Genomic DNA, 57231 nt, shown 5'->3' with positions numbered 1-57231 from the left:
CAGATCCTCTACAATCTGACCCGTCGCGGCCCGGAATTCGATCTCCTTCCCTGGCTGAAGCGATGCTGCATTCCGGTGATGGCCTATAGCCCGGTCGAACAGGGGCGCCTGCTTGATCGCCAGGCGCTTATCGAAATAGCGGAGCGTCACACCGCCAGCCCCGCCCAGGTCGCGCTGGCATGGCTCCTCCACCGGGACGGCGTCCTGCCGATCCCCAAGGCCGGAACCGTGGCGCATGTCCGGGACAATCGCGCCGCTGCCGATCTGGTGCTCACGCCGGACGATCTGACCGAGCTTGATCGCCGTTTTCTCAAACCGACCAGGCGGCGTCCTCTGGAAATGCTCTAGGCCCTGACGATCAGGAAATGCTGGTCCGCCCCCGCGACCAACTCTCCAGTTGACCTCATCGCCGCGCATCAGGCCCGACACATTCTGTCCTGCCTTGCGCACCAGAATCGGCTTCCAGGGTACCAGCGTGCAATCATGGGCACGCTCGACCAGCGCGAACCGCCCACTCACCAGATCGACCGGACAGCGATAGATCCCCTCGATGCGCGCGCCCTGCCGCGCCTCCTCGAATGGAAGATCCAGCTCTACCGAAAGCTGGCGCGCCGCACGCATCAGATCCCTGCGCTCCAGCGCCCGGATCATGCCCTTCGGAAAAAGCCCGGTTTCATTCTCCTGCGCGAAGCCCTGCGCCAGCAACCATTGCCGCCTGCGCTCCATCACATCCCGAAGATCCCGGCCGAAACCCGCATCTCGCAAGGCTCTAGCGCTCACATTGGCCCCGTCCTGCTTGTGATTAGCCCCTGCACTGAGACTGCAGTCAAACTTCAACCAAAATAACAAAAATTCCAAAAGATCCCGCCACCTTCCGAAAATCCATTAATAAATAAAATTTGAAATTTTTACTGTTATTTCGATTTACTCCACTTAATATTCAACTTAAATTTTAGGATTCTTCTTTTGTATAACGGGCCTTAGTGCAAAGCTTGACTTTATATGATTGACACCAGGAATTTGCGATAGTTCATGCACCATCCTCTGGTACTCTAAAATATTCCTCACAACAATTCTCAGTAGATAATCCGCATCGCCCGTCATCAGATAACAATCCATCACCTCGGGCAGTTTCTGGATCGACGTATCGAACAGCGCCAGCGCATCGGCATTCTGCTGGTTGAGCGACACGGACACAAAAACATTCAATTCCCCGCTCAGTTTCGTTTCACTGAGCGCTGCATTATAGCCAAGGATATAGCCTTCGTTTTCGAGGGCCCGCACCCGCCGTATCGTCGGCGTCAGGGAGAGATTGATCCTTTCGGCAAGGTCTCGCCAGCTCAGGCGGGCATCCTCGGCCAGCACGGTCAGGATGCGGCGGTCAATCGAATCAAGGTCATCCATGCATAGTGGCTCGCGGAACCGGATGTGGTCCAATTCAGTGAGGCTGCCTCAAGGAATACCGTTAATCGTAGTGCAAATGCACCCTATTGACAGAAACGAAAGTGCAATTGACCTGTTGCAGTGCAACATTTTTGTCAAATTTAGGACAGCCAAAAGCCGGCAAGCCTGTATGCTTGCCCCATACCGACACAGGAAGGACGCGGCTAGAGGCCACGCCCGACAAGGGGGGAAGCAGACCGTTGCGCGGCAGCTTCTCTTCCACCGCGCCATAGGCTGGCCCGGCGGAAGTGGAAGCGCGCGCGGTGGACACTGCAGGGGGATGACCATGAAAGGACCACAGGTGACGGGTTCTGGTAATGGGGTATGTTCATGACTAAATTCGCGTTTCTGCTTTCTCGCACCGCGCTGGCGACGGGGGCGGCCATGCTGCTGGCCGGCACGGCGCAAGCACAGGATGCCGCCACTGACGGCGGCGCCAAGGACGATATCGTGGTGACCGCGCTCAAGCGCGCGACCAGCGTTCAGGAAACGCCGATCGCCATCACCGCCATCACCAATAAGGCGCTGACCAACGCCAACATCACCGACGCCTATCAGCTCAACCGCCTGGCGCCCGGCCTCAACATCCGCGAAAGCGCCAATGGCGGCGCACGCATCACGCTGCGCAACATTCAGGCCGCGGGCGAGCCCACCGTGGGCATCTATTACGACGAAACGCCGCTGATTGCGCCGGTGGGCGTGAACAACGATGCCGGTTCGGCCAGCCCCGACATCCGCCTGTTCGATGTCGATCGCGCCGAGGTGCTGCGCGGGCCGCAGGGCACGCTCTATGGCTCGGCCTCGATGGCGGGCACCGTGCGCCTGATCTTCGCCAAGCCGAAAATGAACAAGTATGAAGGCGCCGTGGAAGCCCGCCTTACCTCGGTCGATGGCGGCGGCATCGGGCATAATGAGCAGGGGATGGTCAACATTCCGCTGGTCAACGATGTGCTGGCGCTGCGTGCTGTCGGCTATTACCAGTATCAGAACGGCTGGCTCGACGACAGTCTGCGTGGCCTCAAGAACATCAACGACAGCCAGAAGTACGGTGGCCGCGCCATGCTGCGCTTCAAGCCGATGGAAAACTTCACGCTGGACCTGACCGCCGCGATCCAGCGCAACAAGGGCTTCGTCAACAACTGGCTGTGGGGCACAACAAGCGGCCAGCTCGACCATAATTACGATGCCGCCTGGGCCTCGCTGCACCGCAATTCGGACCGCATGGACCTGTTCAGCGCCAATGCCAGCTACGATCTGGGCTTTGCCACGCTGGTGGGCACGGCCTCCTATCAGAACCGTTATCTGAGCTATACCTCGGATTCCAGCGTGTTCTTCCAGCTGCAGCAGAGCAATGCCGCACGCTGCGCCACCTATTTGGGGCTGGCCAGCGGGCAGAGCTGCACCACCGCGCAGCTTAACCAGTACCGCAGCTATGCGCTGTCGCAGTCGCCTTCGGCGGCCTATTCGCAGCAGTGGACCAAGGGCTGGACGCAGGAGCTGCGCCTCTCCTCCAACGGCAAGAGCGCGCTCAACTGGACCGTGGGCTTCTTCCACTCGCTGCGCCGCGCCTTCATCTTCTCCGATGTGGACTCGGTCGACAGCAACAGCGGCGAGATCATCATGCCGCTGACCACCACCCCCACCGTGGCCAATGGCACCACCGTCGCGCCTGCCAATGTGCTGTTCCGCCGCTACATCTCCGACCGGCTGGAACAGACCTCAGGCTATGCCGATGTGTCCTACGACATCACGCCGAAGTGGTCCATCACCGGCGGCACGCGCTATTACAAATACGACAAGAATGTCGCGGGTCAGGTGCTGGTGGGCAACCTCATCATCGGCACCTCAGCGGGGTCGGCCACGGCCAACACCACGTCCGACAATGGCTGGATCTTCAAGGCGGGCACCAACTACAAGTTCGACCGCAATGTCATGGCCTATTTCGAGGCCTCACAGGGCTTCCGCCCGGGTGGCGTCAACCAGGTCATCGGCCTGCCCGCCAGCTTCGGCCCCTATCAGTCGGACAGCCTATGGAACTACGAGCTGGGCCTGAAGACCCAGTGGTTCGACCGCAAGCTGACGCTCAACGTCGATGTCTATCAGATCGACTGGAGCAACATGCAGGTCAGCGGGCAGACCGCCGCCCAGTCTACCGGCTCCACCTTCAGCGTCATCGCCAATGCCGGCGACGCGCGCATCCGCGGCGTGGAACTGGAAACCAGCGTGCGCCCGGTCGACAATCTGTCCTTCTATCTGTCCACCACCTATGCCGATGCGGTGCTGACCACCGACCAGACCAGCAACGTCTTCGCCGCCAGCGGCAAGAAGGGCAACGAGATCCCCAATGTGCCCAAGTTCACGCTTCAGGGCGGCGGCGAGGTGACCAGGCCGATCACCCCCGGCCTTCAGGCCATCGGCCGTGTGGATGCCAGCTACACCGGGGCGACCTGGGCCAGCTTCTCGCATGCCGATGCCTACACCAACCGCCTGCCCGGCTATACCGAGCTGAGCCTGCGCTTCGGCATCGAGCATCCCGATGGCAATTGGGGCATCTATGTCTTCGGCAACAACATGCTCAACTCGCTGGGCCTATCCAGCAAGGGCGTGGGCACGCTGTTCGGGACGGGCAACGTCCGGGTGATCGGCCTGCAGCCGCGCACCATCGGACTGGAGGCGCACAAGCGCTTCTGAGCAGATAAGAGGAGCACAGGGCCGCCATGCAGGAGATGGCGGCCCCCAGCGCTCCCGGACAGGGCGACAGCCTGCGCGGCCCAAGCCGCAGACTGGCACCCTGTCCACCCTTTCTCACCAGCCCCCTCCTCATTGGCACGCGGCAAGAGGCTTTAACGATGCGCAGACCACTGACCCGACTGATGCTTTCCACCATGGCGCTGGCCATATCCTCCGCCCCGGCGTTCGCAGCCGACAAGGCGGCCCACAAGGCAGAGACGGCGCCCGACACGGTGATCCATGCCGGTCGGCTGATCGACGGCGTCAGCCAGCAGCCCCGCGCGCGCGTGACCATCCGCATCCATGACGACCGCATCGTCGCGGTGGAGGATGGCTTCGTCACGCCCAAAGGCGCCCGCGTGATCGACCTGTCGAACGAGACGGTGATGCCCGGCATGATCGACTGCCATGTGCACATCACCGGCGGCGGCTCGCGTGATCGGCTGCACACCACGCCCGAGCGAGTGGCGATCCAGTCATCCTGGAACATGCGCAACATACTGATGCATGGCGTCACCGCTGTGCGCGATGTGTCGGGCGACATCAATGTTTTGAAAGCGCTTCAAGAATCGATTGAGGCGGGGATCACCCCGGGGCCGCATCTGTGGTATTCGGGCATGTCGCTGACCCCCACCGGCGGCCCGGCGGATTTCTCCAAGGGACAGGACCCGGCCTGGACCCGCAGCGATGGCTGGCTCGACAATGTGATCGACAGCCCCAACGAGGCGGTCCACGCCGTGCGCGACCGCAAGCAGAAGGGCGCCAGCGTTATCAAGATCAATTCGAGCGGCGGCGTCGCCAGCTCGGGGATCGACGTCTCCAAGCAGGTGCTGGCGCAGGACGAGCTCGATGCCATCGTCAAGACCGCCCATTCGCTCAGGATGAAGGTGGCAACGCATGCCCATGGCGAGCCGGGCATCCACGCCGCCCTGCTGGCGGGCGTGGACTCGATCGAGCATGGCACCTTCGCCAATGAGGGCGATTACAAGCTGATGAAGGACCGGGGTGTCTACCTCGTCCCCACGCTCTATGCCGCGCATGAAATCCATGAGGTGGCTGAAAAGAACCCCGACACGCTGGCCCCCGATGTGCGCGAAAAGGCGCTGCGCGTCACGCCGCTGATGATGGGCAATCTCACTCGCGCCTATCGTTACGGCGTCAAGATCGCGATGGGCACCGACCAGCTGGGCTATCACCCGCTGGGCGACGACGCCAAGGAGTTCGCCTGGATGGTGGAAGCAGGCATGACCCCGATGGACGCCATCATCGCGGGCACCAGCCATGGCGCCGATCTGATCGGCCACCCCGAACTCGGCGCGATCCAGCCCGACAAGACCGCCGACATCATCGCTTTGCCCGATGATCCGCTCAAGGACATCACGGCTTTGCAGCGCGTCAGCTTCGTCATGAAGGCCGGCGTGGTGGTCAAAACCGGCGGCAAGCCGGTCATCAAGGATTGATGCGATGAAGATGTCCCGTTTTCTGGCCTCCGCCGCGCTGCTCGCCGCGACCCACGCCGCCCCGGCCCTCGCCGATGACAAGGTGATCCACGCCGGCACGCTGATCGACGGCGTGAGCCATCAAGCCGTCAGCCATGTCTCGATCCTGATCCATGACGAGCGCATCACCACGATCGAACCCGGCTTCGTCACGCCCGCCGGTGCCACGGTGATCGACCTGTCGCATCAGACGGTGCTTCCCGGTTTCATCGACGCGCATGACCATGTGACAGGAGGGCCGGCCCGGCGCGACCTGCTGCGTGGCACCGCCCCCAAGCAGACCTTCGAGACCATGGCCAATCTGCGCCTGATCCTGCGCGGCGGCTTCACCAGCATCCGCGATGTGGGCGGCAATGTCGATGTGCTCAAGGCGGTGAAGCAGGGCATCGCGGCAGGGCAGGTGGTCGGCCCGCGCCTGTGGATGGCGGGCTATGCCATCGTGCCGACGGGTGGCCATGGCGACATCTACAACAGCGTGGATTCGCAATGGACCCGCAAGGACGACATGCTGACCCTGCCGGTGATCGACGGCCCCTATGAGGCCCGCAAGGCGGTGCGCGAGATGCAGAAGCGCGGTGCCGACCTCATCAAGATCACCGTGACGGGCGGCGTCGCGAGCCACAACACCGATGTCAACATCCAGCTGATGAGCGACGAGGAGATCAAATCGGTCACCGACACCGCCCATATGCTGGGGCTGAAGGTGGCGGCTCATGCTCATGGCAAACCGGGCATCGATGCCGCGATCCGGGATGGCGTCGATTCGATCGAGCATGGCACCTATGCCGATGCCGAAAGCTATGCGCTGATGAAGGAACACGGCACTTTCCTGGTGCCGACGCTGTTCGCGGGCGAGGAAATCCGCGAGGAAACCCGCCTGCATCCCGAAAAATTCCCCGAGGATGTGGTCGCCAAGGCGCAAGGCGTCACCCCCACCATGCGGGCCAACGCCTATAACGCCTGGAAGGCCGGGGTGAAGATCGCGCTGGGCACAGACCAGCTGGCCTATCGCCCCCACGGCCAGAACGCGCGCGAGTTCGACTATATGGTGCAGGCGGGCATCCCGCCGATGGATGCCATCATCGCGGGCACCAGCCGTGCCGCCGAGCTGATCGGCGCGAGCGAAGACATCGGCGCGATCCAGCCCAGGCATTATGCCGATATCGTGGCGGTGACGGGCGATCCGCTGAAAGATATCCGCGTGCTGCAAAAGGTCGATTTCGTGATGAAGGGCGGCACGGTGTTCAAGCAGAACGGCCATATGACCGTGCCGCAATAAGCCCCTGCTGGCCCTTTTTCCCTTCCTGTTTCTCCAACGGAGTGTTTTCCGTGACGAAGACCTATGCCCTGATCCCGGCGCTGCTGCTGGCCGCCATGCCCATGCTGGCCCCCGCTGCCCTGGCCCGCCCCCGCCTCCATCGTCGGCAAGCCCGCCAAGCCCGCCGATGACGATGGCGATATCCCCCCCGCCACCAAGGTGGAGGTGGGCAGCGAGATCGTGCCTCCGCCGCATGTCGATCCGGCCAAGCCCAACATCCGCATCGTCTCGCTGGGCGGCACCATCGTCTCGACCGCCAAGGGCCGTTTCCGCTACCAGAGCTATGACACGCCGCGCATCAGCATCGAAAGCCTGGTGCAGCGCCTGCAGCCGGAGATCTCCGATGTCGCCAATGTCTCGATCCTGAAGGCGGCGGACATCGGCTCGAACGACATCACCGCCACCTTCCTTCACGATCTCTCGGTGGCCATCGACAAGACGCTGGCAGATCCCAAGGTCGATGGTGTGGTGGTCACCACCGGCACCAGCGTGCTGGAAGAGGTGGCCTATTGGCTTGACCTCACGCTGCGCAGCGACAAGCCGGTGGTGGTGACCGGCGCCATGCGCCAGGCCAACACCGTCAGCTGGGATGGCGAGGGCAATCTGTTCAATGCGATCCGCCTGGCCGCCAGCCGCAAGACCACCTGCTATGGCACGGTGGTGATGCTGGAGGACGAGTTCATCGGCGCGCGCGAGGTGACCAAGACCGACGCCGTGCGCATGGACACCTTCCAGGGCCGCCGCACCGGATCGCTGGGCTATGTCGATGAGGACCGCATCCGCGCCATCCATGCCCCGGCGCGCGTGCTGCAATGCCACAAGCCGGGCTGGCAGACGCCGTTCGACATGAACGCCATCCCTGCCAGCGCGATCCCGCGTGTCGATATCGTCTATTCCTATGTCGATGCCGGGGCCGAGCCGATTGCCGCGCTGACCGCCGCCGGGGTGAAGGGCATCGTCACCGCGGGCACGGGCTCGGGCGGGCTTTCCACGCCACAGAAGGATGCACGCAAGGCCGCGCTGGAGAAAGGCGTGATCTTCGTCTCGGCCACGCGCACCGGTTCGGGCAGCTCCTATGGCGGCACCGGAAAGATCATTCCGGCGGGTGACCTGCTGCCGCAAAAGGCGCGGATGCTGTTGCAACTGGGGCTGGCCACCGGCAAGAAGGAAGAGGATATCCGCCACTGGTTCCTCACCATCGGGCGCCCCGATTTCGACATGTCGGGGATCAAGCGGGAGGCTGAATGATGTTCCGGGCCATGATGGCGCTTGCCGCCGCGCTTCAGGCGCCTGCTGCGCCCCCGCACGCCGCTCCCCTGCATGCCGATTGGCGGGTGCTGGAGGAAACGAGGCCCCAGCCCTGGCAAAGCGCGGATGGCGTGAACCATCTGGCCCCGCTCTTCACCCCTGACGCGCTGGCGCTCGACGGCAAGGAGGTGGAGCTGACCGGCTTCGCCTCCTCCGAAGAGGACGGGCCGATCAGCAGTTTCACCCTCTATGCTAATCACGAGGATTGCGAGCTGCATCTGCCCACCGGCCCGCAGGTCTATGCTGTGGTCGATCTGGCGCGGCCGGCCAAGCTGCCTCATGGCGCGATCACCGTGCATGGCCGGCTGGTGCTGGTGCATGAACGCACCGGCGGCGTGTTCTACCGCATCGCCGATGGTGCATTCAGCGTGACGCCCGCCTAGCGGGCCCTCCCACTTTCACTCATCACACAAGCGCCCAGCGTCCACGCGCGGGCGAAGGATGCCCCATGCCCGATAACCTCATCGCGATGGCCGAAAGGACCAGCCTGTTCATGCTGGCTCCTTTCCTCATGGCGCTCAATCTGATCCTGGCCCGTATGCTGAGTGGATCGGTGCCGCCGCTGACCTTGTCGTTCGCGCGCTGGTCGATCGCTGCGCTGATGCTGTGGCCCTTCGTGGGGCGCAGTGGCCTAGCGGCGGTGATCGCCCAGCCCCACCGGCGACTGTTCGTGCTGGCACTGCTGGGCGGCGCGGTGACGGTGGCACCGCAATATGTCGCTACAACGCTGACCACTCCCGCCCATGTCGGGCTGATCTTCGCCGCCACGCCCCTGCTGGTAGTATTGTTCGAAAAGCTGATCTGGAATTGCTCCGTACCAGCCCGCTCTCTGGTAGGGGCAGCTGTCGCTCTGACAGGAGTGGCTTTTTCGGCGCTTCAGACCCATCAGCTCTCCACCAGCCATCCGCTGCTGGGCGATGGGCTGGCCTTTTGCGGTGCGCTGGGCTGGGCTGGCTACACTTCCTTCCTACGCCACCGTCCGGTCGAACTGCCGCCGCTCAGCTTATTGTGGACCGTGGCTTGCGGTGGTGCGTTGTTGCTGTTCTTACCGGCCGCAACCGAGGCCATCATAGCGCCATCGCTTCAGATTACGCTGCGGATTGCGATGCTCACGATTTCAATTTCGCTCGTGGCCAGTGTGTTCGTGTATTATTTCTACAGCCGGCTTGTTGCACTATCAGGGCCGCCGCTGGCCAGCACCAGCATGTTCCTTGTCCCAGTCTACGCCTTTGCCGAGCAATGGGCCTTTCAGCACCATCGACCAACCACGTCTGACGTAGTTGGCTTGGGCTGCATTCTCATTGGAATGTATCTGTTACTGAACAAAACGGCTATCATAGCACCTCCGATAATTTCGAAATACGAACCTTCATGACTTTACGAAACCGCGTTTACTCAATTGAAAGTATGAAAGTATTTTTTATATTATGTCTATTAACAAATATTTTGTTAATATTTATTTGAATTTATTATCATAAATCCCCACCCTTAAATCCATAGCATATCTGGCGCCGGAAATTTACGGAGAGCGAGCCTTGTCTGGAGGCTGGTTTTATGCGGCGAGCTCCCAGTGTTGCAAGCGGCGATGTTCGATGATCTGTCGCCTGATGTCTTCGCGCTTTTTGTTGATGGCGGGCGCCTTGCCGAAGCAGGGACCAGCATGGATCTGGCCGGCGAGGTTTGCTCCGACGATAACGTTTCTTTGCACCGGCGTCATCGGCGATGGTCGCCAAAAGGGTTCTTCCAGCAGCCTGTGCAAGATCGAACAGATCTTCGGCGGCGAGATTTGCAAGCTATGACGCTCACCGGAGCGAGATGCGTCGGTCGTAGTATGCAGGCATGCCTTTGGTCGCTGATCCAATGTCTGCTATGCCCACCCTCATCATCGACAGCGGACTTTCCGGTTCGCAAGCAGAACTGACGTTCCGGACGTCCTTCCTTATCGTCCTGACCTGAATGGCCTGATCAGAACTTTTCAAGCGGCCCGCCGGAGTTGGATTGGGGCTGCCCCTCAGTCCGGGCCGTTGAAAGCCGAAGCATCTCGTCCGGCCTGGCGCAAAAGGCGGTAGGCGCGATCAACCACCGGCTTGTCGACCATCTGGCCATCCAGCGCGACGGCCCTCCCGCCGCTGGCGCGATCCGCCTCGACGATGCGAAGGGCTGCGGTGATCTGCGCCTCGCTCGGCTGCAAAGCAGCCCGGACTGGCGCGATCTGGGCGGGATGGATACAGAGCTTGGCGCCAAAGCCGCGCGCCCGGGCATCACGCATCGCCGCTTCGACCGGTGCGGTCTCGCGGAAGATGCGGGTCACGCCGTCGATCGGCGACGCCAGCCCATGCGCGCGCGAGGCCACCAACAGCTGAATGCCGATCGCCTGCATGACGGCCTCCGCCTCGGTTTCCAGATCCAGCGCTAAATCGATGGTGCCGAAAGCGATCCGGACCACGCCAGAGGTTGCCGCAACGCCGCTCACCGTTGCGACGCCCTTCGCGCTTTCCACCAAGGCGATGGTCGGCGCCTGCGCGGCAACCTGTGCCAGCACCGCGCCGCCTTCCGCCTTGGGCAGCATGATTCCAAGCACGCCATCATGGCCGCACAGCGCCAGATCTTGCGCGAACCATCCCGTGTCCGCGCCATTGATGCGCAGGACCACCGGGCGATCCGCCGCGAGCCAGGCGGCGACTGCTTCGCGCGCCTGCACCTTGGCATTGGACGCAACGGCATCTTCCAGATCGACCACAACGATGTCCGCGCCAGAGGACATCGCCTTGTCAAAACGCTCGGGCCGGTCGCCGGGCACGAAGAGGAAAGTCTGGGCCGCCGCGATCCGTTCCGATGCGGCCATACGATCAAGCGGCACGAAACGCATCCTCCAGCCCGAGTTCCCTGAGGATCGCCTGCGTATGCGCGCCGAGCGCCGGGATGGGGTCCATGCGCGCCTCCTTCTGGCCGGGCGGCAGCAGGGCAGGCACCCTGCCCGCAGGCGTTTCGACATCGACCCATCTGTTGCGCGCCGCCAATTGCGGGTGGTTCCAGAGCCCTGCCATATCGTTGACATTGGCATTGGCGATCCTGGCTTCATCCAGCCGGTCCACGACCGTCTGGCGAGGCAGCTGCGAAAACACCCGAGCGATCAGCGCTCCCAACTCCGCCCGGTTGGCCGAACGCAGCGAATTGGTGACGAAGCGGGCATCGCGTGCAAGCTCCGGCAGGTGCAGCACCGTCGTGCAGAACGACTGCCATTCGCGCTCGTTCTGAATGCCCAGCATCACCTCGCCCCCGGCGGTGGCGAAGGGTCCGTAGGGGAAGATCGTGGCATGGCTCGCCCCGACGCGCGGTGGCTGCGAGGCCCCCTGAAAGGCGTAATAGAGCGGGAAACCCATCCATTCGGCCATCGCCTCCAGCATGGAGACGTCGATATGCTTGCCCTTGCCGGTCTGGTTGCGCTCGATGAGGGCGGCCAGAATGTTGGTGTAGGCATACATGCCCGCGGCGATATCGGCGATGGAGCACCCCGCCTTGGCCATCTCTTCCGACGTGCCAGTCACCGAGAGAAAGCCGCTCTCGCTCTGGATCAGCAGATCATAGGCCTTGCGGTCGCGGTGCGGGCCGTCCTGTCCATAGCCGGAAATTTCGCACAGGATGATGCCGGGGTTGATGGCGGAAAGGCTCTCGTAATCCAGTCCCATGCGGGCGGTGGCGCCGGGGGCCAGATTCTGCACCAGCACATCGGCCTTGGCGATCAGGCGCGAGAGCGCCTCGCGCCCGATCTCGCTTTTCAGATCGAGGTCAAGGCTTTCCTTGGACCGGTTGGTCCAGACGAAATGCGAACTGAGCCCTTCAACCCGCTCATCATAGCTGCGCGCAAAATCTCCCACTTCGGGGCGCTCGATCTTGATGACGCGCGCGCCAAGGTCGGCCAGCTGCCGGGTCGCGAAAGGCGCGGCGATGGCATGTTCCAGACTGACGACGGTGATCCCTTCAAGCGGTCGCATGACCCCTCCCTTCAAGGGCGAGACCTCCTGCTGAAAGAGGCCCCGCCATAACTTACTTGTGGAACATCAGCGTCTTGGTGTTGGTAAAGCCCTTGAGCCCTTCTTGACCGTTCTCGACGCCCATGCCCGACAGCTTGTGGCCACCGAAGGGAATGTCGATGCCATGGATATGGATCTCATTGACCCACACCGTCCCTGTCTCCAGCCGGTTGGCGACAGCTGCGGCCTCCTTGCGGTCAGGCCCCCAGACCGAACCGGCGAGGCCGAAGGGCGAGGCATTGGCCTTGGCCACCACCTCGTCGACCTCGTCGAAGGCGATGATCGGCAGGATGGGGCCGAAGGGCTCCTCCTGCACGATGCGGCTGTCTTCCGGCGGGTTGTCCACGATGGTGACGGGCACGAAATTCCCGGCCAGGCTTTCATCAATGGTGCCGCCCAGCGGCACGGCATAACCATTCGCCTTCACATCGGCGAACAGATCCTTCAACTTGTCATACTGCATCCGGTTCTGGATCGGGCCGAGATCGGTAGCGGCGTCCAGGCCGTTGCCCACCACCTTATCGCGCGCGAAATCCACGAAGGCCTTCACGAAGTCGGTATGGATCGAGCGGTGGACATAGAGCCGCTTGGTAGCGATGCACCACTGGCCCGAATTGCCGAAAGCGGCCCAGAACAGCGTGGGGATCAGCGGCTGCCAGTCGGTGTCGGCCAGCACGATGGCCGCATCATTCCCGCCCAGCTCCAGCGTGATCCGCTTGAGGTTCGAGGCGCCCGAGGCCATCACCCGCTTGCCGGTCGCGGTCGATCCGGTGAAGCTGATCTTGGCGATATCGGGGTGCTCGGTCATCTGCTGGCCCAGATCGTTGCCGCCCGAAACCACATTGAACACGCCCGCCGGGAAGATCGTCTGACCGATCTGGCCGAAGCGCAGCGTGCAGAGGGGCGTGTAGGGCGAAGGCTTCATCACCATCGTGTTGCCGGTGACGAGGCAGGGCGCGACCTTCCACAGGCCCAGCAGCACCGGGAAGTTCCAGGGGGTGATGGCGCCCACCACGCCCAGCGGCGTGTGGTGGATTTCGACGGTGTGCTCGTCGGTGTCCTCGATGGTCTCGATCGCGATGCGGCGCTTGGCGGTTTCGCGCACCCAGAAGATCGCGGCCTCCACCTCGCCCTTGGCCATCGAATGGCGCGGCTTGCCCTGCTCCAGGGTCAGCAGGGTGATCAGCTCGTCCTTATGCGCCTCCAGCGCGTCGGCATAGGCCTCGATGTAGGCGCCGCGCTGGTCCCAGCTCAGGGCCGCCCAGGCGGGGAAGGCTTCGCGCGCCGCCGCGATGGCCGCTTCCATATGCTCGGCGGTGCCTTCGGGGGCCTGCGCCAGCACCTCATTGGTGGCCGGGTTGAAAACCTCGAAGCTCTTGTTGGTCTCGACCGGCTTGCCGTCGATGGTCAGGACATAGGGGCCCTCGAAATCGATTTTTGGGGCCTGAATTTTCGCTACCTGGTTCATTTCGTCACTCCTGAAGGTCAATCCCGATAAAGGGGTCAGGCCCGATAAAGGGTCAGGCCCGATGAAGGGTCAGTTCGGACGGACAATGGGTTTGAGGACGCGGCCGGATTCGGAATCCTCGATGGCCTGGTTGATGTCCTCAAGGGCGTAGAATTTCACGAGCTTGTCGAAGGGGAAGGCCCCGGCTCGCCATAGCTCGATCAGCTGTGGGATGAAGACCTGCGGCACGCTGTCGCCCTCGATGATGCCGCGCACGGTCCGGCCAAAGAGCAGCGTGTTCATGTCCAGGCTGGCGCGCACCCCCAGATTGGCGGCCCCCACCAGACCGCAGACGCCGGGAATGCGCAATGCATCGACCGCCTGTTCGAAGACCTTGGCATGGCCGGTGCATTCCAGCGTGAAGTCCACACCCTCACCGCCGGTCAGCGCCTGAATGCGCTTGACCGCATCCTCGCGCCCGCCATTGACGATATGGGTCGCGCCCAGCTGGCTTGCGAGGGCCAGGCGATCGTCATGAAGATCGACCAGGATGATCGTGGCGCAGCCCAGCGCCTTGGCCGCCATCGCCGCCGACAGGCCCACCGAGCCCGCGCCGAAGATGGCGATGGAGGAAGCGGCATGAGGCTTCAGCGCATTGATAACCGCGCCCGCCCCGGTGGAGATGCCGCAGCCCAGCGGCCCCATCAGCTCCAATGGCACATCCTTGCGGATCTTCACCGCATTGCGCTCGGTCGCCACGGCATAGGTGCCGAAGCTGGACTGGGCGAAAAAGGCGCTACCCACCGGATGACCATGATGGTCGCACAACGCCTGCGTGCCATCCATGCGCGCGCCCTTGAAGTTGCGGTCATAGAACTCGCTGCAATAGCCGGGGCGGCCCGATTTGCAGTTGTTGCAGGCACCGCAATGGCCGAAGGCCAGCACCACATGGTCGCCGGGCGCGAGATGCTTCACATCGGCGCCGATCTTCTCGACCACACCGGCGCCCTCATGGCCCAGCGCCAGCGGCAAGGGCACCGGATAGCCCTGATCGCGCACCACCATATCGGTGTGGCACACGCCGGTGCCTACGATGCGCACCAGCACCTCGTCATGCTGCAAGGCGCCAACCGTGACATCCTCGATTGCGAGCGGCGCGCCCTTTTCGCGGGCGATGGCTGCCTTTCCCTCGATCATCGCCATCCTCCTCAAATCACGCGACCGCCATCGACCGGCAGTTCGACGCCGGTGATGAAATCGGAGCTCGCCAGATAGACGGCGGCATCGGCCACATCGCCAGGCTCGCAGAAGCGGCCGAGCGGGATGGAGGAGAGGAATTTGGTGCGGTTTTCAGGCGTATCGGGCATGCCCATGAAGTCTTCCAACATGCCGGTCACGCCCATCACCGGGCAGATCACATTGACACGGATCTTCCAGGGCGCCAGCTCCACCGCCAGCGACTTCGACAGCATGTTGGTCGCGCCCTTCGAACCATTGTACCAGGTCAGGCCCGGACGGGGGCGGATGCCCGCCACCGATCCCACATTGAGCATGACGCCGCCGCCATTGTCGCGCATCAACGGCACCGCAGCCTGCACCATGTGGTAGATCGCCTTGATGTTCACATTGAGGATGCGGTCGAAGGTCGCCTCATCGACGTTGAGCAGCGGCTGGTTCTTGTGGGTGTAACCGGCATTGTTGACGATGATGTCGGGGATGCCGAAGGCCTTGACCGTCGCCTCGAGCGCGACATCAATGTCCACGCGCGAGGTGACATCGGCGCGCAGGCCGATGGCACGGTCCGCGCCGATGGCGGCGGCCACGGCCTTCGCCTTCTCCTCGTTCAGATCGACGATGACGACCTTCGCGCCCAGACCCGCATAGCGGTGAGCGATCGCCTCGCCAAAGCCGCTCGCGGCGCCTGTGATCAGTGCGATCTTGCCCTGCAAATCCATTGAACTGTCCTCTCCTGGGGGGAATTCTTGAAACGGGGACATCAACCGTGGTTGATGACCATGGTCTTGGTCTTGCTAAAATCGTGAAGCGCCGCGAAACCCTTCTCGCGGCCATGGCCGCTTTTGCCCGCGCCGCCGAAAGGCAGCTCGATCCCCGCGCCCGCGCCGTAGCAATTGACGAAGACCTGGCCCGAGCGGATCTTCTTGACGAGGCGCATCTGGCGCGCGCCATCACGGGTCCAGACCGCCGCGACCAGCCCATATTCGGTCGAATTGGCCAAGCGTACCGCATCGGCCTCATCCTCGAAGGGCAGCACGGTCAACACCGGGCCGAAGACCTCCTCATAGGCGATGGCATTGTCGCGCGGGACATGGCCGAAGACGGTGGGGCGCACGAAATAGCCGTCGCTGGCCACGCCATCGGCGATCTGGCCCTGCGCGATCACCTCGATGCCATCGGCGCGGGCACGGTCGATAAAGCCCTGAACGCGGCCCTGCTGCTTGGCGGTGATGATCGGGCCGCAGTCCAGATCCATCTCGGGGGCGCCCACGCGCACCTTGGAGAAAGCGTCGGCCAGCAGAGCGGCGAATGTGTCGTAGATCGCGCGCTCCACCAGCACGCGGCTGCCCGCCGAGCAGGTCTGGCCGCTGTTCTGGACGATGGCCTTGACGATGACCGGGATCGCCGCCTCCAGATCGGCATCGGCAAAGACCACATGGGGCGACTTGCCGCCCAGTTCCAGCGTGCAGGTGATATAGTGATCCGCGCAGAGCTTCTGGATGATCTGCCCCACTTCGGGCGAGCCGGTGAAGGACATGAAGTCCACCCCGTGATGCGCGGCCAGCGCGGCGCCGGCAACATGGCCCTTGCCGGTGACGATGTTGATGGCACCCTCGGGGAAACCGGCTTCCGCAGCGAGTTCCACCAGCCGCAGCGAGGTGGCGCAGGCATCCTCGGCGGGCTTGAGCACCGTGGCATTGCCCACGGCGAGGGCCGGGGCCAGCGTGCGCCCGAACATCTGCGCCGGGTAGTTCCAGGGCAGGATATGCCCCGTCACCCCATGGGGCTCATTGAGCACGCCGACGTGATAGCCGCCCAGATAGGGGATCACCTCGCCATGCAGCTTGTCGGCCGCGCCGCCGTAGAACTCGAAGTAGCGCGCCAGGGCCACGATGTCGGCATCGGCCACGCTCTTGGGCTTGCCGGTGTCGCGGGCCTCGATCGCCGAAAGCTCGGGCGCGTTGGAAAGGATGAGATCGCCCAGCCGGGTCAGCATGCGGCCACGCTCGGTCGCGGTGGTGCGGCCCCAGGCGCCGTCGTCGAAGGCGCGGCGCGCGGCGCCGACCGCCAGATCGACATCGGCCTGCGAACTGTCGGCAATCTCGCCGAAGGCCTTGCCGGTGGCCGGTTCATACACCGGCATGGTCGCGCCCTCGACGGGGTCAAGCCACTGCCCGCCAATGAAATTTCGGCTGAAATCCACCTTCATGTCAACACTCCTGCAGATCGCCTGGACTTGGCAAGCATCGGTCAGCATGGAGGCGGGGCGCCACATCATGCTGCGATCGGATGGCTCAGGCGGTCAATTCCTCTCGCTCGACGGTTTGTCGGTCTGGGGGCTTTCTAGACCCGGGGACGGATGGGGTCTAATTGCTGAAACAGGGCATTTCGATTAGATCTGCATATGACGCAGATGCAGCATTGGTTCGCGCCTGCAGCGAAAGCATCGCCGAAAGTCGCATATCGGCAGCAGCCCATATCCATCTTGAATGGAAAAACGCTTTGCGATTAAAGTGAGGTATGGAACTCCGTCATCTGCGCTACGCCCTGGCCATAGCCGAGCATCTCCATTTCACGCGCGCGGCCAAGGCGCTGGGAATCGGCCAGCCCCCCCTCAGCCAGCAGATCAAGATTCTGGAAGAGGAACTGGGGGTGCGCCTGTTCCACCGCCTGACGCGGGGCGTGGAACTGACCGAGGCGGGCAAGGCCTTCATGCCGCTGGCCCAGACCTCCGTTCAGGCTGCCGAACAGGCGGCGGCGGCGGCACAAAGGGCAGCGCGCGGCGAGATCGGTGGGCTTTCGGTCGGCTTTACCAGCTCGGCCTCCTTCAATCCGATCGTTCCGGGCATGATCGGCCGGGTCCGCGAAGCCTTTCCGAGCCTCGAAATGTCGCTCGTGGAGCAGACCACCGCCGCGCTTCTGGCCGGCCTCGCCAATGGCACGCTCGATATCGCCTTTCTGCGCCCGGCGCTGGGCGAAACCGACGGGCTGGCCACCCGCCGCCTGCCCGATGAGGATCTGTGGATCGCCCTGCCCGCGCGGCACCGTCTGGCGGGCAGGGCCGCGCTCGACCTGCTCGATCTGGCAGGCGAACCCTTCATCCTCTACCCGCGCAGCAACGGGCGCCTGCTCTACGACACGATCATCGCCGCATGCCGCAACGCGGGCTTTTCTCCGCGCATCGCGCAGGAGGCGCCGCAGATGGCCTCGACGGTCAATCTGGTTGCCGCGGGCGTGGGCGTGGCGCTGGTGCCTGAATCCATGTGCCGCCTGCATGCCCAGGGGGTCGAATATGTGCGCATCGCCGGCGATGGCCCCAAGGCGCAATTGGTCGTCGCCCACCGGCGCGACGGGCCCATGCCGCCGGCGGTCCGCAATTTCATGAGCGTGGTGGCCCATCTCTGACCTTCACCCCCGGGCCGATCCATCATAAGTTCTGCATATCAAAGACAGGCGATCCAGCAATTGGACGCCATGCCGCCCCCGTGCGAGCAGGTTTCGGCATGCAATCTGGTGGCAGTATGACCCGAGACCTTCCCGAACCCATCCCCGGTGCCCGCCCTTTTCGCAAGTTCGACAGCGCGGACGCGGCAGCGCATAAAGCCCGGCCGCGCACCGGCAAAGTGGTGGCCAGCCTGGCTTCGGCCATCGCCGACAGCGGCTTGCGGCATGGCGGGACGATATCCTTCCACCATCACCTGCGCGATGGTGATCTGGTGGTGAACATGGTGCTGGCGCAGCTGGCTGCCATGGGCTTTCGCGATCTGCATGTCGCGGCCAGCTCACTGTTTCCCGTCCATGGCACGATGGTCGAGCATATCCGTTCGGGAGTCGTGACCCGGATCAGTTCGGCTTATATCACCGGGCCGGTGGCCAATGCCATTTCCGCGGGCGAACTGCCTCATCCGGCGATCATGCAGACGCATGGCGGGCGGGCCCGCGCCATCGCTGCGGGCGAACTCGTGATCGATGTCGCGTTCATCGCCGCGCCCTGCGCCGATGGCTGGGGCAATATGAACGGCTCCTGCGGCCCCTCGGCCTGTGGCCCTCTGGGCTATGCCATGGTCGATGCGCGTCACGCCCGCCACGTGATCGGTATCACCGACCATCTCAGCACCGCTCCGCTCGCCTCCATCGATATCCCCCAGAACGAGGTCGACGCCATCGTGGCGGTGGACACCATCGGCGATCCGGCCAAGATCGTTTCGGGCACCACCCGCGTGACGACCGATCCGGTGGCGCTCGACATCGCCGCCACGACCGCGCGGCTGATCGACGCCTCCGGCCTGCTGGTTGACGGCTTCTCGTTCCAGACAGGTGCGGGCGGCACCTCTCTGGCGGTGGCCGCCGCCCTGGCGCGGATCATGCGTGCGAAGAAGATCGTCGGCAGCTTCGCCTCTGGCGGCATCACCAGCGCGCTGGTCGGGATGTTGCGCGAGGGGCTGTTTCGCACGCTCTACGATGTGCAATGCTTCGATCTGGAGGCGGTCGCTTCCTTTCGTGAGAATCCTGGCCATCTGGCCATGTCGGCGCAGCTTTATGCCAGCCCCGGCGCCAGAGGCTGCATCGCCGACCGGCTGGATGTGATGATCCTGGGCGCGGCGGAGGTGGACGTGAATTTCAACGTCAACGTCTCGGCCTTGGCGAGCGGCAGGATCATCGGCGGCTCGGGCGGCCACGCCGACACGGCGGCCGGGGCGCGTCTGGCGATCGTCACCACCATGCTGCGGGCCAGATCCATCCCCAAGATCGTGTCGCGGGTGGCCTGCGTGACGACACCGGGCGACACCATCGATGTGGTGGTCACGGAAGCGGGCGTGGCGGTCAACCCCGCGCGGCAGGATCTGATCGCCGCGCTGAACGCCGCCGGCATCGCGATCACCCCCATCGAGACCCTGCGGGACATGGCCTGCGCTGGCGCCCCGCCGCCCGCCACCGAAGATCGGGCAGAGGGCCCTATCGTGGCGCTGGTGCAGTATCGCGACGGCTCGATCATCGATGTGGTGTGCCGCACCCCACCGGTGACAGCGCCTTGATCGTTGGGTGCGGGCGGACAGCCGGGACATAGCCCGGCCATCCGCCAAGGCGTGTCAGGCTCCCGAAGCGATCATCTTCGCGCCGCGATAACCAATCAGGATCGAGGGCGCATTGGTGTTGCTGGTGGTGATGCTGGGCATGACCGAGGCATCGGCCACCCGTAGCCCCTCGACCCCGTAAACCCGCAGATGGGGATCGACCACAGCCATCGCGTCAGTGCCCATCTTGGCGGTGCCAACCGGATGGAAATAGGTCGAGACCGAGTTCTTGAGGAACTCGCGATAGGTGGCAGGCGAGGCGGCCGCCGCGCCGGGCAGCAGTTCGGATTTGCAAATGTCCTTATAGGCATCCGAGTTGCCGATGGCCCGCGCCAGCTCGGTCGCGGCCTTCAGGGCCACCATATCCTGCTCGGCGGCCAGCCAGTTGGGGTCGATCAGGGGCGCGGCGCGCGGATCGGTCGAGGCGATTGTCACGCTGCCGCGCGATTTGGGCCGCATCACCCCGCACAGGATCGCATAACCATTGGTCTGCTGCAGGTTCAGCTCCTTGGTCGCGAAGGGCACGCTGACATAGAGCGCGTTGATGTCCGGCACCGGCTGATCCGAACTCGAACGCGACCACATATAGACTTCGGAATGGTTGTAGTTGGTGGGCGGAACCGGATGCTTGCCCTCGAAATTGACGCCCGCGCCCAGCACGTGATCCTGAAGATTGGCGCCGACACCGGGCAGATCGACCACCGGCGCAATCCCCAGCTTGCGCAGATGCGCCGCATCGCCCAGGCCCGAAAGCGTCAGGATCTTTGGCGTCATCAACGCCCCCGCCGAAAGGATCACCTCCTTGTTGGCCCGCACCATCACCTTGCGACCGGCGTGGAGATACTCGACGCCGATGCAGCGGCCTTTCTCGATCACCAGCCGCAGCACCGGGGCCTCGGTGAAGACCGTCAGCTTCGCGCCTGCCGCGATGGCGGGGCGCAGGAAGGCTACCGCGCTGTTCTGGCGCTTGCCCATGTAAACGGTGAAGTTCACCCAGGCCGGGCCTTCCAGTGGCCCGCTGTTGAAATCCTTGTTTTCGGCATAGCCGAGCGACTTTGCCCCTTCAATGAAGGCCCTTGCGCCCTCATGCCCCTTGGCAGGATCGGGCTGGGTGACATGCAGCGGGCCGCCGACCCCGCGCCATTCGCTGGCGCCGCCCTGCCAGTCCTCCAGCGCCTTGTAATCGGGCAGCACGCTGGCCCAGTCCCAGCCGGTGGCGCCATTATAGGCCCAGTCATTGAAATCCTGAGGGGTGCCGCGCGCATAAATCATGCAGTTGACGCTGGAGCAGCCGCCCAGCCCTTCGCCGCGCGGATAGGGAATGCTGCGGTTGTTGGCGTGAAGCTGCGGCGTGGTCGCGTAATTGCGGGTGAAGGATGATGCCAGCGCCGCAGGCCATTGCGAGGGATCGGTCACCTGCGGGATCTCGTCCGAAATCCCGCCTTCGAGCACCAGCACGCTGGCGCCGCTGCGGCGCGCCAGTTCACCGGCCAGCGTGCCTCCCGAGGACCCGGCGCCGATCACGATGTAATCGGCCGCAGCGATCGGTGCCGCCTTGTGCGTCGATTGCGCGAAGGCGGGGCCCGCCCCCAGCCAAAGCGCGTCGGCCAGGGCAAGGCCTGCCCCCGCCGCCATCGCCCGCTGGATGAAGCCACGGCGGTCCGTGCCGCCGCGCGCGTGATCGGTCAGGACGGCATAGAGCCGCTCGCTATCCATGGTCATTCACTCTCTCCCGTGTCGAAGCCCGCCCCCGCAAGGCTTCCTTATGTTGATGGACGTCAGAAAATCCGGAGGATGCGCAGCTGGGCGCGGGCGCCTTCCCTGAAGCCGTTCTCGACATGCAGATCGCCGCCCACCTGGGTCATCAGCTGCCATTTCGGGCTGATCGAGGTCCGCCAGGTGCCCAGGATCGAGGTCGTCTTGGTGACATTGTCCTGATCCAGACCGGCCACCGTCTGGCGCCCGCCGCCCACATACATCAGCCGCAGGTTCAGCTCGTTCTTGTCATCGAGGAGGTAGCGCGCGAAACCCTGCACCCGGAAGGTCGGCTTCTGGGAAAGGGTCTGGCTGGCGATCCCGTAATTGGTGTTGTTGCCATAGACCATCACATCCCCGGCAACCTCGGCGATGAAGCGCTTCGACAACTTTTGCGACAGAACCGCCTGGAACGACCCCTTCCAGCGATTTTCCCCCAGATTGAGCGACTGGGCATGGTTGTAATTGCCCGTCGGCAGATAGAGATACGGCGTGACGCCGAAATAGGTGCCGATCTTCGCATTTTCATGCAGCCACAGCGTGCTGACCAGGATCGTGTCCGCAAAGCCGGAGGTCTTGCCCAGCGAGGCCGTCGACCCTCCGGACCAGATCGCGCCATAGGGCTGAAGGATCTGGTAATCGAGCGTGTGCCCGGCCACCTTCGTGAAACCGACGTAACGCAGAATGGCGATGGCCGTATCGAGTGACGCCTTGTCATCGACCTTTTGTCCATGAGCATAGAGAGCGCCCGAATGGGCATATTGCAGATAAACGAGACCCAGCTGCGTTCCCGAAGGCGCCGGCACATAATCTCCGGCATCGATGGCCTGAGCCGAGGCCGAGGTTGCCCCCGCCAGACAGGCCAAAGCCAATGCGCCCGACCAAAGCCGGGCGCGCGAAATCCATTTGCGCATGGGGTCCCTCTCCATTTTCGCGATATCACCCTCTGGGAGGGGTGTTGTTCGCGGCCTGTATTGCGCCATCCCGACGAGGAGTATATGTGCATTTCGCTAAGTTAAATTTCGCAAACGGCGAAATCTTGAATTTGAAGAGAGCACCGCATGCTCGATGACCTTGTGACGCTGAAACTTTTCGTCCGGGCCGCGGAGAGCGGAAAGCTGAGCGAAGCGGCCAACCAGTCTCATCTCGCGCTGGCCGCGGCTTCACGCCGCATTTCGCTGTTGGAGGGGCGACTGCGCGTAAAGCTGTTCCGGCGGGGACGTCATGGCATATCCCTGACGCCCGCTGGCCAGTCGCTGCTGGCCCGCGCCAAGACCCTGCTGGAACAGGTCCGCGACATCGAGGGCGAGATGGCCGATTTCGCGGATGGCCTTCGCGGGACGATCCGCCTGCAAACCAACCCATCCGCTATCATCCAGTTCCTGCCGGCGGATCTGGCAGCCTTTGCCCGGGTTCACCCCGATGTTCGCATCGATCTGGAAGAGAACATGAGCGCCGGCATCGTTTCAGCCCTGATGTCGGGCCAGGCGGACATCGGTATCGTCGTCGAAGGGTCATCCGCTGCCCTCGATCAGATGGAGGTCATGCCCTACAGGTCGGACCGGCTGGCCTTGCTGGCACCGCTCGGGCGGCTGCAACCGCAGGAGGAGATTTCGTTTCTCGATGTGGCCGATCAAGATTTCGTTGGCTTGGTCAGCAGCACTGCCCTGACCAGCCGCTTGATACAGGAGAGCGCCAAAGCAGAAAGGCATTTGCGCCTGCGCATGCAGGTGCGCAGTTTTGATGGTGTTTGCCGGATGGTGGAGGCTGGTTTCGGCTTTGGGGTCCTTCCGCTTATCGCAGCACAGGGCTTTGCCGCAGCCATGGCGCTGGACGTCATTCCCCTATCCAATGACTGGGCCCAGCGCCAGATGTTGATCGTGCTCTCCCCTAACACGCCGCTGGGCAGTCCTTCGCGCAACCTTCTGAAATTTCTGGGAGCCTTCTCGGACCTATAAAAATAAAATTTATCAGGCAAATGGTATTCATTGAGGATATAATAGAAAACAGGCCGAGGTAGAGACAGATTCCGCTGACAAAGCCGACATCTGGCCCTCAAAATCGAAGTCCTGAAAGCTGCCATTCGTTCAGCTCCTTTTCCGCTGGTCAGCCCCATACCCAGCAGCCCATTCCCGGACCGCTTCAGCAAAGAGACGCAAGGCGGTCGGCAGATGGCGATTGGCTGGATAGTAAAGGCAGGCCCCAGGGAAAGAGTGGTTCCATTCCGGCAGGATATTGACCAACCGACATGACGCCCCCGATCCCGCTCAAGGCCGCCTCCAAGACCAGATTGGCGTTGCCCAGAGTCATCGGGCCTTGAACCTCAACATTAACGGGCTTGCCGTCCCGCTCCAGATCCCAGAGATAGAGTGCGTCTCTTGTAAAGCGGAAGTGAATGCAGGCATGGTGCGGCAGATCCTGCGGTACACTGGACCTATCCCGACCAGCAAGATAACCCATCCGGCTGCCACGAACCTGCTCGCGGCCACGGCGGCGGCGCACAGACAGTCCTTCCTCCCGATAGAGGGGGTAGAGCTTCTTGTGGTTCATAATCAGCCCTGGGCGTTCCGGAATCACGCCGTGATCGGGCGGGCGATCATGTTGGACCGTCTTGGGATCAATGCCAATCACCCTCCGCGTGCTGTCGTGATGGTCGCGATCGATCTCGACCACTTCAACAATATCGAAGTCACATGTGGCATAAAGCCGGTGACCGGGCTCTTGCCCATGCGCCGCAGGTCTTTCAGCGCAACTCCGTTCAGGCAATGGCGCAAGCGTCTGGATGGCGAAATTTGCTGGCCGAAACACCGCACGCGCCATTGAAGCTAAGCCCTGCAAGCGCAATGCGCGTTCAGGGCATCCAGCTTTGTCTTGCTTTTCGTGATCGCTTTAAGGCGAGCAATCACCATCATCCCATGATCCTGCTACCGGCCTGCAGCCCATCATCCGGCCCTGTCATGGCACCGTAGAGGCTCTGCCATCGCGACGCCGAGCCGAGCCCTGCCGCGAAAGCGATACGCAGCGTATCGGCGAAATTCGTCAGTTGCATCTTGCCCATCAGATTGGCGCGATAGACCTCAACCGTCCTGACGCTGATGCCCAGATCCTCAGCGATAGCCCTGTTGGGATAGCCGCAGGCCAATCCGTCAAGCACCTGCCGCTCGCGCTCAGTCAAACGGGCGATGCGTGTGCAGGCTGTCTGGCGCCGGTCGGCCCAGGCCTCCCGGTTGTGCAAATGCGCGAAGGCCAGGAGCACGACCTCCAGAAGCCGGTCCCGCTCACAAGGTTTTTCCAGAAAATCCACGGCGCCAGCCTTCATCGCCCGCACAGACAGCGATATGTCACCATGCCCGCTGAGCATGATGACAGGGAAATCGAGTCCCTGCGCGGCCATGCGCGCTTGCACTTCCAGTCCGTCGATACCGGGCATACGAATGTCGAGCAGAACACAGCCCCGCGCTTCGGGAGTGATCCCGCGCAGGAAACTTTCCCCGCTGGACCACCGCTGCACATTATAGCCTGCCGTACTCAGCAGAAAATCGAGCGAACGCTGCATTGCAATTTCATCGTCCACGATATGGACGAGTTGCCTGTCACTCATCAATCCTCTCCCCCGAAAGGCCTGCCGGTGAACCTTGCCTACACCCTCTTTGCGGCTCCGATCCTTGCGCCGTCTTTGGCTTGCACTGTCTCACGCTTGCCCGGGATGCTCAATCCCCTGACGAGCGCGGGCCTCGCCTCAATGTCTCAATCAGGGACAATGGCTTCGATCGGCAAAGTCCTTCCACCCACTCGTCACGAAGATGACCCGCTCACGCTGGGATCAGGCAAATAGTTCTGCCGCCTCCGTAATATTTCGAATGGAACCCGGACACAACTTGCTCCAGAATGCAGTCGTCGATCATGAAGGAAGTGATAAAACCCCAAAGGCAGAGATATACCAAGGCATTCCACCAGAACAGAAAAGCGCGTATAACCCCTGTCAGGGGCGACCGGAGAAAGGCTTTACCGCTTAGGTCATCCCACCCCGGGGGAGGGGCTGAGTGGAATGTGGGGATGGCAAGGATCGCGCCCGCTGCGTTTCGGTGTCGCGATTGCAGGCGTGCTGTATGTGGCAGTGCTGCGCTGGGCCCTGACCCCTTACCTTGGCCAGAAGGCAGCCTATTTGCCCTTCGCGCCGGTCATCATGGCCGTGGTCCTGGTTTGCGGGCCGGCCCCTGCCGCCGTGGCCAGCCTGCTGGCCCTGGGCTTCGGGCTGTATTTCTCCGGCTCTTCGGCAATCGGTCCGGCCGATCAGGTCAATGCCGCGATCTTTTTCGCGGTCGCCGGCGGCATGGTTCTGCTGGGCGAGATCATCAACCGTGTCCGCCGCCAGCTTGTCACGAGCTATCAGCGGGCACAACACAACGCACGGGCGTCGAAACAATTGGCCGAAGAACTCAACCTCCTGATCGACGGGGCACAAGGCCATGCCATCTACATGCTCGATGGCCTGGGGCATGTCACCATCTGGAACAAGGGGGCGGAACGGCTCAAGGGCTGGACCGAGGAAGAGGTCGTGGGCAAACATTGCTCGATGTTCTATCCGCTCCGCTCGCTGGCGATCGGCAAGGCGGAGGCGGATATGACCCGGGCGCGGCGCGAGGGCCGCTTCGAGAGCGAGGAGTGGCGGCTGCGCAAGGATGGCAGCGAATTCCTCGCCGCGGTCTCGCTGACCGCGCTCTTCGACGATGATGGCGCCTTGCGCGGTTTCGCCAAGGTGATCACCGACATCACCCGGCAGCGCGCCGCGCAGGACAGGCTGCGCGCCCGCGAAAACCTGCTGACATCGATCCTAGCTACTGTTCCCGATGCGATGGTTGTCATCGACGCCCGGGGCGAGATCCTGTCTTTCAGCGATGCCGCCAGGCAGATGTTCGGCTATGAAGCCATGGAGGTAATCGGCAGCAACGTCAGCATCCTGATGACCTCGCCCGATGCCGAGCAGCACGATGCCCATCTGCGCCGCTACCTCAACGAGGGTGATCCGCATGTCATCGGTAAGGTGCGCTTCGTTCATGCCCGCCACCGGGATGGCCGTGAAATCCCGGTGGAACTCTCGATCGGCGAAGCGCGGGACGGCGGGACGCATGTGTTCACCGCCGTCATGCGCGATCTGACCGAGCGGCTGGAGGCACAGGCCGAGCTGGAAAGGCTGCAATCCGAACTGATCCATGTCGCGCGCATGAGCGCCATGGGGACCATGGCCTCGACACTGGCGCATGAACTCAACCAGCCGATCGCGGCCGTGGTCAACTATGTCCAGTCCGTGCGCGGCCAGATGGGGATGGCGGACGCTGCGACCCTGCCGATGCTGCGCGACGCTCTTGACGAGGCGGCGCAGGAAGCCTTGCGCGCCGGGCAGATCCTGCGCCGCCTGCGCGATTTCGTGACGCGCGGCCACATCGAACGCGCGATAGAAGACCTGCCTCTGCTTATTCAGGAAAGCTGCGTCCTCGCCCTGATGGGGGCGGAGGAAAAGGGCATTCACGTCTCGTTCGACCTGCATCCGCAGGCTTCGCCGGTCTTCGTTGATCGCGTTCAAATCCAGCAGGTGCTGCTCAATCTGATCCGCAATGCCTGTGACGCCATGGAGCAAAGCGCGCGCCGCGAGTTGGTGGTGAGCACCCGCCCTGATGTGCCAGGTATGGTCAGGGTCACCGTGGCCGACACGGGGCCCGGCCTTGCCGTGGACATCCGTGACAGGCTGTTCTCGGCCTTTACCACCACCAAGCCAGATGGCATGGGTGTGGGCCTGTCGATCTGCCGCACCATCGTGGAAGCCAATGAAGGCCGGATCTGGGCCGAGAGCACGACCGGCAAAGGCACGCGCTTTCATTTTACGATGCCGCGTCTTTCCGAGGACTGAGATAAAAGTGCGACATAATCTTTATCCGGGCATTGCGAGCAACAGACCGACAATGCTGTCCTGAACGGCCAGCACGATCATCGCCCCCATCGCGATGGGCACCCCGTAAGGCAGACTGACGCGTTGACCGTCACGCCCACGGCCCGAGATCGAACGCGTGGCCAAAAGCCGCGCCGACATCCAGCAGAACGCCATCACCCCACCGCTGAACACGATGGCCAGCGCCAGCCACCACGCCTGCCCGATGCCGAACCAGGCCGCCGCCGCCGCGTAGAATTTGGCATCCCCGCCCCCCACGATCCCCAGATAGAACAGCAGTCCCCCCGCCATCAGGGCCAGTCCGACATGCATCGCATGACTGGCAAGATCACCGAGAGAACCGCTGCTTGCCGTCACCAACAGACCGCAGATCACCATGGCGGTGTTCAGAAGATTGGGCAGGCGCCGAAAGCGCAGGTCCAGCACGGCTCCGGCCAGACAGAAAGGGATCAGCAGGAGGTTGGTCATCATCGAAACCTCTAGGATTGCGGCGAGAGGGGCGCGCGCCCTTCAGCGGCCGTGGTGGCAGGCAGATAGGGATTGGTCACAAGACGCGGCTTTACCGTCGCTGCCGGTGAAGGCCTGTCGTTGGGGCCTGACATGGCGACGGCAGGCGCCGCGGCAGTTGCCGGACCGGCAATCCGCCGCAGGGCAAGACGCGCATGCAAGGGCGCCTTGCGCAAAGTGGGCTCAGGCGGCGCCGCATGCACCAGCACCTCATGCGACGAGAGCCGGGTCAGCCTTGGATCGACAGCGGGGCTGGCAGGCGCAGGCGGGCTGGGCGGCGCAGGCGCAACATCGGCCTGCATGACGCTGTCGCGAAGATGCGCCAGATTGGTCGCAAACTCCGGGTTTTCGGGGGCGATGGACGCGGCCTCCTCGAACATCCGCTGCGCGCTGTCGAAAGAGCCGAGCCGGGCGTAAGCCACACCCAGCCCGTTGAGCGCCGGCGCCAGCGTGGCACGGTCCCCCAGCGCGTTGACGAAAGCCTCGATGGCCGCTCCCGGCTGCCCGGCATCAAGGGCCCGGCGCCCCTGATCCAGCGCCGATCGCGCCTTCATGGCGGGGTCCGGCATGGCCGGAGCCGGCGTCGCGGGCAGCATCGCGGCGCGGTGATGTGCGTGCAGCAATCCGCACCCGCCCAGCGACAGGGGCACGGACAGCAACAGAAGGGGGAGAACCATGGTTTTCATATCAGGCTCCTGCCCCCAGCATGGCGGGAATAAGCTTGCGAATGGTGACGATCACCGCAGGCAGCATCAGCACGCCAATCATCACCGGCAGCATGCAGGTGACCAGCGGGATGGAAATCAGCACCGGAATACGATGAGCCTTTTCCTCGGCCCGCATCCGGCGCCGCTCGCGCATTTCGGCGGCATAGACGCGCAGGGTGGTGGCGATGCTGGTGCCCAGCTTGTCGGACTGGATCATCAGCGTCGCAAAGGAACGCACCTCGTCAACGTCGGCATCCTCGGCCAGCAGGCGCAGGGCGGCCTCCCGGCTGGCGCCCGCCCGCTGGCGCAGCGTGGCCTCGGTCAGCAGCCGCGCGACCTGCGGATGCGACACGGCCATCTCGCGCGCCACGCGGTCGAGCGCCGCCTCCATGCCATAGCCGGATTCCACGCAGATCAGCATCAGGTCGAGGCAATCGGGGAAACCGTTGATGATCGCCTCGCGCCGCCGCTCTGCCCGCAGGCGCACATGCAGCATCGGCAGATAGAGCCCCACCCCCGCCCAGAAACAGCCCAGCAGATAGAGGCCAACGGGCGACACCTGCCGCCCATGGGCGACGACGAGCGTGACGAAGACCAGCGGCAGCCCCACCACCAGCAGCAGCCGCAGCAGCGAATAGAGCCGCGGCGCCGCGGGCGAGGTGTAACCCGCCGCCTTCAGCGTCTGGCGCAGGCTGTCCTCGCGCGTGTCCGACAGCGATATACCCGCCCGCTCGATCCGCGCCACCAGCCTTGTCCAGGCATCGCGGTTGCGGGTGGAGAGCGAGGCTTCGCCCACGTCGCTCTCGAAGCCCGCGAGGCCGCGCAGGCTGCGCCTCACTCTGGCCTGCCGCGCCACCGCCATGCTGATCAGCAGGCTGAGCAGCATGACAAGCGCGAAGACGCCCATCAGAATGACCATGCGCATAAGCTGGCTGGAAGCGACAAGATCGATCATGTCACACCTTGATGTCTACGATGCGGGAAATGATGAAGACGCCCAGGGCATACATCGCCATCAGGATCGAAAATCCCCAGGTGAAGATGCTGTCCTGCGCGACATCGAGATAGAAGCGCGGATTGACCGCGAACATGCTGGCCAGCGTGAGCACCGGCAGAACCGTGAGCATCCATCCGCTCATCCGCCCCTCGGAACTGAGCGCGCGCACCTTCATGTAGAGCGCGGCGCGTTCGCGGATCACCCGCAGCAGGTTTTCCAGCACCTCGGCCAGATTGCCGCCGGTCTCGTTCTGCACCGAGAGCGAGACGACGAACATGCGGATGTCGTCCAGATCCCAGCGGTCGGCCAGCCGCATCAGCGCGTCGTTCAGCTCGGCGCCATAGGTCACCTCATCGGCCACCAGCCCGAATTCGCTGCCCAGCGGGTCAGCCACCTCGCGGGTAAGCAGATCGATGGCCGCGGCGATGGGGTGCCCGGCTTTCAACGCGCGGGTGAACACATCGAGCGCCAGCGGAAACTGCTGCTCCATCTGCTTGCGGCGCTTTTGCGCCATGCGCGAGATGACCATCAGCGGCAGCACCACCGCCACCGCCACCGCCACCACGCTGACCAGCTCGACCACGCCCGCCGTCACGCGGATGCGTGCCGACCACACCAGAAACAGCACACCGCTGTCGAGAGCAAGGGCGGCCCCCGCGCACATCACCAGCAGATTTTGCGGCGCCACGCGCAGATTGGCCATGGCCACCATCCGGTGCAGCCGCCACAGCATCCGCCCCAGGGGCCCCGGAATGGCAGGGCTCGATCCGGGCCGGTTGCCACGCAGGATACCCACCACCGTCTCGCGGTCCAACCCCTGACGCAACAGGCCGAGCCGGCGGTTGACCGCCTGCCTTTGCGCCCGGCCATGCACCGCCATCATCGCCGCGATCCGCACCGCCACGAAGACCGAAACGAAGACCGCCACCATGGCGGCAAGGCGCAGCATATCGGGCATCATGCGGCTCCCAAAGCGGTGTCAGGGCGGAACAGGGCGGGGTCCAGACGGACCCCGGCCACCGCCAGCGCAGCGGCAAAACGCGGACGAATACCGGTGGCCTCGAACTGGCCCAGCACCTGCCCCTTGGGACCCCGCCCGGTGATGTGGAAGCGGAAGATTTCCTGCATGGTGATCGTTTCCCCCTCCATGCCGGTCAGTTCGGAAAGGCTGAGCATCTTTCGGTGCCCGTCGCTCAGCCGCCCCACCTGCAACACCACATGGATCGCCGAGGCAATCTGTGCCCGCGCCGAACGCGGGGCGATGTCGATCCCGCTCATCCCCACCATCTGCTCGATGCGCGAAAGGCAGTCGCGCGGGGTGTTGGCATGGATGGTGGTCATCGAGCCGTCATGGCCGGTGTTCATCGCCTGGAGCATGTCGAAGGCCTCACCGGCACGGCATTCGCCCAGGATGATGCGGTCGGGTCGCATGCGCAGCGCGTTCTTCACCAGATCGCGCTGGTTCACCTCGCCCTTGCCCTCGATGCTGGAAGGTCGCGTTTCCAGCCTGGCCACATGCTCCTGCTGCAATTGCAGCTCGGCGGAATCCTCGATGGTGACGATGCGTTCGGCCGGGTCGATGAAGCTGGACATGGCGTTGAGCATGGTGGTCTTGCCCGAGCCCGTGCCGCCCGAAATGATGATGTTGAGCCGCGCCTCGACAATGCCGCGCAAGATCACCGCCATCTGCGGCGGCAGGCTGCCCAGCTCGACCAGACGCGCGATGCTGATCGGCTTCTTGGCGAATTTGCGGATCGAAAGCAGCGAGCCGTCGATCGCCAGCGGCGCGATGATGGCATTGACGCGCGAGCCATCGGCCAACCGCGCATCGACGAAGGGCGAGGCCTCATCCACCCGGCGCCCCACCGCGCTGACGATCTTCTGGATGATGCGCAGCAGATGGCGCTCGTCCTGAAAGCGCGTGGGCGCCTTTTCCAGCCGCCCATGGCGCTCGACAAAGACACTGGCATGGCCGTTGACGAGAATATCGGTGATGGTTTCGTCCTGCAGCAACGGTTCGAGCGGCCCTAGCCCCAGCAATTCGTCAAGCACATCGCTGAGCAGCCGCTCGCGCTCGCCCTTGTTGAGCGCTTCGCTTTCGTCGGTCAGGATATCGGCGATGATGCCATCGACCTCGCGCCGGATCTGCTCGCGCGGCAGCTTGTCGAGCAAGGCGAGGTTGACCCTGTCCAGCAGCTGGTGATGCACCCTGATCTTCAGTCCCAGCAGGCGATGCGCCGCATCCTGCGCGATCTCCTCCGGCATGCCCGGCAGAGCGATGCCCGCCATGGTGAGCGCCGGGCCGGAGGGTCCGGCGCAAGGGTGCGGCATGGCGCCGTTCGAGAGGCCGCCAAGGGCGCTGTCCGGACGGATTTGCCAGAAGCTCATGCGTTTTCTCCCTGCCAGATGTCGGTGAGGCGCGCGGCAATGGTGGCGACATCGGTCACAAAACGGTTCCTGCGGCCCGTCAGCAGTTCCCCGCGATCCTGCGCGGCGGAGACCAGCGGCGCTTCCAGCGCCACGCTGCCCAGCACGGGCCGCCCCAGAGTGCGGGCCACATCATCAAGGCTGATGGTGCGGAACAGACGCCGTTCCACCCGGTTCACCACCAGATGCACCTGGCCGGGCGCAATGCCGATGCTATGCAGCAGATCGAGGCGCCGCCGGGCCTGATGCAGGCTGGGGATCGACATTTCGACCACCATCAGGATCGCGTCTGCCCCCATCAGCATGAACATCTGCCAGTTGGTGATGCTGGCCGGCAAATCCAGCACCACATGCCGGTAATGGCGCCGCAGCAGGTCCAGCACGCCGATCAGCCGCTCGGTCGAGACATCCTCCAGCGCCCTGATATCCTCAGGCGCGGCAAACACATCGACGCCCGAGGGCGAGGTGCGGGCGATGGCCGCCATCAGATCCGCGTCAAGCCGGTTGCCCGCCTCCATCAGATCGCGGATCGAGCCGCTGCCCGTCGCCGACAGGCATTGCGCCACGCCGCCGAACTGTAGGTCCAGATCGACCATCGCCACCTCGCGCGCGCGCCTTTCAGCCGCCAGCGCGCCGGCCAGATGGGTGGCCACCGATGTCGCCCCGCAACCGCCGACCGACTGCATCACCGCCACCATCGGCGCCAGACGCTGCGTTTCGCCATGGCGGGCGGACGTCCGCGCCAGCACCTGCGTGACAGCACCGGCCAGTTCCTCACGGTCGAAAGGCAGGCCCACCACATCGGCCACCCCTTCGTGCAGCAGACGCCGTACCAGCGCCAGAGAGGCATCATGGATGGCCGCGATGACCGGCACCTGCGGATGGCGCGCATGAAATCGCGACAGGCGCTCCAGCGAGGCAGGCTCCCCCGGCGCCACCTCCATCACCATCACGTCGATTGTGTCCTCCGACCCTCCGGTCAGCGGATCGCCGGGAACAGCCTCCTGCACCCGCAGGCCGGCCAGGCGGGGATCGTCAATCCCGTTCAGCTCCCGGACGAAATGAGGCGATGCCACCAGCGCAATGGCGCCGACCTGCCCGCCGCGTGTGTTCGGAAGGGCGGAAAAAGGATGATCTGCTCGTCCCATGGTCATGATGTTCCTAATTGGACATGCTAGTTGGACAGGGAGCCGCTGCCGTCTTCCATCGGCAGGGTCGCGGTGAATTGCGGAATTGGCACGCTGGCGCCAAAGACCTGCAACGTCAGCGAGGGATAGGTCATGTTGCGCAGGCGGACGCTGACCAGCGGCGAGATCTGCATGCAGCCGGTGCCGCCGTTGCAACTGCTGTCGCCGGCATAGCCCAGCCCCGAACCGCGATACTCGACCACCACATTGGCCGCCGTGACATTGTTGCCCGCCACCTTCTGCATGCGCCGCACAATGGCGTTGAACGAGGTCGTGTTGAGCGTGCAGCTGTTGGCGAAAAGCGTGCCTGCCTGGCTGCAATCGCAGGCGGTCGAAGTGCAGGAAATCACCCCCAGCGCCGAGGCCGGGATCGGATCGCCCTGCGCCAGCGTGGTGCCACCCACGCTCTGCCCCACGAAATCCAGTGTCAGATTGCCCACCACCGGCGCGGTCACCGCAGCCATGCGCACGCCCATCTGCGTCGCCTTCTCGTCGCGGTTGAGCGTCCAGCCGTAATTGCCCGCATCGATCGTGGCGAAGACGAAGAGCAGGAACACCGGCACCACCAGCGCAAACTCCTCCGCCGAGGCGCCGCCTGTGTCGCGCATCAGGCGCATGATAAGGCGGAGCGCGCTCATACGCCCATCACCGCAGCCTGATCGCTGGCGCCCACATACATCGCCGCCGGGATTCCCGTGATCCGGCTGAACAATGTGGGATAGCGAACCCTGGCGCTGATCGTGACCACCGGCGCACCGCCAAGCACCGCGTAGAGGCCGGTGTAGCTGCCCGTGCCCGACACCGCATTGGCGCTGGCGCAGCTCACGCTGATGGTGGTGTTGCTCTGGCCTGTCGTGTCAGGCACGGTCCAGGTGGAGATGCGCGGAGCATCCCCCGTGCCGGGGCTGACCTTGCCATAGACCGTGACGTTCTGGATCGTGGTGGTCAGCGTGGCTGACGGGTTCTGCGTGCAGGAAATGCTGGTAAAGCGCTGCCGTCCGGCGAAACGCGCGCCGTCGCGCACGCCCTTGATCACCTGATGCTCGGTGTAGAGATAGACCCCGCCTTCCATGCAGGTGAACATCAGCGCCAGCATCGCCGGCATGATCAGGGCCATCTCCACGGCCGCCGCCCCGGACCTGTCGGCCATCAGCGCGGAAAGGATGGGGGCGCGGACCATCTCAGTTCACCAGATAGGGCTTGCTGATGCGCACGATCTGCGCCGAGGACGTGTCGCCCCCGCCACCAATCTGCGTGGGGCCGATGACCTCGACATAAACATCGCTCTGGCTGGTGCGCGCCCGGTTGACCGAAGGCTCCACCAGAAACACGTCGATCCAGTTGGTGACGGCCACATTGGTGCTGCGCCCGGCGACCCCTTGCGCGGTGCAGTCGATCACCGCCACCGACAGCACACGGCGGTCCACCGTGGCGCCGCCCACCGGCAGGCTCGAGCCGCAGGAGGCCACCGGCACCGAAGTCAGGCTGCCGTTGGACTGGTTGACCAGCCGCGTAGCGGCATTGGCAGCCTCATATTTGTAGACCTGATAGCGCGTGGGCGTGGATGTGCCAAAGGTGCTGGATGGCGAGAAACTGGAGGCATAATCGGCAGTGTTGGTCTTGAAATAGGCGTTGCTGTCCCACACGCCATCGCCCACCTGCCCGCCGCTGCACACGCCGCTGCTGCTCACCGCATGGCAGATGTCGCGCGGATAGCCCATGGGTGCCGTGCTGTTGATCTGCGCCTGCGTCAGCGCGGCGTTGGAGGATGGCGCATAGGCATTGTTGGGCTGCTGCCAGCCCGCCCCATTGCCGCTGGTGAAGGCGCAGCCATTGCCTTTCTGCTCCAGATCCTTGCGCGCATTGGCCGAGGCCGGGCAGGAGGCGTTGCTGCTGCCACAGACATTGTTGAGCCCGTTGGCATAGACATCCATCCGCGTGTTGAGCGCATCGAGCACGCTGACCTGCTGGCCGGGCTTGGTGGTGACAGTGTCGGTGGAAATGCAGTCGCCCGGCGGCACGGTGTTGCCCAGCGTTTGGGCCACGGCATTGGCGCCATTGCCCGCATTCGATTCCAGATAGCCGAAATTGCCCGGAGCGTAATTGCTGCCCCCTGTGTTGGCGATCAGCTTCAGCCCCTTGCCGATATAATTGGCCACGGTGAAACCGGGATCGGTCGCTTCATAGGGATTGCACATGAAGACCGGCGGCACCTTGCAGATCGAGGAGCCCAGCCCCGCCGTCGCCGCCGCCGAGATGTCGTCTGAAGCAAGCAGCCCCACGATTGGCGTATAGGCATAATAGGCCTTGCGCGCATTCACCGCCACGCGGACGAATTTCGCCTTGGTGGCATCGGTAACGGGGTTGGTGCCCGCCTCGGCATCGGCATAGGTGCCGTAGAACAGGAGACCCGCCACAGTGATCGCCCTGGCGCCACTGTCATTGGCCATCACGGTCTTGTTGCCCACCAGATTGCTGGCCGCTTGCGTGGCATAGGTGATGGCATTGGCGCTGCCGTCCAGCTGTGTGGCGGCGGCCAGAGCGGCCTGATCGGCGGCATTGTGCATCTCGCTGCTGAGCGCCACCATGCGGGCATAATCGAAGGAGACCCCCGCCGAGGCCAGCAGGCCGGTCAGCGCCAGCGCATAGGTGACGGCAATGGCCCCGCCCTCATCATGGCGCAGCCGCCGGGTGGCGCGTTGCAGGGCGGCTGCGGCGAAAGGAAGGAAAGGGGACCGGTTCATGATCTGTCTCTCCTGCGGGGCCATCAATTGGCAGCCGGGCTGACCGAGCTTCCCGAATTGAGCGTGGTGGCGCGGAGCCGCTCGGGCCGCTTGACGCGATCGGCGCGATAGCGTTCCAGGGCCATCAGCGCATGATCACCCGAAGCGTTCTGAGCCTGGGCCGGAGGCAGCGGGTCGATCACCTGCGCGGCCATGGTTTGGCGGTTGGCCTCGCCCCAGCCCGGATCGTCCATGGCCAGCGGCGTTGCGGTATGGGCGCAGCCCGTCATCATCAGCGTCAGGGCGCTCAGGCGCCAGCCACGTTCAATAGGCATAACCGTCTCCCTTCGCAGCGGGGTTGGTGGCGGCGGACGCGCCTGGTGTGGGGGATGCGCCCGCCGCCGGGGCCTGCCCATTGGGATGGAAGGGCTGCCCCATCAGAAAGCTGTCGAACTCCCTGGGATCGGCCACCCGATCGGTGGGCAGATGGACCTGCGCGGCACGAATGGGCGCCACCAGATGAGCCGTCACCACGATCAGCAACTCGCTGTCTCCACGCTGAAAATTGGTGGAGCGGAACAGGGCGCCCAGGATCGGGATCGAACCGAGCAGGGGCATCTGATCCACCGTCGTCTTGAAATCGCGCTGCAGCAGGCCCGCGATGGCGAAGCTGTCGCCGTCACGCAGTTCCAGCGTGGTGCTGGCGCGCCGCGTGCGCAGGCCCGGGATCGAGATGCCGTTGAGCGTGATCGAGGCGGTGGGATCGAGCTGGCTCACCTCGGGCTCGACAATCAGATTGATTGTGCGATCGCCCAGCACCGTGGGGGTGAACCCCAGGCTGACGCCGAACTGTTTGAACTCCACCGTGATGGCCGAACTGTTCGCGCTGCCCGTCCCCAGCGACGCGGACTGGGCCACGGGAATGGGGAACTCCCCGCCCGCCAGAAACGAGGCGCGCTCACCCGAAAGCGCCACCAGCGTGGGCTGTGCCAGCGTCTTGACCACGCCACGGCTTTCCAGCGCGTTGAGATAACCTTGCAGGGTCACCCCGCCGATGCTGAACTTCTGCGCGATGATGCCATAGGCCCCGGTGATCGCCGAAAGGCCCAACTGGCCAATACCGTTGGCATCAGGCGCCAGCTGCGCGCCCTCTCCCGTCACCGCGCCGAAACGGCCGCTGTTCGAGGTCGCCCCACTGCTCACCCCCACATTCTTGCCGACGGTGTGCGACACTTCGGCAAAACGCACCTCCAGCATCACCTGCTGGCTGGACCCCAGGCTCATCAGATTGACGACCTTGTCCCCGGCATAAGTACGCGCCAGCTGCACCGCGCGATCCACCGACTGAGGGTTGTTGACCGTGCCGCTGAGCACCACCGCCTCATTGGAGATGCGCGCATCGATCCGCTCGTCGGGGATGAAGCTGGCCAGCTGCCCCTTCAGCCCTTCGACATCGGGGCCTACGGCCACATCCAGCACCGAGATCACCCGTCCCTGCGCATCGTAGAAGCTCAGGCTGGTGGTGCCCATCTTCTTGCCCAGCACATAGACCGAGTGGTCATTGAGGGGCATGATGTCCGCGATGTCCTCGGCCCCGATCATGGCCCGGGCAATGGGCCGGTCGGCGCTGACCACCTGGCTCTTGTGCAGCGGCACTTCGAGCATGGCGGAGGATACCACTGACCCGGAGGAAGGCTGTTGCACCACGGTCTGGACAGCGGCAGGTGCGGCCATCACGGCCATGGGCAGAAGGCTGACGGTGAAACCAAGGGCGGTCAGCCCGGCGATCCGCGCCCGACGGCGCGAGACGGTGCGGTCAGTAACCATGTTGCACCTCATATTCCATGGGCTTCACGCCGCGCACGATCATCATCGCGGGGCTGGAGAAGCGGGGCATCTGCGGGCGGACGCTGCGCATGGGCGAGCGCGGGCGGGCTGGCGGCGAGGACGGGCCGGGCCGGGCCTCGGCCAGCATCACCCTGCCTGCGGTCAGATCGCGCGGCGAGACGGTGACAGGGGCGGGATGCGACTGATCGGCCACGTTGCGCAAGGCCAGGCTGATGGTGCCCATCTGCGTTGCCAGCGCCAGCTTCTGAGCGCCCACCGCATCGACCTCCAGCGTGGCGGTCTTGCTCACCACGGGCTGGGTCTTGCTCTCATCGGCCACCTGATCGACACCGATCACGCGCACGGCCTGAAGCAGCACATCGGTGATCTTGTCGCTGGTCATGCCGCTGCCGGGCAATTGCCGGGTGATCAGCACATCCACACTGTCGCCAGGGCGCACGAAGCCGCCAACACCGGTCTGGTCGTTAAGCGGCACGGCAAAGGCCAGCTTGCCCGCGGGCAGATTGGCCGCGATGGTGGCGCGGTTATCGCTGCCCGAAACCTTCGATGTCAGAATGGGCTCGCCCGTGACGATCGGCCGCAGCGCGGCGCGGTTCCTCGTGGCGGTGTCAAGCGAGGTGAAGGCGCCGGCGGGAACGGAATCGGCGGGCCAGTTGGCCAGGCGCACATTCTGTCCGTTGAGCGGTGAACCGAACGCCACATCCTGGCTGGCCACCACGATCCGGGCCATCATCGCCTGGCGGGCAACCTGTTCCTGTTGCTGCTGCCGGGCGTTGAAATAGGAATTGAGAACATAGACCGCGACAAATCCAAGAAACAGCGCGACCCCGAGCATGAGCAGATTACGTGATTGCATGGCCCTTCCCCCCACAAGAGTTGGCCAAAGGCGGCAGAATCCGGTTTAGCGGAACGGCGGCCAGAAGCGCACCGTTCCGCCCCTCCCTGATCAGCTGCCGCAGGTGGTTCCCGAGCCATTGCAGATAAGATGCGCGGCTCCGGAAACGGCACTGCTGACATTCTTGCCAAGCAGATAGGCCGAACCGGCGATACCGGCGCCCACCACCGCCAGGATAAGGGCGTATTCCGCCGCGGCGGCACCCTGCTCATCCAAAAGGAAAGAAGTAAGGAAAGTTTTCATGTCAATTCCCCCCGGTTATAACATCTGAATTGCGATTGCGGCATCAGCTGCCGCAGGTGGTGCCCGAACCGTTGCAGACCAGGTGAGCGGCACCCGAAACGGCGCTGCTGACATTCTGACCCAACAGATAGGCGGCGCCCGCGATACCCGCCCCCACAACGGCCAGGATCAGGGCATATTCCGCCGCAGCCGCGCCGGAATCGTCACGAAGAAATTTGTCGATGAAATGAACCATGATCTTATCCCCTCTTTCAGCAAAAGAGACAGACAGACGCTCCGCAAAGCACGCAAGGCAGCTGCTTCCGGCGGTCAAAATCCGCAATAAATCATAATGATGTATTTTTGCCGGTCACGACACCGCGATTGGGTGAAGGAAGGGCAAGACCCCCGAAATGTTATTCGTCTCTTCTGTGCAACGAAAAATCGGCTTCTTGTGATATTCCGTCAATGAAATTTTATCCATTTTGGTTTATCATGATTTTTCAGCGACATGAAACGTCAGACTCTTAACAAAATTACCTAACACTCCATATCAAGGGTACGAATCGTCGCACACAGCCATCGATTCATCGTAATCTTACGTATAGGCTTCATGTTTCCTCCAATATGAAGTAATTAGACATTGCCTTGAATACTTCGGCCCGTCTGAAAGGCTGATCGCTCATGCGAATAAAGATCAATTGGGATTGGGAACGCATTCTGCTGCGCCGCAGCGCCAAGGCGATCCACACGCTGGACACACGGCTTGATCTCGTGATCCGGATATGGATCTGCGCCATACTGTTGATCGGCTTTGTTAAAATCCTGCATGCACCGGTCGGGCCTGTCGGCATCCTGCCCTGGGTGCAGAGCATCATGCCCTATCTTCTGGTCTGCCTGGCCCCGGTTGCTGGCTACCGCGTCGCATCTGGCAGCTTCCCCAAACGGCTGTTGACAGGCCAGCCAGCCTTCCGCCTGGCCCAGATCGGCCAGTGGCGCGATCTGGGCGTCCTTCGGGCGCACCAGCATTCGGCCTTTGGCCCTGCCGGGCTGCTGGCCTCGCTCACGATCGGGCTGTTGCTCAACATTCCTGTCCGCACGCTCGAACTGTTCACGGCGATGCCCGCCCTCAATGCCGAGGCACCCGTCTGGGCCATAACGCTCAATATTGCGATGACCGGGGATGTGATCGTGATGAATTTCTTCTACGCCGTCTGCTTTGCCATGGCGCTGCGAAGTGTTCCCCTGTTCCCGCGCATGCTGTTGTTCGCCTGGGGCATGGACATCATGATGCAATTCGTAATCGCCCGTGCCGTCACCAGCGCGCCGGACCTTCCCCACCACATTCGTACACTGCTGCACCACTTGCTGGTGGGCAACATCGACAAGGTTTTGATCAGCGCCTTTATCTGGCTACCCTATCTGCTGCTCTCAGAACGCGCAAACGTGACCTTCCGCTGGCGTTCGGCCCGGACCGCGTGAAGCGCCCTGCCCGGCCACCGGCAACCTGCGCCACACAGCCCAGACCAGCCCCATCGTCAACCATGGCATGAGATTGGCGTGGAGCGGCAGGGCCAGCGCGCGCGTGACCAGTGGCGAGAGATAAAACAGCAGCACCATCGGCCGGTCCCATGCGCTGTGCGGCGCCAGACGCACCTGCCGCGCCAACCAGCACAGCGGTACGATTAGAAAAGGCTGGTCGTAGCTGAACATGTAGGGTGTCGCCAAAGGCACCGCCGCCAGCAGCAACGCCAGCTTGCCGTCCAGATCGCCCGGCTCGCGCCAGGCGCGCCACACGGCCACCACCATGGCCATTGAGACCACCCCCTGCGCCATCAGGCCCGCCCGCGCCGACCAGGCAACCCGCACCGCGGCATAGACCGTGGTCTGCCGCAGGAAGAACTCGGGCCCGCTATGATCCATCAGGCCCTGGCTGACGGGCCAGCTGTGCGAATAGTTGAGCAAGGTCTGTGTGCCGAACATGAGCCAGGCCAGAGCAATCAGCAGGGGCACGGTGATGGCCGCTCCCAGCATCGCGCGCCATTGCCGCCCAGCCAGAAAGGCCACCGGCACCAGAAGGGCGAGATGCGGCTTCACCACCAGCAATCCTACCATTGCCCCGGCCCATAGCGGATGTTTGAGCAACAGATTGGCCATGGCGATCTGCGCCGCGCTGAGCAAAAGGCCGGTCTGCGCGTGCCATGCTGCCACCAGCGCCCCGGGGAAACCCGCGATGGGCGCGGCAAATTCGGGCGCCCAGCGCCGGGCCATCCTGAACCACAGCGCATAGCTGCCCAGCACCCAGACCACGATCGCCACGCGATAATCCAGCCACCCCAGCGGCGCCACCGCCAGCAGCAAGGGTGGTGGGTTGACGAAGGCAAAGGCCTCGCCCGCCGCCGTATGCTCGCGGCTGATAGGCCAAAGGGCAGCCTGCACACGATAGGTTGCGGGCAGATCATAGACCTGCGCCACCTGCCCCTGCTCCACCAGCCGCCCCGCCGACCAGAAGGCCAGGAAATCGCTGCCTCCCGTGCCGGTGGCCTGTAGATAGGCCCAGGGCAGGCTGACCGCCCCGACAAAGGCAAGGATCAACCCATAGGCCCGCAATCGCCCCATGCCCAGCCAGCGCAGATCCAGCGCGGCGCGCCATCCCTTCCCCTCCAGCATCATCACCCTCCCCCCAACGGCACGGCCTTGCGCAGACAGGATCTGCCCGACAAGGGCTGCATCATCGCTTCGAAATCAGGACTGCGGCGGGGCAGCCAGGGCGAGAAGCCCACCGCCTGCTGTGCCGCCCGGTCGATCGCCACCACCGAACCCCGGCGGCACAGTTCCAGCGCCTGCCCCGGCTGCAAATCATGGCTGGAGATCACCAGCGGCCGGTTCGCAAGATCAGGGGCATTGCGCACCTGCTTGATCGCCATCGACGGTCGTTCGGTGTCAAGGATCACCACATCGGCCCGCTGCACCGCGATCAGCCCGCTGAGCCGTGCTGCCGGGAGAATGAAACCATGCGCCGATGCCAGCAGAAAGGGCAGAACCAGCAGCAGGGTGGCCCCGCCAGTCAACACCACCAGCCGGTCGCCATCGGCCCGGTCGATCCGCACGGCGCGGCGATAGCCATGGCCCGCCAGCAGCAAGGCATTGCCCAGCACGCCATGCAGATAGCGATAGCCCCAGCCATGCCCCTGATCGGGCAGCACCAGCGCCATGGTCAGCACGGTCAGCACCAGGCCCGATGCCAAAGGCCGCGCCATCCCTTCCCGCTGGTGGATGGCGCGGCCCGAAAGCAGGATCAGCGGCAGCAGAAAGGCTGCGTTCCAGCACAGAAAACGCAGGATATTCTTGTCCATCAGCGCCAGCGTGTGAGGATCGCGATGAAGCAGCAACGGCAGGATACGTCCCTGCCAGAAGCCAGACATGCCGGCCCCCGCGCCGGTGCCGCCTTGGGTCATACCTTGTGACAGCAGCACCAGATGCGGATAGCTGATCCAGAACGTCAGAATGGCGCCGTAGCCCACCCCATAAAACAGGCATCGCCGGTTTTCACCGCGCAAGGCCAATTCGGCCAGAAAAGGCGCCGCGAACAGCGGATGGAAAGCAATCTGGTGCAGCCCGATGGCCAGAAAACCCACCGCCAACGCCCCGGCGTCAGTACGCCATCCTCCGCGCCGGTGGAGGGCCAACCAGGCCAGATTCAACACGAGATGGCCAGTCATCGCATAGGAGGTCATGGCCGCAACCAGGATCTGGGCAGAGAGCAGATAACCTGCCCCCATGACCCACACCGCCCCCGGGCAATCGTCAAATTCGTGCCTGGCCAGATGCAGAGCAAGCAGCAATCCCCCGGCTGCAAGCAAGGGGTTGAGCCAGGCCGGATCGACGACAAGGCCAATCAGGGCGCGGAGCGCGGCATGCACCGGCATGTAGCTGGAAACCCAGGCGGCATGTTCGGGCATATCCAGCAGAAAATAAGGCGCCAGCGCGGATGTAAAATGTCGCCACGGTGGCGGCAAGGGCTGGGCCAGCCGCCCTCTGGCAAGGATCCGCGCGTCGAAACGCGCCATCACCTCGTCCTGGGTCCAGGGATAGTCGAGCATCAGCCGGTAGCTGCCCCACCAGAGTAGGGCAGCCAGCCCAACAGCCACACACAGTGCCAGCCCCCATGTGGGAGGCCTGTCAGGCAGGCGGGCCGGCCACGGCCATCGCCAGGCGATCAGCAGAACGACCACCAGCATGATCGCCACATACCGGTCTTGCGTGATGAATTCATAGGGAGTCAGAGCGGCGTCGAGCACATGCGCGAAGATCAGGGCCAGGCCAAGCACCAGCCCCGCTGCGATTGGCAAGATTCGCTTCAGATCGGCCATCCCCCTCAGCGACCTCTGTTTTATGATTGATTTTTATAATATAAATAAAAATCTTACTTGGCATCCGCCATCGTGGATTACAATGACTTTAGAAAATACACATCCGCCCCAACAATCCCGCATCATTTATCATTGATCGATGTCTCAACGCGGGACAAGGCTGATTGCATTGTGAATTATTTGTATAAATCTTGCTGCGGCCACCCCTTGGAAGGATGTGAATTCGATGACCGATTCAAAAACCTTCATCTCGGTCAAACAGATTGAGAATTTTCCTTGCCTCAGATCAAGGCTTGCCACCGGGCCTTCCCTAAATGGCGGCCCCATCACGCAGCGCCGCAGCTGGAAAGGAAGAACTGTATGAGCTTCTGTTGCATTCACAGTGGGATCGACGCTCCACTAGGAGCGACTTTTCTCATTCGCGACGCTCGCGTGACCAATGACGAGATCCTGCTTCTGGATAAGCATCCCAATGTGTTCAGCGGTGCTAGCCCCCATGCGCCTGCACGACGGTAGTCACTCGCTGCCCGGCGGCCGTATGAGGACCATATGACCCATGTGCGCGCGGCTGCTCGACCGCAATGGTCACATGATCGACGCATGCCAGGTGAACTTTTCCATGCACGACAGGCTCTAACTGGCCCGCCGCCGCCACGCTGAGCTAAGCTGAACGAAGCGCTGCGTTGCCGCATCCAAGCCCCTTAACTGCCATTCCGGTTCCCACAACAAACCCGACCATCAGCCAAAAAAGTTGAATGCGGTTTGTGTCAGTTTTCCAAGGGTTCTGGGCAGATGGGGAGGTGGTCGCCCGTCGCCCCTCGCCGCCCCCTTTGAACCGCACTTGTATCGCGATTTGTATCGCAGTTTTTCTCTTGACCAAATCTTGGGCAAGCGCCAACCTGCTAACATTTTCAGATGCTTGGAACTTTCGGCAAAGCAAAGCTGATGCTGCGGCGGCCTAAACGGATTTTGTTATCGCCACGCGGAGATTCAAATCCTCCCGCCCCAGCCAATCATCGTGTTGTCCGAGGCAGCGCCGCGAAAGCGCAACGCGCCGGTCACAGGCGCCCCCACCAACAAACCGCCTCAAATCACCGGCAGTCGCCAAGGCGGCTTAGCGTGATCTGGACCGCGACAAACGCCGGTCGATCGCGCAAAGCATGTAGCCTGCAACGACAAAGCCGATCGCAATCGCCGCCGCATTCAACAGCGTCTGCGTCCAGCCCAGCGCAGACACATTCATGAACGGGTACGGATAGCGCCCGCCCTGCGCACCACGCGCCAGCCCGTAGCCAAGATAGGCGAGTGGAAATAGCGCCCATACCAGTGGATCGCGCCAGGTCAGCCCGCCCTTGGGCGCAAAAACGATCCACCAGAGCAAAACGAAGATCGGCGTCAGGGTGTGAAGAAGAACATCGGCCAACGCCGCACCACCACTCAGATCGAGCAGACCGCTCAGCAAGGAATGATAGATGGCGCCGACGAGCATGATGGCCAAGGTCACGCCCCCCACGAGACGGGGAGATGCTCGCCAGCCGCCCGCCAGAGCCGCAAAGAGCAGCGCGACCACGATGTTCGTGAGAACGGTGAAGTAAAGCAGCATCATCCACAGCGCCGAAAAGAGCGAACCGGTCGCTTCGACGCTGGCATGGAGTTGAACGGCAAGCCCTGCCCATGCCGTGATCGCCACGATAAGCGTGGCAGATCGCATGAGGCCGGACGGTCTTGACATATCCTCACTCCATCAGCCCCTGAACAGCCGTCGCGATCGTGCTCCTTTTCTCGTGACACGGCAATTCCCGGCGCTGCCCCTCGCCGGAAAGAGCGCGATGATCGCCGTCCCGATCAGGGCTCAACGATCTTTGTCTGCCCGGTGACCGTGAATGCCTGCTGCAGAAGCGGGCCGCCCTCACCAGCGCTGTCCGCCCCAACCGAGAGTTGATAGCGCCCGCCGCTCACCAGCCTCGCCCCATCCGGCGCCACATGGGACAGCCCTGCGGCATCGAGCGTGAAACTCACCTTGCGGCTCTCCCCCGCCTTGAGATGCACCCGCTGGAACCCGCGCAGGGCCTGCAGCGGGGCGCCGGGCAGTTTGGGGAAGCCAAGATAGAGCTGCACAACCTCATCCCCATCGCGCGCGCTGACGTTCTTCACGGTGACGCTCGCGGCCAAAGGGCTGCCCGCGGCAATGCTGGGCGACGACAGCGCCAGCCCGCTGTAGGCAAAGCGGGAATAGCTCAGCCCGTAACCGAAAGGATAGAGCGGCTTGCCGGTGAAATAGCGATAGGTCCGCCCGGCCATGGCGTAATCGCCAAAAGCCGGGAGCTGATCGATGCCGGTATAGAACGTCACCGGCAGACGGCCCGCCGGGTTGTTGCGGCCCGCCAGCGTGTCGGCGATGGCCGTGCCGCCCTCCTCGCCGGGATACCAGGCTTCCAGAATGGCATCGGCATGGTCCCTGGCCCAGTTGATCGCCAGAGCGCTGCCGTTCATCATCACCAGCACCAACGGCTTGCCGGTCTCCTTCACGGCCCTGAGCAGATCCTCCTTGGCCCGAGGCATATCGATGGAGGTGCGGTCCCCGCCCTTGAAGCCGGGGACATCGGTGCTCTTTTCCTCACCCTCCAGATTGGAGGTGATCCCCGCCACCGCGATCACCAGATCCGCCGAGCGCGCCGCCGCCACCGCCCTTTCGCGCACATCGGGGCGCACCATCTGCCAGACAAGCTGCGTGATCTGCTCCAGCCCCGGCAGCGATTCCACCTTGATCGCATAGCGGCGGCCCTTTTCCAGCCTCACCTCGGCGGTCTTGGTGTCTGGCGCATGGGGTTCGGTGTCGTCGACCACCACCTTGCCATCCAGCGTGACGCGGTTGCTGGTGCCCTTGGCGCCCAGCCGATAGACGCCGCTTTCAGCCGGGGTCAGCCAGCCGGTCCACCGGACCGAAACCGGCGTATCGCCCTTGTGCAGCAGATTGGCCGGATCGTTGATGTCCACGCCGGACACGATGCGGGTCTCGAAAGCGGTGCCAGTGGGCGTGGGGCCGGTGAAGAATTCGGCCTTCAGCCCCGGCTTGCCCTCATCGGTGGCGAGGACGGTGTCGGGCACCAGCTCAGAGGGATCGGCGGGGAAATAGGTGCCCGGTTCATAGACAATCTCGGCCTGCGGAAAGGCCTTGCGGATGCCCTCCAGCGCGGTGACGGCATGGAAGGGACGCCCATGATAATTGCCCAGCAACACATCGCTGTCCGCCGCCAGGGAACCGGTCACCAGAATGCGCTTCACGCCGGCCGCCAGAGGCAGCGCGCCATTGTTCTTGAGCAGCACCATGGTTTCACGCGCGGCCTGCAGGGCCAGCTGGCGGCGCGGCTCATTGTCCAGCCGCCCCTCGCCCGGCGTGGCGGATGGCGCGTCAGGCCGGGCATCGAACATGCCGAGCCGGAAGCGCACGGCAAAGTTGCGGATCAGCGCCCGGTCGAGTTCCGCCTCGGTCAGCAGGCCCGATTTCACCGCCTCCACATATTTGAGCGCGTGGGGGATTTTGGCGGGCACGAAATCGGCCAGACATTCGCTGTCCGTCCCGGCGCGCAGGGCCTTGGCGGCGGCGGCGGCCTGCGACGATGCAAAATGCCGCGGTTCGAAAATATCGGTCACCGCATTGCAGTCCGATGCCACAAAGCCCTTGAACCCCCAGCGATCGCGCAGGCTGGTCTGGAGCAGATCGGCATTGGCGCAGGCGGGCACGCCGTTGACGGCATTGTAAGAGCACATCACGGAGGCGACCTTGCCCTCGGTGACCGCTGCGCGGAAGGCCGGGAAATAGGTGTCCTCCAGATCATGCTTCGACACGATGGAATCGAAGATATGGCGCGTCGGCTCGGGCCCGCTGTGGACGGCGAAATGCTTGGCGGTGGCGGCCACTTTCAGATGATCGGGATCATTGCCCTGCAGGCCGGTGATGAAGGCCACGCCCATTCGGGCGGTCAGATGCGGGTCTTCGCCATAGGTCTCCTGCCCCCGCCCCCAGCGCGGATCGCGGAAGATGTTGATGTTGGGGGCATAGAAGGTCAGCCCCTCGAACAGCGCATGACGCCCGGCGGCCAGCGCCATCCGGTAATTGATGCGCCCTTCATCGGCCACGGCATCGCCCACGCGATGCACCAGAGCGGGATCGAAGCTGGCGGCCAGACCGATGGGTTCGGGAAACACCGTGCCCGCCGCCTTGGGCGCCACCACGCCATGCAGCCCCTCGTTCCACCAGTCATATTCGGGCACGCCCAGCCGGGGAATGGCCACGGCATGATTGACCACCTGAGAGGCCTTTTCCTCCAATGTCATCCGGCTGACCAGATCGGCGGCGCGGACCTGCGCGGGTTTGGCGGGATCGCGATAGGCCGGTGCGGATTGCGCCATGCCGGTGGATGCGGTCGAGCAAAGCAGGCCGGCAAGCATGATGGTGCGGACTGACGGCGTTGAACGGTTCACGCAAACTCTCCCGGATCGCGAGGCGCATCTTGCGGCGCCTGATAGCGCTATCGCTACAGAAGGAATTAGTCCGAGTAAAAACGATCGCGGCGATGGTTGCCATGCCGTTTTATCGATAGCTTCTAAAACGGCAGGACATCCATGCGGCCACAAGAGCGCCATGGCCGCCCATCTTTCCCCGATCGATGATGCCTACCCCTCTTGCCTCCATCAGTCGCCTCGCCGGGTCAGCAGCGAGAAAGCGAGGGCGACCGCGCTGATGGCCGCGCCTGCCACGCAGACGCCAGTCCAGCCCAGCCGGGCATAGATCATGGTCGAAAGCAGCGATCCGGTGGCCGAGCCGATGGAATAAAAGATCATATAGGCGGCGGCCAAACGGCTGCGGGCCTCTGGCCGCAGGCGGTAGATCAGGCTCTGATTGGCGACATGGACAGCCTGAAGCCCGAAATCCATGGTGATGACGCCCAGGATCAACCCCCACAACGAAACCGGCAGCAAGGCCACCACTGGCCATGACAGCAGCATGACCGCCAGCGCCACGCCGCTCACCGTCCGCGCGTGCCCCCTGTCGGAAAGTCTGCCGGCGCTCGCGGCCCCTACCGCGCCCATCGCCCCTGCCAGCCCGAAAAGCCCCACCTGTGTGTGCGAGAGAAAGAACGGCGGCGCACTCAACGGCAGCACCATCGGCGTCCAGAGCAGAGTCATGGCCGTAAAGATCAACAAGGCAAGGATAGCACGCCGACGCAGCAGCGGCTCCTCGCGCAGCAGGGTGAAAAGGGATGCGATCAGATCGCGATAGGAGATCGCGCATCTGCGTGGTTCATCGGAGGGCAGCACTCTGGCAAGCGCCGCAACCACCAGCAGCGTCGCGGCAGCCGACGCCAGATAGACCGCGCGCCAGCCCCACAGATCCGCCAGCGCGCCCGAGACGCTGCGGGCCAGCAGAATGCCGATGATGATGCCGCTGGTCACAGTGCCGACCACTGCGCCCCTCTCCTCGGGACGGGCCAGCGACGCGGCATAGGCCACCACGATCTGCGCCACCACGGCCAGCAGCCCGACAAGCCCCATGGCGATCAGCAACGCCGTCGCATTGGGAGCCGCCGCCACACCCAGCAGCGCCACGACCGAAAGCAGTGACTGGCCAAGGATCAGCCTGCGCCGGTTCAGCATATCGCCGAGCGGCACAAGCAACAGCAGCCCTAACCCATAGCCGATCTGCGTGATGGTGATGACCAGTCCGATCTCCGCCTTGTCGATTGCGAACTGTGTGGCCATCGTATCGAGCAACGGCTGGGCGTAATAGGCATTGGCCACCGACAAGCCGCAGGCCACGGCAAAAAGCAGAGTGACACTGCGCGACATGGGGGTGATGGCGGGCTGGTTTTGCGCTGTCGGCGCGGTGATCGTCGCTCTGGCCATGGCCTTATCCCAGCGCGGCCTGAAAGGCCGCCCTGTTCCCGAAGACACGCCAAGGGGCGATCCTGCCCGCCGCGACGGCGAGCATCAGCGCGAAACCGCGTTCCACGATGGCGTCATCCGCAAAGACTGTGTCCTCCCCTTCGTCCAAAGCGGAGGGCAGATCGCCGCCGCCAGCATGGGCAGGGACGTTACGGACCGGGTTGAACATCGCCATCTCCTTGAAAATATTGCAGCAGCGAATCTTGTTTCAAAATGCAACAAATTGACTTCTAGTCGCCTTGTTCTATCTTGCAACCAGATTATGCGGGTCAGCCGATCCGTGCTCACGCCGAAGGAGTGCAGGACCATGGCGAAAAGGCGCAGTCTGGCGGCATCGCCATGCCCGGTGGGGCGCTCGATCGATGCCGTGGGGGACTGGTGGTCGCTGATGATCGTGCGCGATGCGCTGGATGGGGTGAGCCGGTTCAGCGATTTTCTCAGCAGCCTCGGCATCGCCAAGAACATGCTCTCCACCCGCCTGCGCACGCTGATCGAGCGCGGCATCATGGAGACCGTGCCCGCTGCCGATGGCAGCGCCTATCAGGATTACGTGCTGACGGAGAAAGGCCGTGGCCTGTTCCCGGTGATCGTCGCCCTGCGCCAATGGGGGGAGGATTTCTTTTTCGAATCCAGTGAACAACACGTCCGCCTGATCGACCGCGCCGGCCGTCAGCCGGTGCGCCGCCTCGCATTGCACGCTCATGATGGCCGGTTGTTGCGGGCCGAGGATACGCAGGTGGTGGAGCTGGACACGCCGCCGCTTGCCTGACGGCCTTCATTGTTTCATATTAAAACATAAATTATCTTACCGAGCCTCTGCCTGTCCTCGTGGCGCACCGGGCATGAGGATGTCGCGCGATTGGCCAAGGTTCCGATAAGCGCCGCGCGCGTATGACGCTTGTGGAATGAGCGGCGATGGGGTGCAAGGCTCTCACCCTCCGGCAGGCAGGATGCCCGTGATCGCCGCCAGAAAGACCTCCTGAGCAGCGCTGGAAGGCTTGCCCTTCAGCGTGGTCAACCCGATCGCCCTTCTGCTTTCGGGCATGTCTGTCTCGATGATCGCCACATGCCGCTCCACCACGGCGCGCTTGCGCGGAGAATAGGTCAGCAGGCCGATGGACTCGCTTTCCATCACCATGCGCTCGGCCAGCGGGAAGGTGACCATCTCGCAGATGCGCGCGGGCGGCGGCACATCATGCTCCAGCAACAGGCTTTCGAAGAACTGGCGCGTGGGCGTGCCATAGGGCCCCACCACGAAGCCCTCCTTCGCCAGATCGACCAGCGAGACCGGCCTGCCCGCCAAAGGATGGCCGGGGCGGGCGATGAAGGTCAACACCTCTTCCAGCAGCACGCGTTCCTCGAGATGGGCGGAGAGCGCCCCACCACGCAGCGGGCCGATGATGACATCGATCTCGCCGCGCCGCAGCGCCTCGCTCAAGGCGCCATAGCTGCCGGTGACGGCCTGAAGCCGCACATGGGGATGGTCCCGCAGCAGGATGGCAAAGGTTTCGACCACGATGTCCTGCTCGGAAAAAGGCAGGATGCCCACCGCGATGCGGCCCACCAGCATGCCGGTCAGGGCGGCCAGAGCCGAAGGGATCTGCAAGGCCTCGCTGCGCAGCTTTTCACGCAGATCGCACAGGATCGGCACCGCAAGCGTGGCCGCCATGCCCTTGGCGTGCCGCAAAAAGGGATGCTCGCCAAGCATCGCCGCAAGCTGGGCCAGCACCCGGCTGACATTGGGCTGAGGCATGCCCAGCACCCCCGCCGCCTGCGACACATGACCGCTGGCGCTGACGGCTGTGGCCACCTCCAGCATCGGCCATGTCAGATGATAGGCCAGATCACGCAGCCTGTAGCCTGCCGCCTGCAGGCTGTCCTGCGCCTCGGCCACCGCGCCCGCCATGTGCAGGCAGTGCCGGATGACGATGGCCCCGGCCGAGGTCGGCTCCATGCCGCTCCAGCCGCGCTGGAACAGGCGGTGGCCCAGCGCGCCTTCCGCATCATGGATGATGCGCGACAGGCTGCTCTGGCTGATGTTCAGGCTTTCCCCGGCGCGGGCCAGGCTGGCGTTTCCGGCCACCGCCACCACCGCGCGGATCTGTTTGAGCGAGAGCAGTATCGGGTCTTGGCCAGCCATGCAGAAAGCGATGATGGCATTATATCAAATCTGCAAGCCTTATATCCAGACTGCATAAGCGCGCCCGCTCCGCCTCGCCTAGCCTCTCTTCAGATCAAGGCAGCGCGTTCCCTTTCGAGTCGCACCCGAAAGCGCGAACCGCAAGGGAGAGCCCCGGGGAAAATATATGCAGGACAAATATCTCGACGCGGTGATCCTCGCCCGTCGAACGCTGACCAAGCGCATCACCGAATTTCTGATCGCCGCCGCCGATGGCCAGCCCCTGCCCATGGCCGAGGCCGGAAGCCATATCGAACTGCGTTTCGGCGGCGCGGGCGACCGTTTTCTGCGCCATTACTCGCTAATCGGCCCGCTGGCCGCCGGAGCCCCGCGCGAAGCCTTCTGGCGCGTCGCGGTGCGGCGCGAGGATCGGGCGCGCGGATCGGCGTTTATCCATCGCACCTTCCAGCCCGGCACGCGGCTGCGCGTCTCGCGCCCGATCAACGCTTTCCGCCTGTCGCGCCGCCAGCCCCACACGCTGCTGGTGGCGGGCGGCATCGGTATCACGCCGATCTTCGCCATGGCCCGCTCGCTGCTGACGCGGCAGGAGGCCTTCTCGGTCCTCTATGTCGGCGTCGAGCAGGCGCAGATGGCCTATGTCGGGGAACTGGCGGCCATGTGCGGTCCAGGGCTCGCCGTGTTTGAAACGGGCAGGCAGGGGATGCCCGATCTCAAGGCGGTGCTCTCAGCCCAGCCTGCCGACGCCACCGCCTATGTCTGCGGCCCCTCCGGCATGATCGACGGCCTGATCGGGGCCGGCGCCGCAATCGGCTGGGCCCCCGAACGCATTCGCTTCGAGGTCTTCAACGCCGCCCATCGCCCCGAAGACCAGGCTTTCGAGGTCCGCCTGAAGGATGGCCGCGCCATTCCCATCGGCGCGGGCACCACCATCCTCGATGCGCTGGAAGGCGCGGGGGTGGAAACCTATGCCGATTGCCGTCGCGGCGAATGCGGCCTGTGCACCACCGCCGTGCTGGGCTGCGATGGCGCGCTCGACCACCGCGACCGCGTCTACAGCGCGCAAGACCATGCCCGGAACCGCCAGATGACGATCTGCTGCTCGCGCATCACGGGCCGCCTGCTCGAACTCGATCTCTGATATCCCGAAAGGACCATCCCATGGCCACCACGCTTGATCGTCCCTCCAGCGACAACGCCATCTTCGCGGCGATGGAACCGCATGATTCCGGCAATTTCGCCAACAACAACACCCCACTGATCCGCAACTGCTGGTATGCGGCGGCCCGCACGCATGAGATCGACCGCACGCCGCTGGCGCGTAAATTCCTCGGCGTCGATGTCGTGCTCTATCGCACCGAAGGTGGCGAGCCGGTGGCCATGCGCAACCGCTGCCCGCACCGCTCCTTCCCGCTGGCGCGCGGGACGCTGGTGGGCGACAGGCTGGTCTGCGGCTATCACGGCATGGAGTTCGGCGCGGATGGCGCCTGCGCCCATCTGCCCGCCATGGGCCATGCGCCCGCCACGGCCTCGGTGCGCACCTTTCCGATCGTCGACCGGGGCCCGCTGGCGTGGATCTGGATGGGCGCGCCCGATCTGGCCAATGAGGCGCTGATCCCCGACACGCATTGGCTGAGCGATCCGGCCTGGGGCACGGTCTCGGGCGATTTCCATATCCTCTGCGACTATGTCTCGATGCATGAGAATCTGATCGACCAGACCCATTTCCCCTTCCTGCATCCCGATACGGTGGGCACGCCGGAATATGCCCGTTCCAAGCTGACCGCCTCCACCGAGAACGGGCAGGTGGTGATCCGCCGCGAGCTGCGCGACGCCCCGCCTCCGGGCGTCTATGGCAAACCCGCCAACATCATGCACAAAAAGGTCGACCGCACCTCCGAGGCGCGCTTTGTCTCGCCGGCCCTGCACACCGCCTATGCGCGCGTGGCGGTGGGCGATCCCGATCCCGGCGAGCCCGGCCTCTATCGCTACAACATCACCCATGTCTTCACGCCGGAGACCAACAATTCGATCCACTACTGGTGGTTCAATTCACGCGATTACCGCCCCGGCGACGCAGCCATCGACCGCTTTATGCTGGAGGCCCACACACAGGCCTATTCCGAGGATGTCGAAGCGCTGCAATGGATCAACGAGGTGGTCCGCACCGATGGCGAGGAGCAGTTCGACCTCAGCTTCGCACCCGACAAACCCGGCCTGATGGCGCGGCGCATCATGCATCGCCTGGCCATGGCCGAGGCGGGCTGAACACCCCCTTCCACCCCGCATGACACACCATCAAAACATAGGACCGGGCAACAAACCGGCCCACCCTTCGGGAGAAGACCATGGAAGACCCCCGCGCCATCATCGCGCGTGAACCGATGCATCGCCGACAGATCATCACCATCGCCATCGCCACCGCGCTCAATGCGCTGGACGGTTTCGACGTGCTGTCGATCAGCTTCGCCTCGCCGGGCATCGCGAAAGACTGGGGCGTCACCCGCGCCGCTCTGGGCGTGGTGCTCTCGATGGAGCTGATCGGCATGGGGATCGGCGCTTTCCTGCTGGGCGCTCTGGCCGACCGCATCGGCCGCCGCCCGACCATCCTGGCCTGTCTGGTGGTGATGGGCACGGGCATGGGGCTGGCCTCCACCGCTGGCGACGTCACTATGCTTTCGGCCTTTCGCCTGTTCACCGGGCTCGGCATCGGCGGCATGCTGGCGGCGACGGGCGCCATCGTGGCGGAATGCGCCAACGCAAGGCGGCGCAATCTGGCGGTGGCGGTGATGGCCGGGGGCTATCCCATCGGCGCCATCGTGGGGGGCAGCATCGCCTCGGCCATTCTGGGGGCGACAGGGCGCTGGCAATCGATCTTCGAGTTCGGCGCGGCGATCACCCTGTGCTTTATCCCGCTGGTGCTGCGCTTCGTGCCCGAGACCATCGCCTTCCTGCTTCACAAGCGCCCTGCCGATGCGCTGGAGCGCATCAACCGCACCATGCTGCGTCAGGGCCGCGATGCGCTGGCCCTGCTGCCGCCTGCGGATGTGCGCTCTGAAAAGCCCGGCATCGTCGCCCTGTTCGGGCCCGGCGTGGGGCTGGTGACCGCGCTGCTGACGCTGGTCTATTTCGGCCATATGCTCAGCTTCTACTTCTTCGTGAAGTGGATCCCCAAGATCGTCGTCGATATGGGCTTTGCCGCGGCGGCGGCGGGCGGCGTGCTGGTGTGGGCCAACGTCGGCGGGGCGCTGGGATCGCTGACCGTCAGCCTGCTGACCCAGCGCATCGGCGTGCGCCCGCTGGTGGCCGGTTTCATGATCGGCGGCGCGGTGGCGATCACCCTCTTCGGACGCTGGCCGGCCACAGTGAACGATCTGTCGATCATGGCCGTCGTCGGCGGCTTTTTCACCAATGGCGCGACGGCGGGGCTCTATGCGGTGATCGCCCAGAGCTTTCCGGCCCATTTGCGCGCGGGCGGCACGGGGCTGGTGATCGGCGTGGGCCGCGCGGGCGCGGCGCTCGGGCCGATCCTTGCGGGGCTGCTGTTCAGCAGCGGCTGGGCGCTGGGTCCGGTGGCGATGGTGCTGGCCTGCGGCACCTTGCTGGCGGGCGTGATCCTGATGCTGCTGCGCTATCGGGAGAGCGCCATCGCATGAGCGCCCGCCGCATCTGACAACCCATCACTGAAAACAAAATACGGCCGGAAAAGCACGCTTTTCCGGCAAGGGAGAGTTTTGTCATGTTCACACAGCGATTGCGGGCGGGGATCTGCCTGTCCATGCTGGCAGGCCTGCTGGCTGGAAGCGCCGCCCATGCGCAGGTCGGCCCCGCGCCCGCCCCTTTGGCGCCCCCCGTGCCAGAGCCGGTGCCCGGCGGCATCCCCGCCCCCGCAGGCGTGCCGCAAAGCCTGCGCTGGACCGAGGACTGGACCATCGCCGCCACCCCCCGATACCGCGCCGCCAATCCGCTGGAGCGATTGCGCTATATCCCGCTGGGCCGTCCGGACATCTATCTCTCGGTCGGCGGGGAGGTCCGCGAATATTACCAGAGCTGGACGCATCAGGCTCTGGGCGGCAGCGCCGACGACAGGAACCGCAATCTGGGCCAGCGGCTGCGGCTGATCGCCGATCTGCATCTCACACCCTATCTGCGGGTCTTCAGCGAGCTGGGCAACAACAGCGAATATGGCGCGCTGGTCCGCACGCCGCCCAACCGCGACCACGTGGAGTTTCAGCAGATCTTCGCCGATGTGACGATCCCCCTGGGGAAAAGGCGCTGGTCACCCTCCGCCCCGGCCGTTTCGAAATGCCGCTGGGCAATGGCAAGCTGGCGGGCCTGCGCGATGGCACCAATGTGCGCTTCACCTATCAGGGCGTGCGCGGCACCTTTATCCTGAAGAACAAGCTGCGCGTCGATGCCTTTGCCGTGCGCCCCATGCTGCTGGCGCAGGGCGCCTTTGACGACAGGGCGAACCCGGACCGTTTCTTCAACGGCGTCACCGTCTCGGCGGCCAAGGGCTTGATCCTGCCCGATACGCAGATCGATCTCTATCACTACGATGTCTACAACAAGGTCGCCAAATTCGCGCTGCTTGCCGGGCAGGAGCGGCGCGAAAGCTGGGGCCTGCGCATCGGCGGCAAGAGCGGGCCGTGGGATTACGATCTGGAGGCCACCTATCAGACCGGCAGCTTCGCGGGCGAGCGCATCCGTGCCTGGGGGATCAACAGCGATCTGGGCTACAGCCTGCCCAAGGGTACGCCCCTGCGCCCGCGCCTTGGGATACGCTTCGACGCCTTCAGCGGCGACACCAATTCACGCGACCACACGCTGGGCACCTTCGCCCCGCCCAATCCGCGCCTGCCGCTGTTCGGCGATGCCGGTTATCTCAATTTTTCCAACATCGTGGATGTCTATCCCAACCTCACCCTGCGCCCCGCCAAAACGCTGACGCTGGTTGCCGGGCCCGAGCCCTTCTGGCGCCAGACGCAGAATGACGCGACCTATGCCGGACCGACCAATTTCCCCGGCATCCGCCCGATCGGCTCTTCCTACATCGGCATCGGCTACAATGCGCAGGCCGACTGGGCGGTCACGAAAAACCTGAGCTACCGCTTCTTCTTCACGCGCTTTCTGGCAAGCGGCGCCTTCAAGGCCGGCGGCGGCAGAAGCTCGGACTATCTGGGCATCTGGCAGGAAATCCGCTTCTGAGACGCACGGATCGGCTGCATTCTGTGACCCACCGCCAACGTCGGGCCATCAAGCACCGCGCAGGAAACGGCCCTTCCTCCATCGAGGATGCACAGCTGGCAATCATCTGGACGTGAGGTGATGGCCTTTCCTGCCATCACCTCACGCATGTTCCCTTAGCCCGGTGTCGCGCCGGTGATCTCCGCAAGGGCGTTGAAGAACCCTTTCTTGCGCGCGGAATGGATGCCCCAATCGACCGGCAGGCTCTGATAACCATCCTCGA

General features: G+C 63.9%; 51 protein-coding genes and 3 pseudogenes (2 of these 54 running past the window's edge). 18 read left to right on the top strand and 36 right to left on the bottom strand.

Going from position 1 to position 57231, the window contains the following annotated elements; all coding sequences use genetic code 11:
* Window positions 1-348 carry part of the coding region annotated (locus tag SR3_RS08015; protein ID WP_174549137.1) for an aldo/keto reductase on the top strand (this coding region is incomplete at its 5' end). Its footprint begins 140 nt before the window's first position, so 348 of the 488 annotated nt are shown.
* A gap of 81 nt (window positions 349-429) precedes the next feature.
* Here the strand turns inward: SR3_RS08015 and SR3_RS32395 are convergent.
* Together SR3_RS32395 and SR3_RS08005 are read right to left on the bottom strand one after the other, a co-directional pair.
* Window positions 430-726, bottom strand: a pseudogene (locus SR3_RS32395) (DUF3363 domain-containing protein); the annotation flags it as partial.
* A gap of 219 nt (window positions 727-945) precedes the next feature.
* Window positions 946-1404, bottom strand: coding sequence for an Lrp/AsnC family transcriptional regulator (locus SR3_RS08005; protein WP_068083458.1), 459 nt, complete (start codon window positions 1402-1404; stop codon window positions 946-948).
* A gap of 369 nt (window positions 1405-1773) precedes the next feature.
* Between SR3_RS08005 and SR3_RS08000 the strand changes: the two genes are divergently transcribed.
* The 6 genes from SR3_RS08000 to SR3_RS07975 all read left to right on the top strand — a co-directional run bounded on the left by SR3_RS08000 (window position 1774) and on the right by SR3_RS07975 (window position 9673).
* A complete protein-coding gene (locus SR3_RS08000) occupies window positions 1774-4134 on the top strand; it encodes a TonB-dependent receptor (protein WP_169805581.1) in 2361 nt (786 codons plus the stop codon).
* A gap of 158 nt (window positions 4135-4292) precedes the next feature.
* Complete coding sequence (locus SR3_RS07995; protein WP_084455177.1) at window positions 4293-5633, top strand: amidohydrolase family protein; 1341 nt, start codon at window positions 4293-4295, stop codon at window positions 5631-5633.
* Window positions 5634-5637: 4 nt separating this feature from the next.
* Window positions 5638-6951, top strand: a complete 1314-nt coding sequence (locus SR3_RS07990; RefSeq protein WP_068083408.1) for a metal-dependent hydrolase family protein — start codon at window positions 5638-5640, stop codon at window positions 6949-6951.
* A 204-nt stretch (window positions 6952-7155) separates the two neighbouring features.
* A complete protein-coding gene (locus tag SR3_RS07985; protein ID WP_169805580.1) occupies window positions 7156-8238 on the top strand; it encodes an asparaginase in 1083 nt (360 codons plus the stop codon).
* Window positions 8235-8681, top strand: coding sequence for a hypothetical protein (locus SR3_RS07980; protein ID WP_068083401.1), 447 nt, complete (start codon window positions 8235-8237; stop codon window positions 8679-8681). The genes SR3_RS07985 and SR3_RS07980 overlap by 4 nt, the downstream gene beginning before the upstream one ends.
* Window positions 8682-8746: 65 nt before the next feature.
* Complete coding sequence (locus SR3_RS07975; RefSeq protein WP_068083398.1) at window positions 8747-9673, top strand: DMT family transporter; 927 nt, start codon at window positions 8747-8749, stop codon at window positions 9671-9673.
* Window positions 9674-9850: 177 nt separating this feature from the next.
* Here the strand turns inward: SR3_RS07975 and SR3_RS31175 are convergent.
* The 7 genes and pseudogenes from SR3_RS31175 to SR3_RS07945 all read right to left on the bottom strand — a co-directional run.
* A pseudogene (locus SR3_RS31175) lies at window positions 9851-9946 on the bottom strand (PEP/pyruvate-binding domain-containing protein); the annotation flags it as partial.
* A 363-nt stretch (window positions 9947-10309) separates the two neighbouring features.
* Window positions 10310-11158: an HpcH/HpaI aldolase/citrate lyase family protein gene (locus SR3_RS07970; protein ID WP_218018776.1), complete on the bottom strand. Its 849-nt coding sequence runs from the start codon at window positions 11156-11158 to the stop codon at window positions 10310-10312.
* On the bottom strand, window positions 11148-12293 hold the full coding sequence (locus tag SR3_RS07965) for a CaiB/BaiF CoA transferase family protein (RefSeq protein ID WP_068083394.1): 1146 nt from the start codon (window positions 12291-12293) through the stop codon (window positions 11148-11150). The genes SR3_RS07970 and SR3_RS07965 overlap by 11 nt, the downstream gene beginning before the upstream one ends.
* A gap of 52 nt (window positions 12294-12345) precedes the next feature.
* Entirely contained in the window at window positions 12346-13800 is a 1455-nt protein-coding gene (locus SR3_RS07960) for an aldehyde dehydrogenase family protein (RefSeq protein ID WP_068083391.1), read from the bottom strand.
* 69 nt (window positions 13801-13869) lie between these two features.
* Window positions 13870-14976 carry an NAD(P)-dependent alcohol dehydrogenase gene (locus SR3_RS07955; RefSeq protein ID WP_068083452.1) on the bottom strand — a complete coding sequence of 369 codons (1107 nt, stop codon included), beginning with the start codon at window positions 14974-14976 and terminating at the stop codon, window positions 13870-13872.
* 11 nt (window positions 14977-14987) lie between these two features.
* A complete protein-coding gene (locus tag SR3_RS07950; protein WP_068083388.1) occupies window positions 14988-15734 on the bottom strand; it encodes an SDR family oxidoreductase in 747 nt (248 codons plus the stop codon).
* A 41-nt stretch (window positions 15735-15775) separates the two neighbouring features.
* Window positions 15776-17224, bottom strand: coding sequence for an aldehyde dehydrogenase family protein (locus SR3_RS07945; RefSeq protein WP_157098702.1), 1449 nt, complete (start codon window positions 17222-17224; stop codon window positions 15776-15778).
* Between the two features lie 311 nt (window positions 17225-17535).
* On the opposite strand from SR3_RS07945, the gene SR3_RS07940 reads away from it, so the two are divergent.
* Both SR3_RS07940 and citF read left to right on the top strand, forming a co-directional pair.
* Window positions 17536-18420 (top strand): LysR family transcriptional regulator, encoded by an 885-nt coding sequence (locus SR3_RS07940; protein WP_068083385.1) that lies wholly within the window; start codon window positions 17536-17538, stop codon window positions 18418-18420.
* A gap of 116 nt (window positions 18421-18536) precedes the next feature.
* Window positions 18537-20051, top strand: a complete 1515-nt coding sequence (gene citF / locus SR3_RS07935; protein WP_068083382.1) for a citrate lyase subunit alpha — start codon at window positions 18537-18539, stop codon at window positions 20049-20051.
* Window positions 20052-20105: 54 nt separating this feature from the next.
* On the opposite strand, the gene SR3_RS07930 is transcribed toward citF, so the two are convergent.
* Complete coding sequence (locus SR3_RS07930) at window positions 20106-21812, bottom strand: GMC family oxidoreductase (RefSeq protein WP_068083378.1); 1707 nt, start codon at window positions 21810-21812, stop codon at window positions 20106-20108.
* A gap of 56 nt (window positions 21813-21868) precedes the next feature.
* Window positions 21869-22759, bottom strand: coding sequence for a transporter (locus tag SR3_RS07925; protein ID WP_068083375.1), 891 nt, complete (start codon window positions 22757-22759; stop codon window positions 21869-21871).
* 147 nt (window positions 22760-22906) lie between these two features.
* Here SR3_RS07925 and SR3_RS07920 point away from each other — a divergent pair, with 147 nt between their 5' ends.
* Window positions 22907-23803 (top strand): LysR substrate-binding domain-containing protein, encoded by an 897-nt coding sequence (locus tag SR3_RS07920; RefSeq protein ID WP_068083372.1) that lies wholly within the window; start codon window positions 22907-22909, stop codon window positions 23801-23803.
* A 502-nt stretch (window positions 23804-24305) separates the two neighbouring features.
* Here SR3_RS07920 and SR3_RS32390 read toward each other — a convergent pair.
* Together SR3_RS32390 and SR3_RS07910 are read right to left on the bottom strand one after the other, a co-directional pair.
* Window positions 24306-24515 (bottom strand): annotated as a pseudogene (locus SR3_RS32390) (IS3 family transposase); the annotation flags it as partial.
* 238 nt (window positions 24516-24753) lie between these two features.
* Window positions 24754-25446, bottom strand: coding sequence for a response regulator transcription factor (locus tag SR3_RS07910; protein ID WP_084455169.1), 693 nt, complete (start codon window positions 25444-25446; stop codon window positions 24754-24756).
* A gap of 447 nt (window positions 25447-25893) precedes the next feature.
* On the opposite strand from SR3_RS07910, the gene SR3_RS07905 reads away from it, so the two are divergent.
* Entirely contained in the window at window positions 25894-27753 is a 1860-nt protein-coding gene (locus SR3_RS07905; RefSeq protein ID WP_068083365.1) for a PAS domain-containing sensor histidine kinase, read from the top strand.
* Between the two features lie 21 nt (window positions 27754-27774).
* Here the strand turns inward: SR3_RS07905 and SR3_RS07900 are convergent, their stop codons facing one another.
* The 15 genes from SR3_RS07900 to SR3_RS31790 form a co-directional block, all read right to left on the bottom strand.
* The gene (locus SR3_RS07900) at window positions 27775-28263 is read right to left on the bottom strand and encodes an A24 family peptidase (protein ID WP_068083362.1); all 489 of its coding nucleotides are present in this window, start codon (window positions 28261-28263) and stop codon (window positions 27775-27777) included.
* A gap of 8 nt (window positions 28264-28271) precedes the next feature.
* The gene (locus tag SR3_RS07895; protein WP_169805579.1) at window positions 28272-28976 is read right to left on the bottom strand and encodes a tetratricopeptide repeat protein; all 705 of its coding nucleotides are present in this window, start codon (window positions 28974-28976) and stop codon (window positions 28272-28274) included.
* Window positions 28977-28986: 10 nt separating this feature from the next.
* The gene (locus SR3_RS07890; RefSeq protein WP_068083356.1) at window positions 28987-29961 is read right to left on the bottom strand and encodes a type II secretion system F family protein; all 975 of its coding nucleotides are present in this window, start codon (window positions 29959-29961) and stop codon (window positions 28987-28989) included.
* 1 nt (window position 29962) lies between these two features.
* Window positions 29963-30964 carry a type II secretion system F family protein gene (locus tag SR3_RS07885; protein WP_068083353.1) on the bottom strand — a complete coding sequence of 334 codons (1002 nt, stop codon included), beginning with the start codon at window positions 30962-30964 and terminating at the stop codon, window positions 29963-29965.
* The gene (locus SR3_RS07880; RefSeq protein ID WP_068083446.1) at window positions 30961-32268 is read right to left on the bottom strand and encodes a CpaF family protein; all 1308 of its coding nucleotides are present in this window, start codon (window positions 32266-32268) and stop codon (window positions 30961-30963) included. The genes SR3_RS07885 and SR3_RS07880 overlap by 4 nt, the downstream gene beginning before the upstream one ends.
* Before the next feature lie 119 nt (window positions 32269-32387).
* The gene (locus SR3_RS07875) at window positions 32388-33584 is read right to left on the bottom strand and encodes an AAA family ATPase (RefSeq protein ID WP_157098701.1); all 1197 of its coding nucleotides are present in this window, start codon (window positions 33582-33584) and stop codon (window positions 32388-32390) included.
* 20 nt (window positions 33585-33604) lie between these two features.
* Window positions 33605-34255: a TadE/TadG family type IV pilus assembly protein gene (locus tag SR3_RS07870; RefSeq protein ID WP_068083347.1), complete on the bottom strand. Its 651-nt coding sequence runs from the start codon at window positions 34253-34255 to the stop codon at window positions 33605-33607.
* Complete coding sequence (locus SR3_RS07865; protein ID WP_068083343.1) at window positions 34252-34797, bottom strand: TadE/TadG family type IV pilus assembly protein; 546 nt, start codon at window positions 34795-34797, stop codon at window positions 34252-34254. The genes SR3_RS07870 and SR3_RS07865 overlap by 4 nt, the downstream gene beginning before the upstream one ends.
* Window position 34798: 1 nt before the next feature.
* Window positions 34799-36361 (bottom strand): pilus assembly protein TadG-related protein, encoded by a 1563-nt coding sequence (locus SR3_RS07860; protein WP_068083340.1) that lies wholly within the window; start codon window positions 36359-36361, stop codon window positions 34799-34801.
* Window positions 36362-36384: 23 nt separating this feature from the next.
* The gene (locus SR3_RS07855; RefSeq protein ID WP_245653821.1) at window positions 36385-36675 is read right to left on the bottom strand and encodes a hypothetical protein; all 291 of its coding nucleotides are present in this window, start codon (window positions 36673-36675) and stop codon (window positions 36385-36387) included.
* A complete protein-coding gene (locus SR3_RS07850) occupies window positions 36665-38167 on the bottom strand; it encodes a type II and III secretion system protein family protein (protein WP_068083337.1) in 1503 nt (500 codons plus the stop codon). The genes SR3_RS07855 and SR3_RS07850 overlap by 11 nt, the downstream gene beginning before the upstream one ends.
* Window positions 38157-39044: a Flp pilus assembly protein CpaB gene (cpaB, locus tag SR3_RS07845; RefSeq protein WP_068083334.1), complete on the bottom strand. Its 888-nt coding sequence runs from the start codon at window positions 39042-39044 to the stop codon at window positions 38157-38159. Before cpaB ends, SR3_RS07850 begins: the two co-directional genes overlap by 11 nt.
* 90 nt (window positions 39045-39134) lie before the next feature.
* Window positions 39135-39326 carry a Flp family type IVb pilin gene (locus tag SR3_RS07840; RefSeq protein WP_068083331.1) on the bottom strand — a complete coding sequence of 64 codons (192 nt, stop codon included), beginning with the start codon at window positions 39324-39326 and terminating at the stop codon, window positions 39135-39137.
* Window positions 39327-39369: 43 nt separating this feature from the next.
* Window positions 39370-39561 carry a Flp family type IVb pilin gene (locus SR3_RS07835; protein WP_068083327.1) on the bottom strand — a complete coding sequence of 64 codons (192 nt, stop codon included), beginning with the start codon at window positions 39559-39561 and terminating at the stop codon, window positions 39370-39372.
* A 355-nt stretch (window positions 39562-39916) separates the two neighbouring features.
* Complete coding sequence (locus tag SR3_RS31790; protein ID WP_169805577.1) at window positions 39917-40183, bottom strand: hypothetical protein; 267 nt, start codon at window positions 40181-40183, stop codon at window positions 39917-39919.
* On the opposite strand from SR3_RS31790, the gene SR3_RS07830 reads away from it, so the two are divergent.
* Complete coding sequence (locus SR3_RS07830; RefSeq protein ID WP_169805576.1) at window positions 40182-40787, top strand: DUF2569 domain-containing protein; 606 nt, start codon at window positions 40182-40184, stop codon at window positions 40785-40787. The two genes, SR3_RS31790 and SR3_RS07830, sit on opposite strands and share 2 nt — an antisense overlap.
* On the opposite strand, the gene SR3_RS07825 is transcribed toward SR3_RS07830, so the two are convergent.
* The 6 genes from SR3_RS07825 to SR3_RS07800 all read right to left on the bottom strand — a co-directional run bounded on the left by SR3_RS07825 (window position 40737) and on the right by SR3_RS07800 (window position 49793).
* Complete coding sequence (locus tag SR3_RS07825) at window positions 40737-41978, bottom strand: glycosyltransferase family 87 protein (RefSeq protein WP_068083321.1); 1242 nt, start codon at window positions 41976-41978, stop codon at window positions 40737-40739. The two genes, SR3_RS07830 and SR3_RS07825, sit on opposite strands and share 51 nt — an antisense overlap.
* Window positions 41978-43657, bottom strand: coding sequence for a hypothetical protein (locus SR3_RS07820; protein ID WP_157098699.1), 1680 nt, complete (start codon window positions 43655-43657; stop codon window positions 41978-41980). The genes SR3_RS07825 and SR3_RS07820 overlap by 1 nt, the downstream gene beginning before the upstream one ends.
* A 1135-nt stretch (window positions 43658-44792) precedes the next feature.
* Complete coding sequence (locus SR3_RS07815) at window positions 44793-45389, bottom strand: Pr6Pr family membrane protein (protein ID WP_157098698.1); 597 nt, start codon at window positions 45387-45389, stop codon at window positions 44793-44795.
* Window positions 45390-45523: 134 nt separating this feature from the next.
* Window positions 45524-48163, bottom strand: coding sequence for a glycoside hydrolase family 3 C-terminal domain-containing protein (locus SR3_RS07810; protein ID WP_169805575.1), 2640 nt, complete (start codon window positions 48161-48163; stop codon window positions 45524-45526).
* 210 nt (window positions 48164-48373) lie between these two features.
* Window positions 48374-49585, bottom strand: a complete 1212-nt coding sequence (locus tag SR3_RS07805) for an MFS transporter (RefSeq protein WP_068083308.1) — start codon at window positions 49583-49585, stop codon at window positions 48374-48376.
* Between the two features lie 4 nt (window positions 49586-49589).
* The gene (locus SR3_RS07800; RefSeq protein ID WP_157098697.1) at window positions 49590-49793 is read right to left on the bottom strand and encodes a hypothetical protein; all 204 of its coding nucleotides are present in this window, start codon (window positions 49791-49793) and stop codon (window positions 49590-49592) included.
* Between the two features lie 138 nt (window positions 49794-49931).
* Between SR3_RS07800 and SR3_RS07795 the strand changes: the two genes are divergently transcribed.
* Window positions 49932-50393 carry a winged helix-turn-helix transcriptional regulator gene (locus SR3_RS07795; protein WP_068083302.1) on the top strand — a complete coding sequence of 154 codons (462 nt, stop codon included), beginning with the start codon at window positions 49932-49934 and terminating at the stop codon, window positions 50391-50393.
* Between the two features lie 162 nt (window positions 50394-50555).
* Here the strand turns inward: SR3_RS07795 and SR3_RS07790 are convergent, their stop codons facing one another.
* A complete protein-coding gene (locus SR3_RS07790; protein WP_068083299.1) occupies window positions 50556-51764 on the bottom strand; it encodes a LysR family transcriptional regulator in 1209 nt (402 codons plus the stop codon).
* 166 nt (window positions 51765-51930) lie between these two features.
* On the opposite strand from SR3_RS07790, the gene SR3_RS07785 reads away from it, so the two are divergent.
* The 5 genes from SR3_RS07785 (at window position 51931) to SR3_RS32615 (ending at window position 56969) form a co-directional block, all read left to right on the top strand.
* The gene (locus SR3_RS07785; RefSeq protein WP_068083296.1) at window positions 51931-52902 is read left to right on the top strand and encodes a PDR/VanB family oxidoreductase; all 972 of its coding nucleotides are present in this window, start codon (window positions 51931-51933) and stop codon (window positions 52900-52902) included.
* 20 nt (window positions 52903-52922) lie between these two features.
* Complete coding sequence (locus SR3_RS07780; RefSeq protein ID WP_068083292.1) at window positions 52923-54029, top strand: aromatic ring-hydroxylating dioxygenase subunit alpha; 1107 nt, start codon at window positions 52923-52925, stop codon at window positions 54027-54029.
* Window positions 54030-54109: 80 nt separating this feature from the next.
* Window positions 54110-55417: an MFS transporter gene (locus SR3_RS07775; RefSeq protein ID WP_068083289.1), complete on the top strand. Its 1308-nt coding sequence runs from the start codon at window positions 54110-54112 to the stop codon at window positions 55415-55417.
* Between the two features lie 83 nt (window positions 55418-55500).
* On the top strand, window positions 55501-56157 hold the full coding sequence (locus tag SR3_RS32620) for an alginate export family protein (protein WP_068083286.1): 657 nt from the start codon (window positions 55501-55503) through the stop codon (window positions 56155-56157).
* Window positions 56067-56969, top strand: coding sequence for an alginate export family protein (locus tag SR3_RS32615; protein ID WP_068083284.1), 903 nt, complete (start codon window positions 56067-56069; stop codon window positions 56967-56969). The genes SR3_RS32620 and SR3_RS32615 overlap by 91 nt, the downstream gene beginning before the upstream one ends.
* Window positions 56970-57124: 155 nt before the next feature.
* Here the strand turns inward: SR3_RS32615 and SR3_RS07760 are convergent, their stop codons facing one another.
* Window positions 57125-57231 carry the 3' portion of a hypothetical protein gene (locus tag SR3_RS07760; protein WP_068083281.1) on the bottom strand. It continues 1048 nt past the right edge of the window, so 107 of the gene's 1155 nt are visible here — the last part of the coding sequence; its start codon lies beyond the right edge, outside the window — the gene reads right to left on this strand; its stop codon occupies window positions 57125-57127.

It is taken from the genome of Novosphingobium rosa NBRC 15208, from assembly GCF_001598555.1.
Lineage (GTDB): Bacteria > Pseudomonadota > Alphaproteobacteria > Sphingomonadales > Sphingomonadaceae > Novosphingobium > Novosphingobium rosa.
The sequence above is the reverse complement of the archived record's forward strand: the minus strand, read 5'-3'. Positions and strand labels throughout refer to the sequence as shown.

What these genes read in the sequence shown, in the direction of transcription:
- SR3_RS07870 (WP_068083347.1), bottom strand. Translation starts at nt 34,255, where the DNA reads ATGAGCGCGCTCCGCCTTATCATGCGCCTGATGCGCGACACAGGCGGC.
- SR3_RS07880 (WP_068083446.1), bottom strand. Translation starts at nt 32,268, where the DNA reads ATGCCGGAGGAGATCGCGCAGGATGCGGCGCATCGCCTGCTGGGACTG.
- SR3_RS07835 (WP_068083327.1), bottom strand. Translation starts at nt 39,561, where the DNA reads ATGGTTCATTTCATCGACAAATTTCTTCGTGACGATTCCGGCGCGGCT.
- SR3_RS07885 (WP_068083353.1), bottom strand. Translation starts at nt 30,964, where the DNA reads ATGATGCCCGATATGCTGCGCCTTGCCGCCATGGTGGCGGTCTTCGTT.
- SR3_RS07950 (WP_068083388.1), bottom strand. Translation starts at nt 15,734, where the DNA reads ATGGATTTGCAGGGCAAGATCGCACTGATCACAGGCGCCGCGAGCGGC.
- SR3_RS07875 (WP_157098701.1), bottom strand. Translation starts at nt 33,584, where the DNA reads ATGACCATGGGACGAGCAGATCATCCTTTTTCCGCCCTTCCGAACACA.
- SR3_RS07930 (WP_068083378.1), bottom strand. Translation starts at nt 21,812, where the DNA reads ATGACCATGGATAGCGAGCGGCTCTATGCCGTCCTGACCGATCACGCG.
- SR3_RS07890 (WP_068083356.1), bottom strand. Translation starts at nt 29,961, where the DNA reads ATGATCGATCTTGTCGCTTCCAGCCAGCTTATGCGCATGGTCATTCTG.
- citF (WP_068083382.1), top strand. Translation starts at nt 18,537, where the DNA reads ATGACCCGAGACCTTCCCGAACCCATCCCCGGTGCCCGCCCTTTTCGC.
- SR3_RS31790 (WP_169805577.1), bottom strand. Translation starts at nt 40,183, where the DNA reads ATGATGCTCTGCACCCAGGGCAGGATGCCGACAGGCCCGACCGGTGCA.
- SR3_RS07920 (WP_068083372.1), top strand. Translation starts at nt 22,907, where the DNA reads ATGCTCGATGACCTTGTGACGCTGAAACTTTTCGTCCGGGCCGCGGAG.
- SR3_RS07990 (WP_068083408.1), top strand. Translation starts at nt 5,638, where the DNA reads ATGAAGATGTCCCGTTTTCTGGCCTCCGCCGCGCTGCTCGCCGCGACC.
- SR3_RS07775 (WP_068083289.1), top strand. Translation starts at nt 54,110, where the DNA reads ATGGAAGACCCCCGCGCCATCATCGCGCGTGAACCGATGCATCGCCGA.
- SR3_RS07850 (WP_068083337.1), bottom strand. Translation starts at nt 38,167, where the DNA reads ATGGTTACTGACCGCACCGTCTCGCGCCGTCGGGCGCGGATCGCCGGG.
- SR3_RS07855 (WP_245653821.1), bottom strand. Translation starts at nt 36,675, where the DNA reads ATGCCTATTGAACGTGGCTGGCGCCTGAGCGCCCTGACGCTGATGATG.
- SR3_RS07895 (WP_169805579.1), bottom strand. Translation starts at nt 28,976, where the DNA reads ATGGTTCTCCCCCTTCTGTTGCTGTCCGTGCCCCTGTCGCTGGGCGGG.
- SR3_RS07830 (WP_169805576.1), top strand. Translation starts at nt 40,182, where the DNA reads ATGCCCTATCTTCTGGTCTGCCTGGCCCCGGTTGCTGGCTACCGCGTC.
- SR3_RS07965 (WP_068083394.1), bottom strand. Translation starts at nt 12,293, where the DNA reads ATGCGACCGCTTGAAGGGATCACCGTCGTCAGTCTGGAACATGCCATC.
- SR3_RS07955 (WP_068083452.1), bottom strand. Translation starts at nt 14,976, where the DNA reads ATGATCGAGGGAAAGGCAGCCATCGCCCGCGAAAAGGGCGCGCCGCTC.
- SR3_RS07840 (WP_068083331.1), bottom strand. Translation starts at nt 39,326, where the DNA reads ATGAAAACTTTCCTTACTTCTTTCCTTTTGGATGAGCAGGGTGCCGCC.
- SR3_RS07795 (WP_068083302.1), top strand. Translation starts at nt 49,932, where the DNA reads ATGGCGAAAAGGCGCAGTCTGGCGGCATCGCCATGCCCGGTGGGGCGC.
- SR3_RS08000 (WP_169805581.1), top strand. Translation starts at nt 1,774, where the DNA reads ATGACTAAATTCGCGTTTCTGCTTTCTCGCACCGCGCTGGCGACGGGG.
- SR3_RS32615 (WP_068083284.1), top strand. Translation starts at nt 56,067, where the DNA reads ATGCCGCTGGGCAATGGCAAGCTGGCGGGCCTGCGCGATGGCACCAAT.
- SR3_RS07805 (WP_068083308.1), bottom strand. Translation starts at nt 49,585, where the DNA reads ATGGCCAGAGCGACGATCACCGCGCCGACAGCGCAAAACCAGCCCGCC.
- SR3_RS07825 (WP_068083321.1), bottom strand. Translation starts at nt 41,978, where the DNA reads ATGATGCTGGAGGGGAAGGGATGGCGCGCCGCGCTGGATCTGCGCTGG.
- SR3_RS07995 (WP_084455177.1), top strand. Translation starts at nt 4,293, where the DNA reads ATGCGCAGACCACTGACCCGACTGATGCTTTCCACCATGGCGCTGGCC.
- SR3_RS07900 (WP_068083362.1), bottom strand. Translation starts at nt 28,263, where the DNA reads ATGATGACCAACCTCCTGCTGATCCCTTTCTGTCTGGCCGGAGCCGTG.
- SR3_RS07980 (WP_068083401.1), top strand. Translation starts at nt 8,235, where the DNA reads ATGATGTTCCGGGCCATGATGGCGCTTGCCGCCGCGCTTCAGGCGCCT.
- SR3_RS07960 (WP_068083391.1), bottom strand. Translation starts at nt 13,800, where the DNA reads ATGAACCAGGTAGCGAAAATTCAGGCCCCAAAAATCGATTTCGAGGGC.
- cpaB (WP_068083334.1), bottom strand. Translation starts at nt 39,044, where the DNA reads ATGCAATCACGTAATCTGCTCATGCTCGGGGTCGCGCTGTTTCTTGGA.
- SR3_RS07860 (WP_068083340.1), bottom strand. Translation starts at nt 36,361, where the DNA reads ATGAACCGGTCCCCTTTCCTTCCTTTCGCCGCAGCCGCCCTGCAACGC.
- SR3_RS07945 (WP_157098702.1), bottom strand. Translation starts at nt 17,224, where the DNA reads ATGAAGGTGGATTTCAGCCGAAATTTCATTGGCGGGCAGTGGCTTGAC.
- SR3_RS07910 (WP_084455169.1), bottom strand. Translation starts at nt 25,446, where the DNA reads ATGAGTGACAGGCAACTCGTCCATATCGTGGACGATGAAATTGCAATG.
- SR3_RS07790 (WP_068083299.1), bottom strand. Translation starts at nt 51,764, where the DNA reads ATGGCTGGCCAAGACCCGATACTGCTCTCGCTCAAACAGATCCGCGCG.
- SR3_RS07785 (WP_068083296.1), top strand. Translation starts at nt 51,931, where the DNA reads ATGCAGGACAAATATCTCGACGCGGTGATCCTCGCCCGTCGAACGCTG.
- SR3_RS07800 (WP_157098697.1), bottom strand. Translation starts at nt 49,793, where the DNA reads ATGTTCAACCCGGTCCGTAACGTCCCTGCCCATGCTGGCGGCGGCGAT.
- SR3_RS07925 (WP_068083375.1), bottom strand. Translation starts at nt 22,759, where the DNA reads ATGCGCAAATGGATTTCGCGCGCCCGGCTTTGGTCGGGCGCATTGGCT.
- SR3_RS07865 (WP_068083343.1), bottom strand. Translation starts at nt 34,797, where the DNA reads ATGGTCCGCGCCCCCATCCTTTCCGCGCTGATGGCCGACAGGTCCGGG.
- SR3_RS07780 (WP_068083292.1), top strand. Translation starts at nt 52,923, where the DNA reads ATGGCCACCACGCTTGATCGTCCCTCCAGCGACAACGCCATCTTCGCG.
- SR3_RS32620 (WP_068083286.1), top strand. Translation starts at nt 55,501, where the DNA reads ATGTTCACACAGCGATTGCGGGCGGGGATCTGCCTGTCCATGCTGGCA.
- SR3_RS07905 (WP_068083365.1), top strand. Translation starts at nt 25,894, where the DNA reads ATGTGGGGATGGCAAGGATCGCGCCCGCTGCGTTTCGGTGTCGCGATT.
- SR3_RS07975 (WP_068083398.1), top strand. Translation starts at nt 8,747, where the DNA reads ATGCCCGATAACCTCATCGCGATGGCCGAAAGGACCAGCCTGTTCATG.
- SR3_RS07940 (WP_068083385.1), top strand. Translation starts at nt 17,536, where the DNA reads ATGGAACTCCGTCATCTGCGCTACGCCCTGGCCATAGCCGAGCATCTC.
- SR3_RS08005 (WP_068083458.1), bottom strand. Translation starts at nt 1,404, where the DNA reads ATGGATGACCTTGATTCGATTGACCGCCGCATCCTGACCGTGCTGGCC.
- SR3_RS07815 (WP_157098698.1), bottom strand. Translation starts at nt 45,389, where the DNA reads ATGCGATCTGCCACGCTTATCGTGGCGATCACGGCATGGGCAGGGCTT.